At 49.8% G+C, this 57,671-nt stretch carries 29 protein-coding genes (2 of these 29 only partly in view); 11 read left to right on the top strand and 18 right to left on the bottom strand.

The features are described from left to right. Positions 1–11,553, top strand: the 3' portion of a protein-coding gene (locus tag DEF47_RS01950; RefSeq protein WP_012189546.1) for a LamG-like jellyroll fold domain-containing protein. 171 nt of this gene lie to the left of the window's left edge; the window shows 11,553 of its 11,724 coding nt (coding positions 172–11,724); the start codon falls outside the window, past its left edge; it ends in the stop codon at positions 11,551–11,553. Positions 11,554–11,658: 105 nt separating this feature from the next. On the opposite strand, the gene DEF47_RS01955 is transcribed toward DEF47_RS01950, so the two are convergent. Then, positions 11,659–12,267 (bottom strand): GIY-YIG nuclease family protein, encoded by a 609-nt coding sequence (locus tag DEF47_RS01955; protein ID WP_287044939.1) that lies wholly within the window; start codon positions 12,265–12,267, stop codon positions 11,659–11,661. After that, on the bottom strand, positions 12,267–12,674 hold the full coding sequence (locus tag DEF47_RS01960) for a hypothetical protein (RefSeq protein ID WP_012189544.1): 408 nt from the start codon (positions 12,672–12,674) through the stop codon (positions 12,267–12,269). Before DEF47_RS01960 ends, DEF47_RS01955 begins: the two co-directional genes overlap by 1 nt. A gap of 157 nt (positions 12,675–12,831) precedes the next feature. On the opposite strand from DEF47_RS01960, the gene DEF47_RS01965 reads away from it, so the two are divergent. From DEF47_RS01965 to DEF47_RS01975, 3 genes are all read left to right on the top strand, one after another. Further along, positions 12,832–13,959, top strand: coding sequence for an SGNH/GDSL hydrolase family protein (locus DEF47_RS01965; protein WP_012189543.1), 1,128 nt, complete (start codon positions 12,832–12,834; stop codon positions 13,957–13,959). A 103-nt stretch (positions 13,960–14,062) separates the two neighbouring features. Continuing rightward, entirely contained in the window at positions 14,063–17,122 is a 3,060-nt protein-coding gene (locus DEF47_RS01970) for a winged helix-turn-helix domain-containing protein (RefSeq protein WP_012189542.1), read from the top strand. A gap of 104 nt (positions 17,123–17,226) precedes the next feature. After that, the gene (locus DEF47_RS01975) at positions 17,227–18,135 is read left to right on the top strand and encodes a formylglycine-generating enzyme family protein (RefSeq protein WP_287044940.1); all 909 of its coding nucleotides are present in this window, start codon (positions 17,227–17,229) and stop codon (positions 18,133–18,135) included. 63 nt (positions 18,136–18,198) lie between these two features. On the opposite strand, the gene DEF47_RS01980 is transcribed toward DEF47_RS01975, so the two are convergent. From DEF47_RS01980 to DEF47_RS02000, 5 genes are read right to left on the bottom strand one after another with little or no spacing between them, the layout of a single operon-like run. Further along, positions 18,199–20,028, bottom strand: a complete 1,830-nt coding sequence (locus tag DEF47_RS01980) for a hypothetical protein (protein WP_012189540.1) — start codon at positions 20,026–20,028, stop codon at positions 18,199–18,201. 2 nt (positions 20,029–20,030) lie between these two features. After that, positions 20,031–24,392 (bottom strand): DUF6603 domain-containing protein, encoded by a 4,362-nt coding sequence (locus DEF47_RS01985; protein WP_012189539.1) that lies wholly within the window; start codon positions 24,390–24,392, stop codon positions 20,031–20,033. Between the two features lie 27 nt (positions 24,393–24,419). Further along, complete coding sequence (locus DEF47_RS01990; protein ID WP_012189538.1) at positions 24,420–25,595, bottom strand: ComEC/Rec2 family competence protein; 1,176 nt, start codon at positions 25,593–25,595, stop codon at positions 24,420–24,422. A gap of 17 nt (positions 25,596–25,612) precedes the next feature. Next, positions 25,613–28,210, bottom strand: a complete 2,598-nt coding sequence (locus tag DEF47_RS01995; protein WP_012189537.1) for a LamG-like jellyroll fold domain-containing protein — start codon at positions 28,208–28,210, stop codon at positions 25,613–25,615. A gap of 21 nt (positions 28,211–28,231) precedes the next feature. Then, positions 28,232–31,849, bottom strand: a complete 3,618-nt coding sequence (locus DEF47_RS02000) for a hypothetical protein (RefSeq protein WP_012189536.1) — start codon at positions 31,847–31,849, stop codon at positions 28,232–28,234. A gap of 389 nt (positions 31,850–32,238) precedes the next feature. On the opposite strand from DEF47_RS02000, the gene DEF47_RS02005 reads away from it, so the two are divergent. Continuing rightward, positions 32,239–32,991: an RNA polymerase sigma factor gene (locus tag DEF47_RS02005; RefSeq protein WP_012189535.1), complete on the top strand. Its 753-nt coding sequence runs from the start codon at positions 32,239–32,241 to the stop codon at positions 32,989–32,991. Continuing rightward, a complete protein-coding gene (locus DEF47_RS02010) occupies positions 32,978–33,640 on the top strand; it encodes a hypothetical protein (protein ID WP_012189534.1) in 663 nt (220 codons plus the stop codon). The genes DEF47_RS02005 and DEF47_RS02010 overlap by 14 nt, the downstream gene beginning before the upstream one ends. Here DEF47_RS02010 and DEF47_RS02015 read toward each other — a convergent pair. Both DEF47_RS02015 and DEF47_RS02020 read right to left on the bottom strand, forming a co-directional pair. After that, complete coding sequence (locus DEF47_RS02015; protein ID WP_012189533.1) at positions 33,627–35,675, bottom strand: CHAT domain-containing protein; 2,049 nt, start codon at positions 35,673–35,675, stop codon at positions 33,627–33,629. The genes DEF47_RS02010 and DEF47_RS02015 overlap by 14 nt on opposite strands. A gap of 55 nt (positions 35,676–35,730) precedes the next feature. Then, positions 35,731–37,068 (bottom strand): hypothetical protein, encoded by a 1,338-nt coding sequence (locus tag DEF47_RS02020; RefSeq protein WP_012189532.1) that lies wholly within the window; start codon positions 37,066–37,068, stop codon positions 35,731–35,733. Positions 37,069–37,205: 137 nt separating this feature from the next. Here DEF47_RS02020 and DEF47_RS02025 point away from each other — a divergent pair, with 137 nt between their 5' ends. After that, a complete protein-coding gene (locus tag DEF47_RS02025; protein WP_041304365.1) occupies positions 37,206–37,391 on the top strand; it encodes a hypothetical protein in 186 nt (61 codons plus the stop codon). A 6-nt stretch (positions 37,392–37,397) separates the two neighbouring features. Here DEF47_RS02025 and DEF47_RS02030 read toward each other — a convergent pair whose 3' ends face one another. The 3 genes from DEF47_RS02030 to DEF47_RS02040 form a co-directional block, all read right to left on the bottom strand. Next, a complete protein-coding gene (locus DEF47_RS02030; RefSeq protein ID WP_287044941.1) occupies positions 37,398–40,256 on the bottom strand; it encodes a CHAT domain-containing protein in 2,859 nt (952 codons plus the stop codon). A gap of 34 nt (positions 40,257–40,290) precedes the next feature. Beyond that, positions 40,291–40,614, bottom strand: a complete 324-nt coding sequence (locus DEF47_RS02035) for a hypothetical protein (RefSeq protein WP_287044942.1) — start codon at positions 40,612–40,614, stop codon at positions 40,291–40,293. A 595-nt stretch (positions 40,615–41,209) separates the two neighbouring features. After that, positions 41,210–42,016: an RNA polymerase sigma factor gene (locus DEF47_RS02040; protein WP_012189529.1), complete on the bottom strand. Its 807-nt coding sequence runs from the start codon at positions 42,014–42,016 to the stop codon at positions 41,210–41,212. Between the two features lie 271 nt (positions 42,017–42,287). Here DEF47_RS02040 and DEF47_RS02045 point away from each other — a divergent pair, with 271 nt between their 5' ends. Together DEF47_RS02045 and DEF47_RS02050 are read left to right on the top strand one after the other, a co-directional pair. Beyond that, a complete protein-coding gene (locus tag DEF47_RS02045) occupies positions 42,288–43,322 on the top strand; it encodes a DUF3466 family protein (RefSeq protein WP_012189528.1) in 1,035 nt (344 codons plus the stop codon). 70 nt (positions 43,323–43,392) lie between these two features. Further along, complete coding sequence (locus tag DEF47_RS02050) at positions 43,393–43,842, top strand: META domain-containing protein (RefSeq protein ID WP_012189527.1); 450 nt, start codon at positions 43,393–43,395, stop codon at positions 43,840–43,842. Here DEF47_RS02050 and DEF47_RS02055 read toward each other — a convergent pair. Beyond that, the gene (locus tag DEF47_RS02055) at positions 43,839–44,345 is read right to left on the bottom strand and encodes a DNA-deoxyinosine glycosylase (RefSeq protein ID WP_012189526.1); all 507 of its coding nucleotides are present in this window, start codon (positions 44,343–44,345) and stop codon (positions 43,839–43,841) included. The genes DEF47_RS02050 and DEF47_RS02055 overlap by 4 nt on opposite strands. A gap of 94 nt (positions 44,346–44,439) precedes the next feature. On the opposite strand from DEF47_RS02055, the gene DEF47_RS02060 reads away from it, so the two are divergent. Both DEF47_RS02060 and DEF47_RS02065 read left to right on the top strand, forming a co-directional pair. Next, positions 44,440–44,901, top strand: coding sequence for an SRPBCC family protein (locus DEF47_RS02060; protein ID WP_012189525.1), 462 nt, complete (start codon positions 44,440–44,442; stop codon positions 44,899–44,901). Between the two features lie 51 nt (positions 44,902–44,952). Further along, positions 44,953–45,930, top strand: coding sequence for a helix-turn-helix transcriptional regulator (locus DEF47_RS02065; protein ID WP_012189524.1), 978 nt, complete (start codon positions 44,953–44,955; stop codon positions 45,928–45,930). A gap of 33 nt (positions 45,931–45,963) precedes the next feature. Here DEF47_RS02065 and DEF47_RS02070 read toward each other — a convergent pair whose 3' ends face one another. The 5 genes in view from DEF47_RS02070 to DEF47_RS02090 are tightly spaced (at most 23 nt apart) and all read right to left on the bottom strand, a layout consistent with a single transcriptional unit that may run on beyond the window. Next, a complete protein-coding gene (locus DEF47_RS02070) occupies positions 45,964–47,847 on the bottom strand; it encodes a hypothetical protein (protein ID WP_012189523.1) in 1,884 nt (627 codons plus the stop codon). 23 nt (positions 47,848–47,870) lie between these two features. Further along, on the bottom strand, positions 47,871–52,163 hold the full coding sequence (locus DEF47_RS02075) for a DUF6603 domain-containing protein (RefSeq protein ID WP_012189522.1): 4,293 nt from the start codon (positions 52,161–52,163) through the stop codon (positions 47,871–47,873). Between the two features lie 10 nt (positions 52,164–52,173). Beyond that, positions 52,174–54,564, bottom strand: coding sequence for a ComEC/Rec2 family competence protein (locus DEF47_RS02080; protein ID WP_012189521.1), 2,391 nt, complete (start codon positions 54,562–54,564; stop codon positions 52,174–52,176). 11 nt (positions 54,565–54,575) lie between these two features. Continuing rightward, positions 54,576–57,380, bottom strand: coding sequence for a LamG-like jellyroll fold domain-containing protein (locus DEF47_RS02085; protein ID WP_012189520.1), 2,805 nt, complete (start codon positions 57,378–57,380; stop codon positions 54,576–54,578). Positions 57,381–57,397: 17 nt separating this feature from the next. Continuing rightward, on the bottom strand, positions 57,398–57,671 hold the final stretch of the coding sequence (locus tag DEF47_RS02090) for a hypothetical protein (RefSeq protein ID WP_012189519.1). Its footprint extends 3,185 nt past the window's final position; the window shows 274 of its 3,459 coding nt (coding positions 3,186–3,459); the start codon falls outside the window, past its right edge; its stop codon occupies positions 57,398–57,400.

Below are 57,671 nucleotides of genomic sequence, written 5' to 3' on the forward strand. Positions count from 1 at the left end.
GATCTGGCCCAAACGACCACCGCCGCACCCAGCCTTGCCAATGCTGGAGCCAATCCGCAACGCAGCGAGCGTTTAAGCATCAATGGCACGATCGATCAGGCCGCTGATCGCATGGAAATGACGATTGCTAACAACGCCGAGCAAAATGTCAGCAATAGTTTCGCCCTGAAAATTGAGCAAGGCCGCAGCTTTGGGCGTTATGGCACTGGCAATTGGCAGCCAATCGAGCAATCGAGCGATCTTTTTGCACCAGCTGGCGATCCCTTGGGCTTTTTAGCAGGGCTTGAGCAGGTAACCAGCCTTGGCAAAGAAACGCGCAACGTTGGTAATTTGCGCTTGGAGTTTCAACACTATCAATTTAATTTCAATGGCGAGCAATTCGCCACCTATTTGCAACCCAAACTCGAAGCCCAATTGCGCCAACGCGGCGAGTTACCAGTCGGCATGAGCCTCGATACCAGCACCAGCTACGCCCAAATGAATGGTACAGGCGAAGTTTGGCTTGATCAGCATGGCTTGCCCAGCCGTCTGAACCTACATTTGAATTTGCCAGCCCAAGCTGATGGCTCAAACGTCAGCGCCACCATTCGCTCCGATTTCTTCGATTTTGATCAGCGTCGTTTGGCTTTAGCAAGTAGTTCGTTTTGGCAACAGCCTGATCGTTGGTTGGGCTATCGCCTTGATCAAACTCAACGCCAATTGCAGCCACTCGCCCAAATCGCCTTGATTCCATGTTTAGAAATTTTGCTTTTGGCCTTGGCTGTAGTGTTTTGGCGCAAACGTCGCACCCAAACACTGATGGCTGCCAGTGTGATTAGCGCCATGTTGATCACGCCCATGCTGCAGGCCGAAAATGTTGCTGCCACCCGCAGCAAGCAACTCGCCAAACAGGCCGAACAAACTGAACAACAAGCCCAAGCCGAGTTACAGCAACAGGCAATGACCAAAACTCAAAACCTTTGGCAACCCAACACCAAACCAGAAGCCCAAGCGCTTAGTCCTAAACAACTTGCCAGCAACGGCAGCGATAGCGATGGCGATGGCTTAAGCGATGCCGATGAAGACGATTGGTATAGCTGCGCCACGCTTGGCTCAAGCACTGGCTATTGTGCTGGCGTGAGCAACGCCAAAGATTACGATGGCGATGGCTTGAGCGATGGCGCGGAAGTCAATCAACTTGGCACATTGCCACGCAACAGCGATAGCGATGGCGATTCGATTCCCGACGGTTTGGAAGTGAAGGGGTTTCGCTACCAAGGCCAACAATGGTATCTCGACCCACTGAGCAACGATAGTAATCAAGATGGCTTGCTCGATAGCGTCGATTGTGGCATTTGGTCGCAAACCTCAAACGCCTACAATCCCAACGCGATCTGCCCTGATACTGATGGCGACGGCCAGCCCGATCTGTTTGATCGCGATAACGATAACGATGGGATTAATGATGATGTTGATCTTTCGCCCAATTTGCTGAGCAGCGCAGTTTTTGATGATCAAAATCCGCTCAAGTTGCAAATTGATAACCTCAAAACCAATCGCCCAGTTTTTGTTGATTTTCAGCTGCGGCCAACCGATCTTGAGCATTTGAGCTATTCTTCGCGCATTTTGGATTGGCCTGCCAACGACAATCAAGGCCAAATTCAGCGAGTGCTCGACACGACCTTTGCCACCAGCACCAACAGCGATATTCGGATCAACGCGATCAACGCCGATTATGGTGATGTGATGATGGTGCCGATGCTGGAAATTACCATGCCCTACAGCACTGGTCATTATGCTAACTTGCCAATTACCACGACCTACCAAAATAATCAGCGCCAACTTGGCGTGGGCGTTGAGCAATGGCTCGATTCAAGCGAACTTGATCCATATGGCATTACCGTGCGTGATCTCGATACGAATTCAGGGAATTTGCTAGCCTATGTGCCAGTTGTGCGGGTTAGCAATAGCATGGGTGGTAATCCAGCGGCCTTTGCTGCTCGCATGCTCTATTATCCCGAACAAGGCAGCAACGGCACGGCCAATTGGGGCGCGGCGCAACAAGTGCGTTTGGTTTGGCTGGTGCAGATGATCACCGATGAATGTGTTGATGCTGAAGCCGACCCCAGCACCTGCGCCCGCCAAGAAAACCTGAGTATCGTGCAGATTTACGACGAAGCGTGGTCGCTGGCAGGCATGAGCGTCAGCGAAGATCATGGCGCAAAAACCGCAATCATGTACGAGCAACCAAGCAGCGACAGCAATTTACAACTTGACGACGAGTTGTGGATGGTTGCCTGGAATCTTAATAACACGTTTATTCGTGGTCGCGATTGCGATACACTCAACGGCACCACCTGCCAAGGCAACGGCCAACGCGATGTGCGCATCAACAATCTGGCCAGCCAAATCGCAAGCTGGTCGAGCAACAGCAGCAACATAGCAGTGCAAACCAGCAATTTCTTGCACGAAGGCTATCTCTCGCAAATATCGATGCAGCAAATTAGCGACCTGCTTGAAACGCAATTTAATAGTTATAGCAGCCAAACCAACCCAAGCTTGCTGATTGCCCAAGAAAAAAGCAATCGTAGCCTAAATTTACAAGATGGCGCTGGTTTAAGTAATGGCCTAGCTCGCTTTGATCTCAACCCCAGCACGATTAAATTAACCACGATTGCGGGAATGAGTTGGGCTACCTATCAATTTATTAATGGTGCTTGGCAAAATTATGCAATTGATGATTATCTGACCTTGTTGGAAACCACGCTGCGCACCAACCAAACCTTTATTCAACATGAAGTTGGCGAAGAATTATCAGGTAAATTAATTTGGGCACAGCTGTTTTATGCCAGCATTAATCAAGGCTTTTTGGGGCTGGCTGAAATCGATAGCGTGCCCGTTTGGAAACCAAGCGCCGATGCCCTAACCGAACAGGATTATCAAGCAACCTGGTTTGTGAACCCTAGCCCAAGCGGTGGGCATGGCTTTGCGGCAACGGCGAATCTCTACGCTGAACAATTGCAAAAAGTCTATAAAAATCTGCGCAAAGCCCAATCAACTTCGAATAAATGGGCCAAATTCGACCGCACGCTCAGCCACGACAAGATCGACCCGACAAGCTTGCAAGGCCTCAAAACAGTTCGTGCCGCCACCAATTATGCGATTGGGGTTTCGATTGGCTTGACTTTGCTGGGCGGAACCTTGCTGTTAATTGGCTTGACCACCAATAACGCCGCACTAATCAAAACCAGCCAAATTATCCTGACCGCAGCATCAATGTTGCTGGTGGTTACCCGCATCACCATGATCGTCAGCCAAATGACGGCGGTTGTGCGGGCTGGTTCAACATTAATTTCCACGTTGAGCATGCTGCAATCAGTGGCCAAGGCCAATCGTTCGCTGGGCACAGTTAATTTGGTGATTGCCCTGACCATGATTTGGGGGGTGTTTATCTTCCAACTGGCCAGCGGCCAATTTGGCTGGGGTTCGCATAGCGCCAATTTGGCCTTAGCGCAGGCAATCGCTGCCACAATTATGATTTTTGTGATGCTGGTAATTGCCTTCATTCCGATTATCGGGCCGTTGATCGTGGCAATTATTTCGTTGGTCGATTTGATCTTGCGGCTGTTCAATATTCGTGGCTTTAGCGATTGGATGAGCCAATTTATCGCCGACCAACTCTACGAAGCCAATAACCTGCTCGATAACCTGAGCGATCCCAATCGGCTCAACATCACCAGCAAAACGATCGATTTGCTGTATCCTGAATTGGGTTTTGTACGCTCGAATGCTTTGAGCATGACCTTCGCCGTCACTAATACACTCAAATATAACGACCATTTCGACGTAGGCGATGCTCGCCGTTCGACCTTCCGTTATTGGTTGCAACGCAGCGCCACCGATCAACACGCAGCGCTTGGGCAAAATCAAATGCGCAACGAATGGGATGCGATCGGCAATCGCCAGATTCAAACCAGCGCCGAGATTAGCCTGCCAGAAGCCTTGCCCTTCAGCGATGTTGGCACAGGCATCAATCGCTCACTTGGTCAGCAGTTATTTATTACCGAAGCTTCGGTCGCGCCCTATGAAGGCTGTTGGTTGGTCGCAACGATTGAAGTCGATTGCACATGGTATGACACCAAGGGTTCGAGCCATTCCAACATTGGCGAATTTCAATATTTCGATATTTTGCCTGATACGATCGAGCAATTTGCCAACCTCGATTGGAACATGAACCCCGATCTGCGCTTTAACCAAATTAAAGATGCTGATGGCGATGGCTTGATCAGCCAAGCCTTGGGTGGCGTTGACCCCGATGATACGCGCTTCGATAGCGACAACGATGGCTTATCAGATTATGTTGAGCTGAGCAACGGTACAAATCCCCAGAATGGCGACAGCGATCAAGACCAATTGAGCGATTTTGAGGAGCATGCCTACCACACCAACCCGCTCAACCGCGATAGCGATAGCGATGGCCTGGTTGATTATGTTGAGTTCAAACAGGGTTGGCTAGTCGCCTACAGCGATCTTAGTAGCACTCAGACCAAACTCGCGCGGATATGGTCGGGCAATAGCAGCGATGCCGATAACGATTCGCTCAGCGATTTAGAAGAATATACCTTTGGCTTCAACCCGTGGGTCGCCACCGATCCTTCGTTAATTGATAATTTAGTCGAGATCGAACGACTCAGCGTCAACGAGCAAAACGCCCCGCGTTTGTTGGCGCAATTTGGCGAGCGCGAACAAAGCCAAGCCTTCGCCGATAGCTCAGGCGCAAATCACACGCTGCGTTGTAGCCCAAGTCAATGCCCAAGTTTGGCGATTGGGCGCTATGCCAATGGAGTTAAATTCGATGGCACCAACGATCAACTCAATAGCAATGTTGGTATGCTCGAATTAGCCCAAGCCAGCTTTACTTTGGCTGCATGGGTCAAAACGACCAGCACCAAACAGGCGATCATCACTAAGAACGATGGCGATAGCACGTGGGAACGCGGCGAAAAATCGTTCTACATTAATGCCAACGGCCAACCAACCTTCGTCGGTTTTGGCAACAACTACATCACCAGCAACCAAAGTGTCAACGACGATCGCTGGCATCATGTGGCAGTCGAATGGGATTACCCCAATTTGACGGGCACGATCTACATCGATGGCATTGACCGCACCAATCGAACCAGCACTAATTACCGCACTAACAACCGCGATAACGCCAACGATACATTAAAAGTTGGCCGCAACAACTCCAACAGCAACGAAGCTGCCAATAATTTCAAAGGCCTGCTCGATGAAGTTGCGGTGTTTGATCGCACGCTTGGCACGGCCCAAATCAATGATCTGATGCAAGGGCGCTACAATCCAAATGATCGCTTATTGGCTCCAGGCGCAGCGCTGAGTTATCAAGCCACGATTTCCAACACCTTGCCCGCCCAAAGCGTCAATGGCCAACTGAGCGCCAGCAACCAAACCAGCGATCCTGATCTGGCGAACCCAAATATTGCTTTGCGCATGGAAACGCTTGATCGCCAACAAAGCTATCGCAATAGTGCTGGCTCGAACGAAACTGCCTATTGTCTTGGTCAGCGCTGCCCCACCAGCGAATTGCTCGGCGGTCGCGATTATGCCGTGCGCTTCGATGGGATCGACGACCAATTGAGCATTCCGATGCAGCTTGATGCTGACGTGGCAACTGGCGAGATGCTGCGTTCGCTCAAATTCTCAATCAAACTTGAGCAATTGCCTGCCTCTGGCCAAACTGCCACAATTTATAGCAGCGTTGTCAGCGCAACCAGCGATTTACAAATTGTGATTAATAGTGCTGGCAATTTGGTTATCAGCGTTGGTGGCAGTACCAGCAGCAGTTATTACAACGGCAGCACCACCGATAGCACATGGCGCAAACCGCACTATAGCGTTTATTCGTTCGCTAATAATCTTAATATGTGGGTCGAAGTGCAGCTTGATTATCGCAATTTCAGCGATACTACAGGCCGCACAACGCTTTCGATCAACGGAACCCAAGATAGTCGGCTAGATTATAGTTATTGGCCACGCTTGAATATTGGCAATGCAAGGTTGGGGGCGAACGCCAACAGCAAGGCATTCCAAGGCAGTTTAGGCTATCTCTGGGCAACCAACGAAAAGAATGTGCGCTTGCTCGACCTCAATTTCAACGAAGATTATGGCTATACTGGCAATTACTATCACAACACGGCGGGCAACCAACAAGCGCTCAGTTGTGGCACGAGCAGCACTTGTCCGAGCTATCAACTGCAAGGCTACAACGGCCAAGCGATTCGGCTTGATGGCAACGACGATTATCTCAATTTGCCCAATAGTGCCAGCTTTACGCCTGGCGAGCGCACATTGCGTATGGCGGTCAAACTTGAGCAACTACCAGCCAGCGGCCAAGTTGTCAGCTTGCTCGATACGGTTTGTGCCAACAGCAACAGCTATTGTTTGGACCTGACGATTAATTCCAGCGGCCAGTTGATTATGCACATTTCGCCAGGCACGACCTTGACTTCAAGCACGATTTTCAGCCAAGCCAACCTTAACACTTGGGTGCAACTTGAGTTCGATTTTGTGATCGCCTTCAACTCCAGTAGCCGTTCTAGTGTGATGGTCTATGCCAACGGCAGCTTAGTGCTGATCGACAGTCAATTTAGCATTGGCCCATTGGAGCTAGCGCCCAGCCGCATCGGACGTTCGGTCGCTAATACCAATCCGCTCAAAGCTTCGATCGATGATCTGTTTATTCAAGGCAGCTATAACCTAAGTTTTGATGCGCCGCCGTTTGATAGCGAAATGCGCAATCATGTCAATCAAGCTCGGGTTGCTAGCTGTGAGTTTGTGTTAACTTGCCCAGCATTTGAGCAAAATGGCCGCTACGATCAGGCGCTTAGTTTCGATGGCCTCAACGATAGCTTGCTGCTTGATCGCAGCATCAGCGAAGATTTCAGCATTAGTTTCTGGCTGCGTAGCAACCAAACCAGTGGCGCGGCCAGCAATTGGTGGCAAGGCACAGGCTTAATCGATGCCAATGTGCTGAGTCCAAGCAACGACTTCGGCATCAGCCTTGGCAACAATGGTCAAGTGATGTTTGGCCTCGGCAATAGCAACGGCACAAGTACCACGATCAAAACAAGAGCAATCAACGATAATCAATGGCATCATGTGGTTGCCACGCGTCACAAACAAACTGGCGCAATCAAGCTTTATCTCGATGGAACCTTGGCAATCAGCGGCACTGGGCATCTCAATCGGCTCGATATTCCCCAACTGCGGATTGGTGCAGCCCTGAATAATAGCAACTTCTACCAAGGCCAGCTTGATGAATTAGTGATTATTCCAGCGGTGATCGAGCGGGATGCGGTGCAATTCTTGATGCAAAGCACCTATCCAGCGATTAAGATCGATGCAGATTTTGCGCCGTTCCACTTGCCAGCTCAAACCAGCATGGTTGTCAGCAGCACTGCTCAGGTTAATCCCAACATTATCAGCAGCCAACAGCGCTTTGAGCAAGAAGCCGAAGCCGCAATTGCCTTACAACAGAATATTGGCTATCCCGTTACCGACCTCAACGCCAACAAACTGCCAATCTTCTTGCCCTTTGAAGATGTGCCAGGCTCGCAAAACTTCAAAAATGTTGGCAATGTCAGCTATTGGTCGAATTTGGGCTACGATAAAACCAACCTCGAATGTAGCAATCCCGATTGTCCAAGCGCTGGCTTGCGTGGGTATGTTGAGCGAGCCGCCTATTTCGATGGCAACGGCGATCATTTGCGTTTCAGCGACCAATGTTGTAGCCCTGAAGCCACAACCATCGCGGCATGGGTCAATGGCAACAGCGGCACAATTGCCGATTTGCGCAACCCCAACAACGCCACTGGTCTACGTCTAGCCTATGATAACTTCTTGATCACCATCGATCTTGATGGCTCAACCGCTAGCGGTGGCAATGCGAGCTTTGTCGTGCCATTCGAGTTGCCAGAAGGCCAGTGGAGCCATGTCGTCGCCAATTACGATAAAACCAACCAACTGGCAACGGTCTATATCAACGGTCAGTTGGCCGCCAGCACCGCCTTGCCTGGAGCCAACGGAACCCACGCTAGCCTGAGTTCGCAGTTTCCAACGATTGGCGCAAATCAAGGCGATGGTGGCGATTTCTATCGGGGCTACTTGGATGATCTGCGGATTTATCAGGTAGTCTTGAGCGCGAGCCAAATTCAAAGCTTATACAAAACGTCAGCACCAATCTTGAAATTTGAATTCGACGAGGAGCAAAACACCAGCGAGTTTCACGATCGTTCGCAAGCTGGCTATTTGGGCAAACCAATCACGACCCAATGTGCCACGCTCGATCTTGAGAGCATTCGCGCGAATCAATTGGCTACCAGTCCGAGCACCCTGTACGTCGCCAAAGCCAACGATCGGCTAGCCAGCATTCGCTTAAATAGCCAAGTTACCCAACCGCTCTCTGCCAGCAGCGTGCTCTGTGCAGGCGATCAACTGAGCGTTGGTTTGATCAACAGCAATGGCAGCACCAGCCTGATCGCCAATAAAACGATTGATGTAGCCGCTATTGGCAACGGTAGCGCCATTTTCCAACAGGGCAGCAATCGCATCACCCTGCGCTGGGCGATCGATGATCAACTCTTGTATCGCCACAATCCAGCACCTGGCACCGATGGCAAAATTGGCCGCACCGTGTTGTTCGATGGCAAAGGCGCAATCCAAGTTGATCAAGCCAATGCAATCAACAATTTACAAAATCAATTCACAATTTTGGCATGGGTCAAACCCGATACTATCACCGACACCACTTCGTTGCAACGCTTTATTGCCGCAGGTCGCGATAACTCAGTCAATGGTTTTGGCTTTGGCTTGAGCGGCTCAGCCTTGAATTTTGGCATCTTTGGCGGCTTCAAATATAGCAGCAGCGCCACGGTTGCTCCACGGGTTTGGCAGCAAGTCGCGGTCGTATTCGATGCCAGCAACGATGCCAAGTTCTACCTCGATGGCGAATATATCGACACCATCGCAGGCAGCAGCGCCGTACCCGCCAACAACGACGACCCGCTGTTTATCGGCGCAAGCACCGACCAACAAGGCTTGTTCAACGATCAATTCCGCGGCCAACTCGATGAACTTACAATCTATCAACGCGAATTGAGCACTGCCGAAATCTACAACCTCTATTTGCGCGATTTACGCTGGTATCGAGCGCGATCAACCAGCTATCTGACGATTGATAACGATCAGCCGAGCGTTAGTTTGTTGGCAAGCAATCATTATCGAGCCAATGCGCCATTCCAACTCGCGGTTTCGGCTACCGACCCCAGCTCAAGCATCCGCTTGGTCGATATGGGCGTGCGTGGGCCACAAGCCAGCAGCTACGAATGGACAAGCGTCGCCGTATGTGCCGAGGCCCAAGCCAACAACGCTGCTTGGTGTCCAGTGATTGATCCTAGCAAATTTGGCGGAGCAGGAAGCTATCAAGTAATCTTCCGCGCTGTTGATGCAGTTGGCCATGAAACCACCAGCGCAGCAGCAACTCTGTATGTCGATGGCGCTGGGCCAATCGCAACCCTCGAGCACAACCAAAACTGGCGTGCATTACAGCCTGTTGCCAACCATGATCTGCAATGGACGCTGACATTATCGGGAACGATCGGCGATCCACAGCTTGGCAATGGCATCGCAGGCAGCGGCCTTGAGCAAACCAAGGTGTTGATTGGCCTGTTCGATCAACAAAATCGTTTGATTGGCAGCGAGAGTTGGCAACAAGCGCAGGTTAATGGCGAACGCTGGTCGATCAATTATCAAATTAGTGGCAGTCGGCCAAGCGGCAGCTATCGGGTCGAAATGAGTGCGGTTGATCAGGTAGGCAACCAATTAACCACCGCCTTGCGAGCAAACCAAGCGCAGCAACAAAGCTTACTCCTCGATGGGCGACCACCAAGCGTCGATCTGTTCCAAGCGATCGCAGCAACACCGTTAATTAGCGAAACATGGCAGATTAGCGGTACACTCAACGAGTTGCCAAGCTGGCATGGAGCCGTCGCCAGCTATCACTTTGAAACAGCCGCAGCACGCAACGATAGCAGCGGCAATAACTATCATGCAAGCTGTAATGCCTGCCCCAGCAGTGCAACTGGCCAATTTGGCATGGCCGCCAGTTTCAACCCAGCCAACCAACAACGCCTGACCGTGGCGACAACCGCAAGTTTGAACCTTAGTCAAGCCAGCTTCAGCGCCTGGATCAAGCCGAATTGGAATAGCAGCACTGGCTCGGCTTATAGCATTTTGGCCTTGGCTGATAGCAGCAACACCCGCTACAACTGGCAAATTGCCAGCGATTATCGTAGCATTCGTCTGTTCAATGGCAGCACGACTAACAGCATCAGCGCTACGATCACGCCAAATCAATGGCAGCATGTCGCCTTGGTACAAACTGGCAGCGAATGGACGGCCTATTTGAATGGCACAAATTTAGGCAGCGTTGAACAAAGCTTTGGCACTACCAGCAATCTGCCGTTACAGATTGGCGCGGCCAAGCCAAACAGCGGCTTCTTCAATGGTCAACTTGACGAAGTGCAAATCTATGAGCGAGCCTTGTCGGCGCGTGAAATCTATGCTTTGGCTCAAAGCGAGCATGCAGGCGTGAACCAAGCCCAAATCTGGCTTGAAGCCTATCATTTTGATGGCAGCCCTAGCAGCGAAATTTGGCAATCAGCGCCAATTCAAGCGCAGGGCACGGATCTGGCAACCTGGAGCTACAACCCACCAGCCGCTAGCGAAGGCTTTTATCAATTGCATGTTCGCGGCAACGATGCTTTTGCCAACACCAACGACGAGCGAATCATCTGGCGTGGCAGCATCGACACCCAAGCCCCACGGGTCAGCATCAATGCAACCCAAGGCGGCAGCGGTGCAAATAGCTACACCGATTATGTCATCAGCGCCGAGGATTTATTTATTGATGAAAACTCGTTACTCTCGCCATGCGCTGGCAGCCCAATCAGCTATGGCTACTACCCAAATCCAGCGCGAATCAATCGGCTCAGCGTCAGTTGTCGAGTCAATGGGCATAGCCAAAGCATAGTGATCGTCAAAGCCTGTGATTATGCGGGCCACTGTAGCACCAGCAGCGTTGATCCCTTGCCAACACCCACGCCAACCGCGACCGCAATTCCATCGGCCACACCGATTGCTAGCGCAACACCAACCGCCAGTGCAACGATCATTCCATCGGCTACGCCAAGCGCGACGATTGTCCCTTCGGTAACTGCCACTGGCGTTCCATCGGTCACACCAACGGCAATTGCGACTGCCAGCACCACAGCCATTGCTTCGCTAACCGCAACCGCAACGGCAACGCTGACGGCTACACCTTCAGCAAGCCCAACCGCGACGGCGACGGCAACCTCAACAACTACACCAACCGCGACGGCGACGCTGACGATTACACCAACCAAAACCGCGACGGCAACGGCAGTTCCTTCGATCACACCATCGCCGACCCCAACCATCGTGCGCTGGTATTTCCCTTGGGTGACGGTTCAATAATCGCTAGCATCAGTTACCTAGCTCAGGGCTGGAACCCTCTAAGCTAGACCAATACGAAAATCTCCGTCAACAAGTACAAACTATGAATACTTGATGACGGAGATTTCATTCCAATCGAGCCTGAAGCTTTGCCTGCTCTCGCAAACGCTTGAGCGTCGCAACAAACGGATGATCATTATTGTTGATATTGAGTGGAAGGGAATATTGCTTAAGAATTATAGGTTTAAGCTCCCAAGGCTGGGAATGCAGCATCCAAGAAATACCAGTATGCTGCGTTAGCCAATGCGATAAGCGCTGCTCACCAGCGCCAAACGTTAAATATTTACTCGCTCCATGGGGAGCTAGGCATAAATTCAGTTGCTCGCTCAACAAACAGCCTAAACTCATCCGCAAGGTCGAACGATTAGCACCACCAGACAAATGGTCATTCAAACGATGGCGCAAATGGCGGGTCGTTTTTGGATTATGCCCAGAGGGAGAAATTCCGATGTGCAGCAAAGTCCAATCATCAACCTGTAAACAGCCTGCACTAGGAACTTGCGGTGGAAGCGTTTTAAACCACCAGCCATATATCCCTGATTCTGCCGGAACAGCATTGCGTTGATCGATTAAATTCGCCACAGGCACAATTGTCATAGGCCGCAGCAATGGGATTAATTGATCTTCCATAGTTTCTCTTATAAAAAATACTGAGTGTTTTATTACACTCCTCATCAATACTCCTCAAGCGCCGATGTACGGCGATAGAGGCCTTGCATCGTAGGCTCAAACAAGTCGAGTGCACCATCGCGGGCAGCAAGATAATGATACCAAGCAAATAAACGCCGCCATTCAGCAGGATCAAGCACCTCAATCTCATTCAGCCAGTCAGATCGATCTTCAAAAATGGCCGCAAACAACAGTGCGCCGCGTGGCGGTTGATCAATCGCAGGAATTGGCAGCGGTGGAATGGATGGAGCATGGGGTGAGACAGTCAGATTACGAATCCCACTGATATTACTCCGAAGCATCGCTTGATTCAGATACTCAATCAAAATACGTAATAACTGACGCATCAACTTCCAACGGTCAAGGGTGATTTCACCAATACTTGCATCGCCATACATAAAATCATTTCCCATGGGTTAATGCTCCTTGTAGTGCAGAGATACTGCTATCAATATACGCAATATGTGCAAGGAAACTACTGCAAATCTGCTACTGTATGGTGGGGATTTTTGGTAGAGTAACGCTATGGAATTGAGTCAACTCTGGCCGAGTTGCATATGAGGATTCACTATGCGTCGTATGATGATGGGATTATTCGTTGGCTTGATCGCAATCAGTAGCGGGCAAATTCAAGCCAAACCACAGGTTACTGTGATCGATCCGCCAGTTGTAGGCTATCCACAGCGGATGGTTGCGTTTGGCGATTCAATTACCCAAGCCTTTCTGGCCGATGGAAATATTGGCCAGATTGGCGATAGACCCCAGTATAGCTGGGCAACCGGCACGAATGCAACGGTCAATAGTTTGGCCGAGCGCATCCGCAGTAGCACTGGAGTAATCACTGCCACCAATGTTGCGGTCAGTGGCTCAAGCATGAACGCCTTACTAAGCCAAGTTAATACGGCCAATAGTGCCAATGCGCAATATGCAACGATTTTGCTTGGGGCAAACGATATTTGTCGTTCGAGTGAAAGTGCCATGACCAGCGTCGCAACCTACCGAGCGCAACTCATCAGCGGCTTAAATCAATTAACCAGCAACGAGCCAGAAGCACGAATTTTTATTGCCAGCATTCCCGATATCTTTCAAGTCTGGCAAACCTTCAAAGGCAATCCAACTGCTCGCGCGATTTGGAACCAATTTAATGTCTGTCAGTCGATGTTTGAAAATCCTGAGTCCACTGCGCCAGCTGACGTAGAGCGTCGCCAGCGCGTTCGCCAACGGATTATCGATTTCAACAGCCAATTGAGCGAGGTTTGTAACGACTATTTGCGTTGCCGCTTTGACCAAAATCTGTTGTTTAATGCGCCCATCTCACCAACGTTGATTACCGCCGATTATTATCACCCTTCGATCGTTGGGCAACAGGTACTAGCAACGAATTTAGCCCAAGCGTCGTTTGATTTTACTGATCAACAAGCTCCAGTATCCACGGTAACATTTAGCCAGACACATACCACATGGCAAGCTCGCTTGAGTGCCAGCGATGATCAAGGAGTACGCGGTTTAGAATATCGTCTCCCCAACCAAACAACCTGGACTCGTTATCAGCAGCCGTTTGAGTTGGCTGCTCAGGCCACGCTGATTGTCCGCGCGGTTGATATTAATGGCAATACTGAGGGGTCGCGTGCCTGGACAGCACCGCCAATTAACCAACCTACGTATAAACTATTCTTGCCGTTTGTCATTCGTAACTAAAAAATTAATCGTTTAACCAGCGCTCTCCTGAAGTTGTTTTACCACAAATCACGAACAAGATGGGTATACTGTTGGGTAACTCATCAGCGATGGAGGGCGCTCTATGGTGTTCCGTGCGATTAGCCATCGAACCACACCCATTTGTGATACTGAATGGCTTGAATATACGATCAATGGTCGAATCCAACGGGTAGCGGTTGAATCAAGGGCGTGGTACGAATGGCTGCATGCTCCGGCGCACACAGCATTCGCTTTTATGTGCAGTAGCGGAACCTTTACCGCCCGCCGTGAAGCGCGTCGTGCCCGCGCATATTGGTATGCCTATCGTAAAAAGGCCGGAAAAATAGCTAAGGTGTATCTCGGATCAGCCGAGCAACTCACGCTCGAACGGCTGATCCGAGCGGCTGCAACGTTGGCCAAGCAGCCAAGCGTACCCGTACCAACTCCGTTGCTTCACACCAAGTTGAGCATTCCAGCAGTGCGATCAAGGTTCGTTTCACGCCGATCGATCTTCACAGTTTTCAACCAAATGCTGCCGTTAACACTGGTAAGTGCCTCGGCTGGCTTTGGCAAAACGACGCTGATCGCTGAATGGGCGCGAACACAGCCGTATCCGTTGGCCTGGCTTACGCTTGATTCAAATGATAACGAGCCTAGTCGTTTCTGGGGCTATAGCCTGACAGCACTGCATATGGTTGCGCCACTGCTCACAACCGAGGCTTTGGCACTGCTCCATGCGCCACAAGCAATTGATCTATCATTTGTGCTAACGAATCTGATTAATAACCTAATGCTATTGAATCAGCCTCTTACCCTCGTGCTCGATGACTATCACACAATCAACAATCAAGCGATTCACAATCAGCTGACATGGCTGCTCGATCATGCGCCGCAGGCGTTTCGGCTTGTGCTGATCAGCCGTACCGAGCCACCAATGCCACTCGCTCGTTGGCAGGCAGCAGGTCGATTGAATACGATTTTGGTAGATGAGTTACGGTTCAACAATTCCGATATTCATAGGTTTTTCCACACCACCATGCAGCTCGATCTGGCAGCTGATGTGCTCGCAAGCCTAGCGGCACGTACCGAGGGCTGGATCGCAGGGCTACAACTAGCGGCGCTCTCACTTCAAGGTCAGCCCGAGTTAACCATGAGTGAAGGACTAGATTCCAGCGTTAGCAATCAACGGGCGCTATTTGATTATTTTTCGCACGAGGTGCTCCAACAGCAACCGAGCGCAATCCAGCAATTTTTGCTGCAAACGGCGATCCTTGATCAACTATGCGAGCCACTCTGTGCCGCTGTGACCGATCACGGTGCAACAGCGGGAATGCTCGATTACCTTGAACGCTCGCATTTATTTGTGGTAGCACTTGATCGCAAGCACCACTGGTATCGCTACCATCAGCTTTTTCGCGAAAGCTTGCTGCACCATGCCAAGCAGCAATGGGGTGCAGCAGGAATCGCACAACTTCACAAGCGGGCTAGTTGTTGGTTTGAACAAGCGGGCTATCCAGCAGAGGCGATCAACCATGCGTTGGCCGCCGCCGATTTTGAACGGGCTGGGCGATTGATTGCCAAAATCGGTTTTCGCATGTTGTGGCGCGGTGAACATACAATCTTGAAGGGATGGTTACATGCGTTACCCGCCACGATCATTGAGCATAATGCCTATCTCTGTCTTTGGTCGGCATGGCTTCTCGTCGAGCAAAACCAGCTAGAAGCAAGTGGCTATTATCTGAGCCTGATTGACGAATTGCTCAGCCACACCATGAGCGACGAAGCTGCCGAAACCAGGGCGATAGATGGTCACCGCAAGGCACTTCAGGCTAGTATCGCCCGTCGGCGGGGCGATATGCCAACCACGTTGGCACTAACCCACCAAGCCTTAAACGCGCTGCCACGAGATAGTGCCTTGCTGCGCAGCATGATTACGCGCAATCTCTGTGCTGGCTACATTATCAGTGGCGATACGGTAGCAGCAGAGGCAGCACTACACCAAGCGTTATGTGAACAGGAATTACTTGAGGCCTCCATCGCATCAGATCATCATCACCCCAGCGAACGCCAGCATGCTCATACAATTCGGTTGCTCTTGTGGATTGAGACAACTTCACTGCGTTGGCTCCAAGGCCAATTTCATGCTGCTGCCGATTTGTATCGCCAAACCTTGCATCTAGCCCGTGAACAGCACCAACATGCCGTAAGCGCCATCGCCTGCGTAAATTTAGGTCAGATTTTGCGGCAATGGAACAACCTAGCCGAAGCCCGCGAGTATCTGCAACAAGGTATTGGCTATAGCCTGAACGTTGGTGCGGATGTAACCCGGCGCAATGGGTTAATTGAACTTGCTCGCATCCAACAAGCCCATGGTGAACCAGCGCAAGCACTGGCAACGATGGCCCAAGCGGTTGCGCTTGCCCAGACCCTCCCTTCACCTCGTGGCTTGCTCTGGGCTACAACCTGGCAAGCACGGCTCCAACTAGCACAGGGCGATCTAGCGGCAGCAACCCGCTGGGCGCAGGAATACCAACGGCTAGCAAATCCATTTCCGCAGTTTAATATATATGATGCCGAAGATTTGACGCTGGCGCGTATCCTGATCGCCCAAGGTCAGCATCAGCAAGCCAGCGCCCTGCTTGAGCAACTGCTCCCTGCATATCAAGCCGCAGGACGGCTTCCTAGTGTGATCGAAGTTTATCTGCTGCAAGCACTCAATCTTGCCGCACAGCAGGATTGGTCAGTTGCGGGCAGGGTGCTCATTCAAGCCCTACGCTTGGCAGAACCAGAGAATTATCTACGCCTATTTGTTGATGAAGGCCCAGCACTTTCCAACCTGTTGGTGCAGATCGAACCACAGGTGCAGGCAACGTTGCGCCAGTATGTACAACGTTTATTGGTTGTTTGTGAACTGCCTAGAAGCACCACGCCAGAGCAGCTTAGCCCAATCTATCGCTTAATCGAGCCGCTCAGCGAACGCGAACTTACGGTTATACGATTGCTAGCGGCGGGTTTCTCGAATCAAGAGATTGCCCAGCAGCTCGTTGTAACGCTCAACACGATCAAAACCCATCTAAAGAATATTTATAGCAAATTGGCGGTCACTAGCCGTACCCAAGCAATTGCTCGTGCCCGTAGGCTCAACCTGATCGCCAATCCTTAAGATCGGCGCGTGAGTTAATCGCTCTTTTGGGTGATTACGCCGCTAGCAGCGCCCGCTAGACTTCAGCCCACATGGTGCAGTGCATATGGGAGGTCTTGATGTTTATGCGGGGTTTCTATGCGCTCGTAGCGCTACTCTTACTATCGGCTTGTGAAGCATCGGACGCGGGATCAGCAGGCGAAACACCACCAACCGCAGAACAAACTGCAACACCAGTCGTCACGCCAACGATGGCCGCTGGAACAACGCGGATTGATGCGGCAGGTATAGCTCAAGTCTGGGTTCCTGCTGGCTGTTTTATGATGGGAACAGACCCAGCGACACTGACTGAAACACCACCTGCATGGGCCCGTGGCGCACTGGATAGCGAGCAGCCACAACACGAAGTTTGCTTAACCAAAGGCTACTGGATCGACCAATACGAGGTTTCTAACGCCGACTACCAGAAATTTATTGACGCTGGCGGCTATGAGCAGGAACAATATTGGTCGCCCAACGGCTGGCGCTGGCGTAAATCTCGCCGCAATGTGCCGATTGAATGCCCAGATCAGCAGTCAAATCATCCACGCGTTTGTATTACATGGTACGAGGCCGAAGCCTACAGTCGTTGGCGTGGCGGTCGCTTGCCAACCGAAGCCGAATGGGAATACGCCGCCCGTGGCCCAGAATCACGGATCTATCCATGGGGCAATAGCTTCGATGCGACTCGGGCTAACGTGATTGATAGTACCGGACTCGTCGCGGTTGGCAGCTATCCCAATGGGGTAAGTTGGGTTGGTGCCCATGATATGGCTGGCAATGCAATGGAGTGGGTGCAGGATTGGCTTGATATTGGCTACTATGCAGATCGCGTGCGTGACGACCCACCAGGCCCAGCCGAGGGTATGCGGAAGGTCGAAAAAGGTGGCTGGTGGGGCAGTAATGCCTTTGTTGCCCGCTCAGCCTACCGCCACTTTGAAGATCTGCCAACCTATCAGGATCATCATATCGGGGTGCGCGTCGTGACTCCATAACCACGACCATGGACTGGTCACGATCATCTGTTAGATCGTGACCAGTCCAGCGATGATTACCTGCTAGCGACGTTCAAACGTTACCCGCGCCACGCCTTCAATCATCTGCAGTGCAAAGCTGCCACTATGAACTGGTTGATTGAGGGTTTGGCTCATCTGGCTGGCAAGCTGGGCAACATCCAGAATTTGGCGCTGTTGATCATGCCATGCTAATGGCCGAATCTCACTGCCATTGCGCAACGTTTTGTGCCAACCATTGCTATCGCGATCAAGCCCAAAGTGGATAGTTTGCGCATGTTGATGGATACTGAGGCTCGCTAACTCATCAGCAAACAGCAACAGCAGCATATTTTCACCAAGTCGAATTGTGTCTTCGTTTAAGTGCTCCAAGCGGCTGCCAGCGCTCGATTTGGCTTCAATTTCTAGCGCTGACCAGCCAGCAATTACACTCGAACGAATCGCAAAACCAGAAATACTGGTAGGTAAATTCAGCTGCTGCACAATTTGCAAACGTAAATAGCCATCGTTCCCATGGTCGATATTAGCCCGACCAATACTCAAAGCCCCATCAATTAATGCTGCCAGCCAAGCCCGATCGAGGCTAAAAAAGCGAATGCTTTCGAGTGGCAATAAGCGCTCATCAGGAAACAATGAGCTAAATGGCACACCTTCGAGCAAACTCAGTCGCCGCACAAAATTCATAATCGCTGGCGGAATTGGCTCGCTTAACGAACGCGCTCGAACCTGACGACCAAAGCTAGGCAGATGATCGTAGCGGGTGTTACGCGCTTGTAAGCGGGAAACACTTTGGCTCGCTTGTTGGCTTTTCCAAGCATACAAGGCTTGGCTAAATTGCTGGTTTTGTAAGCCGAGCAATCGCCCCAACTCCCACGCCGCCGCATATGAAACATCAAACACGCCTACCCGTTGATCAAACCGCAACAAGCTATCGGCACTGACCGCATGGGGATAATTGGCAGCAGCCACCTGCAGGGATGCACGCAACGGGCCATGATACCAGGCAACCGTTTGTTCGCCATTGCGCAAATGATGCGGTAACAACACCGCACCCTGAGCCAAAAATGCATCAGCATGAGGGTTGTTGATGCTGGGCAAGCCAATCGTTGCCACATCCAAATGGGTCAGCAATTCTTCAATCCGCTGACCTTCAGCCACACAAGCAAACTGCCAACTATACAAGCTCACCAAACGAACCATCGTTTCAGCACTTGCCCCAGCAGCCATAAACCCTGTTTGATCATAGCGTTGCTCAAGCGACACCAAATGGACAGTGCTCATCCGATCGGCTTGGGGAATTCGGTTGGCCCAAACCACCGCCTGTTCATTTACGTCAACTCGCCGCACATGGGTCAGCAACGGTAAATCAGCAAGCGTTGGCAACAAGGGTTGCAAAGTAGCCCAAGGTAGATCAATCACCGTTACCAAATCCGCAGCCGTTTCGTTCGATTCGCTGGTCGGCAGCTGATACAGCACTGTCGGATCAGCTAAATCTGCCCGTTTCAACACCTTGGGAGTCGGTTTTTCGTCCTCATTGAAGACTAAAAGCGCCAACCAAGGCAACTGGCCACTAGCCTGCGCCGTGCGTTCCCATGGCAAGGTCGAGCGGGTCAGCATAATGTGTGGCAAAGTTGTCGAATGATCACCCGTACTGCCAACTGGCGGAAAAACCGCGCCAATCAGCGTTTCGGGCAAGCTCCAACGCTCGCCACTAATCAACATTTCGCCAGTCGTCCGATAGTCCGTTTGGCGAATTGGCTCAGCTCCAGCAGGCAATTGGCCAGTTGAGCTCAGGGTTTGGGTAACCGTCAGGCTATATTTCCCAAGCGGTAAGGCTGGCAAATGATGCTCAGCAAAAATCAAATCGTTGCTCATCGCTAACTCCCTATTGTCCAGCTTCCAAGCTGCGGTACATCAGCCAAACCATCAAGATATTCGTGATTGATCCTGCAGATTGCGGTTTGCCCCAATGCTTGCAACAATTGGCTGCGGGCCGTCTGCACCTCGGCGCTAGCAAGGTTGCTCCGCATCATCAACTCACGCTCGGTTGGCGTTTCAGCGCTAGCTGTATAGTTCACCGCTGCCTTCCAAGCGAATGTTTCAGGCTTGGCTTCGGGTACAAAGAGCAAGGTTTGCGGGTCAATTCCAGCGGTTTCACCCTCGCTATGGGTGGCAATCGGCACAATGCGCACTCCACTCAGGGTATTATCGACCAAACTAGGGCTATTTGGTTGAGGGATGAAATTATCGCCCCAAAGCGCTGCTGGAGCATTTTTGTGCAGCAACTCAAGCTGAAAATGCTGCTCAGCTGGTTGATCATGCAGGCGAATGCTGATCGTACAAACGGAATTCAAATGCCCCAACGGAAGATTCAACGGCGCAACCCCAAGCTGGGTATTACTGGTAGCCAGATTGATTGAGTTTGAGCCAAGCATCAATGTACTAATCGGAACCGCACTTGCCAGGTTTAAGCTCAATTCCTTAGGATTGATCAACCATGGTTGTTGTTCGGCCTGAGCTTGATTGCTAACGCTCAAACCACGCTCAACCGTCAAACTCAAAATTTGCTGGCTTGCTGGTAAAAACGAAGCTTGAAACTCGATCCAGTTAATTGGCTTGGGCAAGGCTGGGGCAGCGGCACCAAATTTAATCTCAAACGAGAAGATTTTGAGATCCAGTTTGGCGATACCAGAAAATTCTGGCCCCCAAATGTGCAAATCTGCGCCGATATCGACTGAAAGCCGATGCGTGCCAAGGAAATGGAGTGTGTAGGAAACCCCAATATCGACATACAAATGCACATCGTAGTGAAACGGCTTCCATGCGATCAGAAAATCGATGCCAGCCTTGAGCCATGCTTTGAGATCACCGCTTTCCCAAGTAAGTTGCAGCTCGCCGCCCGCCATCATGGCCGAGCCGTTCATGGCAAAATATAGACCGCCCTTGAGCGAGAGGGTGTCGGCAAGCTGCCAATTTAAGCCGAGTCGAGGCACTTTGGGGTAGTGGCTAGGCACGTTAAATTGGGGATGATAACCACCCAAGGTGATCACAAAATCGCCAGTGTGCTCAGCCCCAAACCAAGCCGCAATCGCAAAGCCCCCGGTTATTCGGCAATTGCGGTCGAGAATAAATGATTCCGAGGTGAGTTGACCACTAAGCTCAACATAGCCATGCAACAAATCCAGCGTTGCTTTGAGCGCCAATTGCAATGAAGCTAATGGATCAACATCCTTCATGCCTTGGGTTGGCGGAGCAGCCACCGTTGCCAAGCCCAATAAATTCACCTCAAGTTGGCTCGAACCAACCGAGATCGTCAGCAAAGCAAAGGCATCAAGCACTTTAAAGGTTGTAAAGTGCAAACCCGCTGCGAAGAACAATTGCCCAGTTGTGGGCGGCACATATTGGTGTAAGGCCAACAATTCATCGGTAATCGTCGTGCCATTGGGCCGAATGCCAAGCGCTTCGCTCACAAACGGAAACTTGAGCAAATCGCCAACTGGTGGAATATTGAGGGCGCGATTGAAACCAAAACCTGCTGCTAAACCCATCACAAAGAAGTACGGCGGGCCACCAATCGGCGTATTCAAGGCGGCATAAACAAACAGCGAAGGCCAACCTTTGTAGGTCGAATAACCGCCCATCGCCGCTAAGCCAAATGACGAAGCGCGAATAATCGCCATGCCTAAATAGTCGTCGCCATCGGCACTTGGCACCCGCAACAATGCGCCGCCAATTTCCAGCGGCGGGCGTTTAAAATCGATCCCGATGCCACGTAAGGTAAAATGAAGCTCAAATTTATCGATGCGTGAACCAACTCCTAAGCCTTGCATGCTCAAGGTCAGGCCAGCAGCACTCAGCGAGGCATCGATCAAAAACCACAGCACACTATCGCTATACTGCACCCCAATCCGCTCGAAATGCACTGGGCCTAGCGATTTTTGAATATTAAACCATTGGGCAGTATCGGTGCTACTACTCCCAGCTTGGGTTGGTGTGGTCGGCTTGGTTGGCGCAGTTTGATCTTGGCCAGCAATTGGCAAATTCAAGGCTTGGCGACTACTACCAAGTTGCAATTTAGCCGTAATATTCAAGCCCTTGGTCAAATCTTGGTCGGGCAAGCCAGTAACCGTCTCTGGCAACAAAGCATTCAAACTGACAATGGTCGTTTTGGGGATCTCCCCCGAAACCACCAACACCTGTAAATTCTCAAGCCCAACTGTCCAATCAGGCGGGAACTTCGAGCCAATCAAGGGCAAATCGGCCAAACTGATCCGTGCGCCAAGGTCAAAGCCAAACACAAAGACCTTCACATTACCCGTGTTATCGAAGAGAAATACCACATCTTTTAAATCGATTTGAATATCGGGGATGGCGCTGGGCACGTCAGCCCAAACATAGCCCAATAGCTCACGCAGATGGATGGCCGCTTGTTCAGCGCTATGGCTATAGCTGGCAATAAAGGCGTTATGGCTGGGGTCGTGATGAAAGCGCAGATCGAAAATCAAGCTGCCTAGGGTCATATGCCCGCTGAAATCAGCTTTGATGCCATTTGATTCGTGAATAATCGCCAGTTTGAGCAGCAATGCCACATGCTGGCTAGCTGAAACCGGAAAATCAATCTCACAATCAAAGGTTGTATCAAATGAGCCAGTATTCAAGCCAGCATGAATATTTTTGATAATCAAGCCAGTTAACGGTGTGGGCAAGGTGATTGCGCCAAATTTACTGGCCAAATCATCAATCAGCTGGCCAATTGGAATTGGTTGCTCATAGCCAGTGCTGCCAGTTAAAGCCCAGCCTGCTTGGCTTGATTGATACTCCCCTGTAAGGGTTACGGTTATTTCAAGTAGATCAAAGCCAACTTCAATGCCAAGATACACACCATCAGCCGTTGCATAATTCAAGCCTACTGCTAAATCGGTAAGGCGCAATTTGCCTGGCACAAGTTCCCATAAATCGCTGATTCCAGCGTGAAACGTAAATCCTTCGCTTGATACACCAAAATAGAGATCATAAATATTCAATTCAGGCAAATGCGCCGAATGACCAAGCGTCATCTCAAGCAATTTGGCCACATGCAAGGTCGTGCCTTCGCGCAAATGGGCTTGAAATTCCCAATCAGGCAAATTGGTTGAAATATCCAAAATTGCTGTATCGAGCACAACTTCGCCACTCACCGCCAAAAATGGCTTAATTTCAGAGCTAAGTGGCTCGGATAAACGGAATGCGAGCAGAATATTGCCAATCGATGCTTTGCTACCAGCTGGAAAGGTTAAAATATCCCAGGTTGTGGTTGATCGAACATCAAGCCCAATCAATGAAATTTTATGTGGATTCTGATAATCGAAATCGAAAAAGAAATCACTCAGGGTAAAATAATCTTCTACGTGCAAGCCTTGAGGAATCAGTTGCCCCAAGCTATAGCCATGGACCAAACTTGCCAATTCATCAAAGCCAGCTTGCAGCACTTGGTTCAGATCAAGCCGAAAATGCAAATTTTGAGCTAAATTACGGGCATAGACCGCCAAACCAAGATTATAGGTTTGCTGCTGCGCATGAAAAGGAATTGAGGTGGCCAAAACCAAGGCTGGAATCAACTGGCTCGGCGGCTTGAGGCTAGGCACAAGCTCACTTTTCACCCCCAACACAACTTGATTGACCTGGAACAGGCCAAGATCAGTTGGCCCAAGCACTGGGGCATCAAGCTCGATCGATTGCAAATTGGCCCCATGCTTGGCTAACTCAAACGCGCCAGTAAGCTCATGGGTTGGCTGACCAAGCAAATTGGCGATACCGCCAGCTAAATGGGTAAAATCAGCAACACCAGTTAAAGTTAATGCTGGGGTCGGGTGCGAAACCAAGCGCCATTGTGGGCGAGCCTGAAACGGCAACTCGGCCAGCCATGAGCCGTTGACCTCGGCAAACGCTAAGCCAATCGGATTGGGCAAGGCTGCCTCTGCTGCCAACTGGACATGCCACACCCCAGCAACAAGCTGGAATGTACAGGTTGTCGTCAAGCCCTTGAATGGCGTGCTCAAGCCTTGTCCAACGATCGTATAACGTTGAGCAGCAGCATCTTTGCCAATTTCTGGCACATGCTCAAGGTGAAGCTCGCCATTAGGCAAATAATCATCAGCTAATTTTGTTAATATCAGGTCATTTAATTGATTGAGAGCAAATTTAAACACCTGATTACTCAAACTTGCCTGTAACATTGCCTCTAGTTGCGCAAAATCCATAAATTACCTCCTTGAAAGAATAAGCGTTTAGAGAGGCAATGTAAAAGTATAGTAGAGCGTGCCATCAAGCATCGAGGTTTGCCAAAGATTATCGGTATAAACCTCGCGATTAAGCATCCAATTCGGGTAACTAACTCCATAATCGCCCTCAGTATCATCAAGGTAATGCCAGAAATTACTACCAACAAAGATTGTTTTATCATCCTCATCAAAATCTTCTTCATTCTTAATCGTTTGTTGCATTGTGTTGGATAATGTATTAAAGGCTGGAGCATCCGAGCGCCACGAATCTAATGCATGTTGAGGTTTGCCACCCGTCACAATATTAGTCCAACGACGCATAATTTGGCGTTTTGGAAGCCGATGATGATGTTCCAAAAACTGTACACTAATAACCGCAGCATTCGGATCAGTTTTATTAACAAAGGCTTGAGATGAAGACGTATCCGACCCATGATGTGGAACTTGAATAAGTTTTAGATTCGCAATGGCTGCATCATGGTTATCAAGCAGAAATTGCTCGGTATCAATCGTTGCGTCACCACAAATCAAGGCTTTATGGCCATCAAATTCGAGTAAGGTTACAATTGATCCCGAATTAATCGCATTACTTGGTGAGCCAGATTCATGCGGAACACTAGCAGCAATAATGCTAATACTCCAATTTTTATTACCAACAGTACTCGTACCACTAAGGATGGTTAATCGATTATTCACAATATTTTTCTTAATTGCGTCATTTTTACCATACCCTAAAACATTATTCCATGTATTTACAAACGAATTTGTTTCATTAATGACCACCTCGTTAATCAAAGGTTTGCCAAATTTCTTTTTTAACACAAAATCTTTGATCGCATAACGTTGGAGACATCTATTTCGCAACGTTTCATTTTTATAGGAATAAGGGTTACTGTAATAGATACGGTTAATTTGCACATGCGGAGATGGATCGTTAAACAAGAAGGTCCCCAACTGATTGCAATGATCGCCATCATGATGGGTGAGGATCACTGTATCAATTAAGTTAGTCACTCCGATCAAATTGCGGAGCAAGGCTCTACCACTAGTAATTAAATCATCATCAAAGCCACGATCACTGCCGCAATCGATCATCACAACTTTATCGTCGGGGCATTTAACCAAGGTGCAATCACCCTGACCCATTGCCAAAAAGTACAGATCAAATTTTTCTTGGGGCATAGTTGGCAACTCCTCAATTAAACTTTCATAATGAAGGCGAGCGCATAGAATGGCGGGCGATTTTCGTGGGCTTGGCTACCACCAACCTCACCAATCATCAGGCCGTGGCTATGGGTACCAGCATTATCGGTATTGACCCGGCCACGCCAGCGTTCATCGTTAGGGTCGGCGTTGCGGCCACCACCAAAACCCATATCGACGGTAGTATCGCCCCAATGGTGACGGCGACGTTTGGCTAAGCCATCGGCATCAGTGCCTTCAACCCAATGGCTATGGTCGCCTGCGGCATTGGTTGAACCGCCATGGGTGTGGCGCGGCATTTGATCGAGGGTTAATGCCACTACATCGCTGCCGCCAGTTGTACCTTGATTCGTACCATAAACACTGAGGTTGCCACTATCGTAATTGGCCCCAGCTCCAACAATAAAGCGGTTGCGCAAATCAGGGGTGCGCAAGCCGTTGGCTTCGCGGCCATCACAAATCGCCCAGCCTTCAGGCACTTCCATGCCCGACCACATTTGAATGGTGCCACATGGAATTGGGCTGCCATTGGAATAGGTTCCTTGATGGCTCAACGTCAGGCCAGAGCCAAGCTTCAAGGTGCGATCATCAGCATTAAAAACGGCCACCAGCACTGCCCGGCCTTCAAGATTGAAAGGCTTGGCATAATGCACAATTCGTAAACTGGTGGTACTGGGGCTGGTGCTGGGAGTATAAATCGCATATAACGCTTCCCAATCACGCAATTCGATGCCATCACTCACTGGTCGTTCGAGGTTATCGTAGCAATCGGCAGCAGGAATTGGTGCAGTTGGATATGCAATATTAAAGTGTCCAACCGGAAAGCCAGTATGCCCCATACTAATCGCCAAAAAGCGCTGCGTCCAGCGAACTTTACGGTTGCGCCAGCTAATTCGACCACCACCGCTCAGTGTCGTTTGAGCTACCAAGGTGTTGTAGCCCGCTCCGCTGATAAAGCCATTTTCGCCAAGTGCAAGCGTATTTTGAGTTTGCCCAGCGTTACTAATAGTGTTCATCGAGGTTTTGGTAATTGTCGTCGTTAAGGTGGTATCGTTGAAACCTTGCAGCTCGTGCACCACAACATACAGGGTCGTATTGCCTTGCGGGTGGGTCGTCACGATATTGTTGATCTGTAAGTCAAGCGCTGCGCCTGGAGCCAAAGCCACATCGCTGAGTGGACGACAAACCCACGTCGTTTGACCAGCTTGCTGTTGACGTTGCACATCCCAGCCCGCTACCTCAATCGTAATCGCATTAATTTGGTCGGGCGTTGCCAAGGCCCATGGCTCAGCACTGGCACTGCCATCAAACCGCACAATTAAGTGGCTCTGTGGCTCGGATTGATTAAAGTGCAATGTGCTATGGGTTGAGGTGTTACTTATTCGGGCAACTAAATGGTTGGGCTGGTTGGTGTTGAGAATTGTTGCACCGTTGCTCAAACTCAGGTGCAACGGCAAATCCAAGGCACTATCATCGGTACTAATACTAATGCGTTGCAGACGACTTCCGTTTAACAGACTTATTTCACCAACATAGCGTAAATTACTATATTGCATTTCAATTTGGGTTGAGTGGCTGCCATCTTGAGGCAAAACCGTAATCCCACTCAGTGCAAAGCGCAAGGTTTGATTGGGAGTTAACGTTTGAGCCTCGGTCGAGCGAACAAGGATATTCATGCGGCCATCGCTCATTGACTGAGTGCTAACCTGCCAAGCCGGATGATCAATTGCAATTCCAGTGTTAATTGCCAATAAATTGGGGCGAAAACTAAAACTGAAGTGTTGCTGTTGCGCTGGAGCACTGCGATCAAGCGGCGATAATTCGATGCTTTGGGCGCTGGCATTGGTCAGGGTCAAGGTCAATGGGTTTGTGCCAGGGTTGAGATTTGGCTCTTGCTGCGAATTCAGCAAATTGAAATCAAGCGGATAACTTGCCCGAAACACCATGCGAGCGACCCGATCATGGGCGGCAATATCGGCCACCGCAGCAGGATCAAGCGCCTGATTGTACATTCGCACATGCGCCAAGCATCCATCAAACAAATTATCGACTTTGCCAAGCCAATAGCTACTGGCTGGCACATAGACTTCGGCAGGGGCTGGTCGTTCGGTAAAGGCCACCCCATTGCGATAGATTGTATAGGCCGTGCCCGATTTAACCCAGGCCACATGCACCCACTCATTTGGCTGAGCAAAAAAGCCTGCTAATTCATAATGAAAGCGAGTTCCATCAGACGAGTAACTATCAAGATGCAAACCACCATCACCCATCACCCACATACTTGGTTTGCGATACAAATCTTCGGCGGCTTGCTTGCCAATAAAACCATGGTAGGCTCCATCGAAGCGGGTTGGCCGCACCCACAACGCCAGCGTAAAATCGCTGGCACTGGCAAATGGATTGGCTAACTCGACCCAACTTTGACCATCAAAACAGGCGCAACTGCCAACCTGATCATCAGGCACAACCATCACATTGCCGTGAATTGTGCCATGATTACGGTTGCCCGAAAGATCGCTGACGCTGGTGTTGTTGATGCCCATGCTATCAAGTGGTAAATAAAGAGTTAATGCTTGCGCAAATGGATTTGTCATAATTAATAATGCTCCTAAAAGCTAAATTTGCTGAGCTTGCGGTTGCAGCCGGAGCCACCCTTCGCGCAGTTGTAAGCGGCGGGCAAAGCTGGCTTGGCCATCAGGCTGATGCAAATAGGTCGTTTCAAGCAAATATTCAAGCGCTGGTAGCAATGGTTGAATAGTGGTCGGCACTTCGGCATGAGGCCGCTGATCGCGAGCCACGACTAAAGCCGTCGAAGGATCGATTGTGGTGAGCCAGCCTGCATTGTGCAGCCACTGCCAAACCTCAGCAGCTTGCTCGCCTACAAAAGCTTGCACAGTGGCAAAAGACAGTTGGCCTTGTTGACCAAGCACACGCCAAGTTTCGGCGTGGCGCTCAACCCACTGCCAGCTATAGCCTGGCACAGTTGGCTGCGGCAAGCGCACAATATCATCACTCAAAATTGGTGCAGTTAGGAAGCTCATCGCCAACGCACCCAAGGCATCTTGATATTGCTCTGCCGGAATCGAGATCGATTTCAAGGGATTGATGCCTGAAGCCACATGCACATGGCCACGTGGATCGACCAGCATGGTTACAATCAGCGCTGGATCAAGCGGCGATAATGGAATATTCAGTGGGGCTTCGCTATGGGTTTTGAGCAATTCATGGGCGCTGGTATGCACTTGCGGCAAATAGAAATTAACATCATCCGTCAACCAATAGCCAATCAAGCCATCGTTAAAGCGATGATATTCGCCTAGCCGTAAAGGCACGCGAGCATAGGCAAAACGGTCGTTATCACGCTGGCTGGTTTGTAAATCGGCTCGCAAGCTATTCCACGATTGATCTAAAGCTGGTAGACCTTGCAATTCCACATCTAAACTAGCTTGCACCAACGCTAAAGGATGGCCAATCAATAAGGCCAATTGATTATGTTGAGTGGCTTGTTCTGGGGCAATCGTCTGAGCCGCTTGCTCGATGCCATCAAGCCATGCCTGCAAAAAGTCGCTGCCTGCAGCAATCAAACGCTGGACGGTTTGGCGCAAAATTGGCTGCTCAATTGCTTCAGGGGTCGCCGGCTGGGTATTGGCGGGGGCCATCTGCCAATGGCCACGCCGATCAATCAAGCCCAGCGCCTGCCCATCAGCCGCATAAATCTCAACACTCTGGTCAAGCAGATTCGGCAAAAACCATCCACAAATTGGGCTAGTCAGCGGATGATCGTTCATCTCAAGCTGTTGATCGGCGGCAGCCAGCCAGCGCAAATTAACCCGTGAAGGCTGAACAAAGCGTGGTGGCAACCAAACCAGACTTGGGTTAGCGGGAGTTTGCATCGCTTCAGGTCGGATAACCTGGCTACAATCGAGATCATGCACCTGACCAAAATTATCGACCAAGCGCAAACGTTGCAGCCGCACAGCGCCCGTGCGAATTGGCAGAAAATCGTTCAACGGCTGGGGGGCAGCCCAATTTTCGGCGGCAACTGCTTGGGCAACTTGGGCCGTAAACGCCTGATAATCGGCAAACCCCAAAGGCTCACGAATCGGCAGCTGATAGGTTTGGCGCTGCATCAATAACGCTGCATTGAAACCACCCAAGCTTTGAGCCAAACAATGAAAATTCGGATGATTAATATGTTCAGCCGCCTGCTGATAAATTGAAAAACTACTATCAGCCAGCGCAGATTGTTGAAATGCAGCGAGCTGGCGTTGATATTGGGTTGCGGCGTGACCTGTCAGCAGCGAAAAACCACTATATAACGAGGCCGAGCGAGTTAAATGTTGGCGTTCGGGCACAATCTCTAGGTCAACTGCCTGCTCACCAAGGCTATAGTTAGCACTAAACGCCTGCTCAATCGCTTGATTATGGCCATCGATCGTATTCAGGCCATCCAGCGGAAATACTTCAACCTCCCATTCCAAGCGCAGCGGATGCCAAGGCTGGCACTCCCAGCGACTGACCACCGTTGGATCGGCGTTGATCAATTGATCAAACACTGCTTGCAAGGTTGCTGGGTTCTGCCAAAGTTCGGCCAGTTCATGCCCAAACAGAAGTTGGCACGTCAACAACCCATCGGCTCCATGGCGATCGCTGGGCTTAGCCGCTGCACCAATTAACAACACAACTGGCTCGTTTGGTTGCCAAAAACGTGGAGCCGAAGATTGCCGTAACACTAATTGTTGATTGGCAGGTAGCGGCTGATTATAGGTAGCTAAAATCTGTTGAACAGACTGAATTGCCTCAGCAACTTGATAGGCAAGCGAGCCTGCGGCTGATGATCCTCCATTGGCGAAAAGCTCGCCATCAGCATCAAAGCCAATTTGCAACTCACCAGTTGCCGCTAAGGCTTGGGTTAGTTGGCGCATGGGATAGTGCTCGATAAACGAACGTACCAAGTCGCTATCAGGAAAATTATCAATCGCACCCTCAGGCGGGTAGGCCGCCACCATATATTTGTACCAATCGGCAAACAGCTGTTCGCGACGCTGGGTTACTTCATCATTGGCCCGATCGTAGGCTGCTTGGGTACGATTAAGCTGATTGAGTGCATGGGCAAGTTCACTGGGCAAACGAACCTCGGTTTGATCTTGGGCTTGCTCGCTTGATGCACGCGGGCGCAAAAACCAGCGAATTCCACCATTTAAGGCATTAAAGCCCTTTTCATGGCGCAATTCATAAAATGCTGGTCCAATATCCAATACCCGATGATCCAACCGATCAGCCAACAAGGCCGCTTCAAGCTGATCTTCGGCAATTGATTTTTGCTCAGGGGCTAAAGTTGCAGCCAAATAGGCCGAAAGCGCTTCCGTGCCAGTTGTACCAATGGCCACACTCATCGGCATTTCCAGCGCCAGATTGGGCTGAAGCACCGAAGTAGCAATTGCCAAACGACCATAACACAAGCTTGAGTCGGGCAGATGGTCTGAATCGACGCTATATTGCCAGCGAAAATTCGTTTGAATCGCTTGCAACAAGGCTGGGGCGAAATTCAGCCCAGGCTGCGCAATCAGTTGGCGAATCGGATCGTCATTGAGATCGCTATACCAACCAAGCAGATCATAGGTTGTGCCTTCGGGAGGTAAATGTTGCCACTCGGCATCGTGAAAACCAAAGACACTAAAACTATTGGGATAAAACGAGGCAAAACTTGGCTCGCCAAACCCAAGCACGGTTAAATTTGGATAGCGCTCGCCTGCAGGAGCGTTCAGCCATTGCGCCAGTGGCAATGTGCGACCAAGAAAGCGAAATGGGCGCTCGGCTTGAGGATTAGCACTAGGAATCGCCACAGCATGGGTGTTTAATCGGGCATCAATTGGGTATAAATAATCACTTTCGATCACCCATTGAGTTAATTGCCCATCGGCCAAGCGGCGCGAAAGCAACCAACGATTGGGCACACGTGGGAATCTAATGCCATCAGCAGTTTGGCGGCCAAAACCCAAGGCATCGGGCAACGACCAGTGCAAATGCAAACCAGCGTGCAAATAAAAATTGCGATTATCGAAAGGCTGCACAACCGCATTTTCACTAATAAATGCTTGGGCTGCATTATGTTCGAGCGACCCATCGCGATATGGCAACCGCATTGGGTCAACATTTGGTTGAAGTACAAGGCGATCTGTGGGGCAGAATAACCCATCAAGCTGAATTGGAACGCACAAAAAATCGGTCACACAACAACTCCTTCCTGGGCCGAACGATGACCACATGGGGAAACAAAGAGCAGGCAACCGCGAGTTTCATTCGCTTGCCTTGCTAAAATCGATTGAAATAGCGACGAAAGAACAAACACACTCAGCCCGCCAATCCGTAGGATTATGGATTGGCTTACTCTCTTAACGTTTGAAAGGCATCATCCCTGACATCGTTGCCATTACTAGTACGGATAACAGTGCTTAGGCCTATTGTTGGGCAACCAAGGATTTGATGGTGACTCTACTTAAACGTTAGGCATTTTTTGGTATAATGCTCAGGCCTATTTGATATGAAACGATCGCATCGTATTCTTCATCGTACCAATCGGTATCCCAAGGCTTGTTAGCTTTTGTACGAGGATGCAGCCATGCCGGAATTTCTGGAGAACGTCGGCAAGTATTGGCATGAGACCAAACGACGCTATAATTGGCAATTTATTACAGCGTCCGAGGAACTCAATTTTATTCAAACAATCGCCGAAAGCATCGCCCCAACCTCAGACCCCACCAGCATTACTAATGCAATTAAACATGGCTACAATCGGCTGATCTACGACACGATTGTCTTTGCCATCCACAACCCCGATGATCCGGTTGCGCGGAGTGCAGCCAATCGGGCATGTGCCGAGATTTGGTGCATAGCTCGCAATATTGCCATCGCCAGAGGCGTTGATCAAGCAGATATCGAGGATATTGCCCAAGAGGTAACGCTGCGGCTCATCACCAACCCTGAAAAGGTTGAGAAACCTCACAAGTTAGCTGCTTGGATTGGATACCAAGTCTTAGATTTTCGTAAACGGTTCTATTCTGGCAAGCTCAGAAGTCAGCAAGTCGCGCTTGAAACAGCCGAGACGGCGGCAAGCACAATCGATGTAGAAGCGTTGGTCGAACGGCATTTGATGCTTACCCTATTTAAGCCCTTACTAAAGGAAGTGCTTTCGAACGCGCAGTATGTTATAATTTGTAAGCATCTAATTGATGGCTCACCACCTCACGAAGTTGCGCAACAACTCAATGTTGATCCTCATACTATCCACTCACAAAAATATCGTGCCCTGAAGATCATCCGAAACCACCCCAAGTTGCGTGAATTGCTGGAGAGTATCCATGAACAACAATAAAAATGTAAATCCTCCATTTCGGCTCTCACTTGATGAGGCACGCAATAAGTTGCCAGCCCTAGTAGCAGCAGAACTCGATAATGAGCCTGATCTGGAAACGCGCTACGCCGATGTGTATGCAGCGCTGGATTTCTACGATGATCTGGTTGATGAATACGATGAACTTTATTACACGCTTAAAGAATATGAAACGCAGCCAGTGATCGACCATCACATTAGCCCACCAATCGATTTGTTTGATCGGGTTTATCCGCCTAAAAAAGCGGCTGGGCCATCGTTGCTCGAACGAACCAAGGCTATATTGAGCCGCTTGGTGCTGCCATTACCAGCCTTAGCCCAACCAAAAGCTGCAATCCTCAGCTTAGATGATGAAGATTTGGAATATATTTATGATGTGATTGAACACCCACCAGCAGCAATCGATCTGTCGGTGCACGTCTGGCTTGAAGTTATCTCCGCTACGCAGTTGGAAATTGTGGTTACTTTAGCCCCAGCGAGCGGGCCTCCTTGGACGGTTGCCGTCTTGCTTGGCGATACTGAGCTTCCGATCATTGGCACGAATAGCGCTTACCATGAAACTCGCTTTGGACCATTAAGCAGCTTTCCCACCACAAGCATTACGCTGGTAGCAATTCCTAACCCAGCTTAGCCCGCCGTTCACGATCAAAACTGTAGATCATGGTCAGCGCAGTTACCCCCATCGCTGCGCTGCCCAAACCTGAACTCAAGATAAGCCCAACCAGACTTTGACCATAGGCGGTCAACAGACCCAATGGCACAATAAAGAGCAGCAGGAGCATCCCAAGATACACCGACAACCAGCCATTCTTGGCTACATACAGTTGCGGATAAAGCCGCCAATTGTTATGCGCAGCACGGCTTTCCGAGCGGGCAACCACATAGCCCCACAAGCTCGACCAACCAACCAGCCCCAGAAAAAGCGCTTGCCAAATCGGTGGACTGATTAATTCGCCAATGCTCAAAAACAGCCCACCAAGCAATAATGCCCCAGCCCAGCCGCCAATCGCATAGCCTAACAACATTCCACCACGGCTAGCATAACGACGAGCAACAATTTCATGCGGCGCTAAATGAGGGGGCCGCCAACTGGTCATAAAGTGATCAACCAGTAGGGTACAAGTCACCCCAATTATGGCCCACAGAAACGCTCCAGTGCGCAATAGTTCAAGATTGACCCTCAATTGACTAGGCCAAAAGATTGCGCGACTCAAGCCACCAATGATCAAGCCCAAAGCGAGCACAATCACCGCAGCTCGAAAACCACGGCGATAGGAAGGGGAAAGTAACCGCGCATCAAGAAAATCGGCCAAACGGGTATGCCATGCTGGGCGTTCACGTTGATCAGCTTGGCGATACACCACGGGAATTGTCCAATCGATAAACCAGCGATTGCCACTCAGCGCCGCCCGTGCCGCCGTGATCGCCCATTCGATCGTATGGCCTTCACGCAAGGCCGTATATAAAACTCCACAGAAGCGTGCGGCGGCATGTTGGGCAATCGCTCCTTGCATTCCAATAACCATTGGCACGCCAGCCCGCACCAAATCGTAGGCAATATTGCTAACAGTTGCCGTATTTTCTTCGGTTTGTTGCGCACCACTGCTATGACACACCGTTAAGACAACCAACTGAAGCCGTGCCGAAGCACTCAGAATCGGCCAAAGATCATGCGAGCTAACTCGATAAACCACCTGTTGATTATTCAGAATATAGGTTACAAGCATATCATGACGCTGTAGTTTGGCTTCGGGCTTGGGCGAATGCCCATGACACAACAATTGGACAATTTGAGGTTGATGTTCAAGCAAGCGCTTATGCAATGTTTCAATCGTATTTGGATCACTGCTCCACCAGCGCTCAAGTGTTTCGCCAGCAAACAAGGGGGCTAATTCAGCAATAAACGATCTGGTATCGATTGGCGAGCGGACTAACGGTGCCGCAATAACTTGTAACGCTAAATTACGGTCAATTGTAATTGGCTGATAGGGCAGCATGCTCGAAACTTGGCGAATTAACACCATATGATGGTGCAAAAACAAAAAACGGGTTGAAAATTCAGCTTCATTTAGCGGCTCGATACCCTGGGCCGCCAGTGTTTGATGCGCTGTGGGAATCACCAACAACTCCCATGGTAAGTCAAGCAGGCTACGGGCATTCTCAGCAACATCGAGAATAACCCGTAAACCCTGTTTTGCTTGGCGTGATTGGGTTTGCCAAATACTGTCACGCAGAATAGTTTTTGCTGTACCAGGAAGCATTTGCAGCATTTGATTACCAAGTTGCCAAAGCTGGTGATAGTGTTCCTGAAACAAGGCGGGTGGCTTAATTGACGTATCCCATACCGTCATAAACTCTCCGCACGCCGATCGCAAGGCCCGCAAGGACTCGATCGAATCGGCAGAGTGGTAGACAGCCACAGCCGCAGCCTGTGTGAGCAACCTGGACATACTCGGATCTTCAGGCTTCGCATGGTTGTAGATGCTGTGATGAAAGTCTTTGATCAAGCGTTGATAGCGTTCGCGCAATTTGGTAATCGTTTCTAAACTAATTGGAATGTTATCAACCGCACCACCATCGGAAACCAAACCGCGCATTTGAACATTCATCTGAAAATAATTTGAAGCATTAAGATAGCCCTTGATCACCAGATCCACGTATTGCATCAATCGCTCCTTTCGCGGACTTTCATTTGGTTTAATGCCGCTGCCTACAGCCAACTTAGGTCAAGCTTTCAGCTTCCTTGAGAAAGCTCACATGGTCGGCTAACGTCAACATTAAACGGTTTGGCCAGATCTGCTCGGATTCATGCTGAAGCTCTGGAGGTTGGATGGCAGGCGCAGCATTATCAACCCACATGCTGCGTAATTCGCTAAGCTGCTTCAGCCAAGCCACTTCTGTGGAAGGAATGCGGGTCTCTTGTAAAATCAAGGCCGCATCGGCCCAGCGCCGCGCCAACAAAAGCTCAAAGGCCAGCGGTAACAAGACCTTCAGGCCAGGATCAAGCTGCATTGGTGCAGTTGCCGCTAGCCCAAGCCCGCTCGTGGCAAGTTCGTTAAGCCATGCACCTGGCGCTTGCACCGCTGCCAAGCGTGCATAACACTGGTTCAGATTACAATCACGACCCGCAATCGAGGCTGCCAGAAGTTCAGCCCCAGCCTGGGTTAAACTAAGCGCAAAAAACAGCCGATGCGCATTAGGATTGGTTGCATAGTCCTGCAAAAATCGAATAACCAGCCACCGATCAACCAAATGCTGCGAGCGAGCCACAATCCAATCACTCGCCAGCGTCGGCTGTTGTTGCGCCGCCATATGCAAAAGGTTCGTTGTGCCAGGTAAGGGCAGCAAGCGTAAGGCATCAAACTGAATCGGATGCCATGTCAACAGCTGAGCACGCACTCCAATTCGTTGTAGCACCCAGCCTAGCCCAACCTGCCCAAGCCACATCACTAAGCGCAACTGCGCCACGCCAAGCCCTAAAATAATGGGGGCAAAAAAAATCGCTAGGCTATTAGCAAAGGCCGGAGAGTACCAGATACCAAGCGCAGTTGCCGGAGCAATACCCAGCACCGCCCAACGCACATCTACTGATCCGCGTCGCTGCTGATTGATCAATAAATAATAGCTGAGGGCTATACCCACCAAATATCCCAACATCAGGCAAAAGATCACTGCTTGAGCACCAGATGCAGACCCAACCAGCGAAAGCCCAAGCATGCCGCCAACACCAACAACCACCAGCAGCGGGGGGCTTAAAACAACTTGGAATAGCCCAAACCAGAACAAAAAACGTGGCAGATAATCACTAGGCACCTGCTTGGTTAGAACCATACATGCGACACATGTACTGATCACGGTAAAAACGAGCTTAAGCAGAATGAGCCAAAGCACCATACCTAGATTCAGCCAAAGCAGCAGCACACTCAGCAACAAGCTATCAACAACCAGACCAAGCACCAACAACACTTTTGGTGCATATTGACGCTCCATCAGAGCCTTCGCTACCAAGGCCGGATTAAACAACAGCCTCCACCACATACGCCATAGTGCATTGATCATCGAATCCCCTCTGAACAGCAACGACATCGCCATATTGATTATGAAATTGCCGATTTTAGCAGGATAGATTTTTGGGCTGACTTCCTCTTCTTCAATGACTCCACAACGGGTGGAGCTTAGAAGAAAGGTGGTTCAGTATGGAACGGTTCACAAAAGCGGTGTTGATCGGAATCGTGGGCATAATCGTCGCTGGCGGCTCAATCAAAATTTATGTCAACGATCCGCCCCAAGTAACTTTAGACCCAGGTGGTTCTGGCGGTGGCATCGGTGATACAAATCCAACTCCTACGCCTGTGCCAACCCCAACCCAAACCAATGGCTAAACGCGATTAATCACCGACGCTGATCGACGGAATCTGCGCAGATGGCCATTGCGCCAGTGTTCCAGCCCCAACAACCTGAAAGCCACCCCAGACCAAGACTGCAGCTTGGCTGGGATCGTCAGATTCAAGTAATGTGCGTTGGGCCATTGCCAAAGCCGTTGCCCCATCATTTGGGTAGGCTAAATAGTGATAAAATAACCGCATCAACTCAACCACCCCGCTATCGCTAGTTTTCCACCCATTGGCTAGCACCTCACGTGCGCCACCAGCCAAAAAAGCGCGGCTCAAACTTAGCACTTCTTCGCCAAGCAACGTTTCACTCAGCGAGCCATCACATGTCGATAACACCACCGTCGCCCCAGCAAGCCGTAAATTGAGGATATCGTTGTAAAACATATCGCCATCCACAAGCTTAATATGGGCAAGTAACCCACGGGCAGCGATTAATTGCGCATGGGTTGCAATATGAATATGCCGAAAGCGTTGTAATAACCCAGCTTGACCTAGCTTCAACACGGCCACGCCTGTTGCTTCGGCTCCAAACAGCGTGCTGACGGGGATGGTTACTTGTTGCGCAACAACCCGCAGTTCTGCTTGAATGTGTGGCAACGCGTCCGCTCGCTCGCCAAAATTGTCACAGCCCAGCAATAACGCCTCAGTGCCCAAGCTTTGACGTGCCTGCAACCATGACCATGTGCCCAACGATGGAATAATCTGTGGAATACAGGTTTGGCAAAGTCGCTGTTGGTTGACCAGCAAAGCTGCCCAAGCAACCTGATGCAGCTTGGTACATGGTGTGATTAATAGGCGATGGTTTTGATGCAAGCGTTGCTTAACGACGCTAGGGATAAGTCGATCAGATAAGGCCCGAAGCTCGGCGAAAGGAGCAGCTTGGCTCAGAAACGACCAATCCTCATACAAAATTGAATGGTCAGTAAACGAGTTGGCCAAGCCTAATAACTCACAGAAACGCCGATCAATTGGCTGGCGAATAACCGTAATCTGCCCAGCATAGAGCGTGATAATCAGCAGATCGTCGCCTAATTGACTGTAGCCGAGCCATGTCCAATCCCCATCAAAGGCTTCATCAAGTTCGCCACAAACAACCTCAAGTGGCCGATCAATCGCCAAATCGGCAAGCGAACCTTCAAGGGTATGTCGCGCTTGAATTAAGAAATTGATATAATCGGCGAATAGTGCCTCTACGTGCTCATGACCAGCAGTTGGCTGCGTTAAGCTACTCAAACGGGCATGATAGCGCTGATCTTCCTCTGCCAAGTCTGGGTCAAACGCTAGTGGTAAACAACGCATTTGGCGATTTAACACCAATGCTCGTTGTTGCTCGATTAATTGCCATGCCAAGTTACTATTGGCCTGGGCAAGCGCCAATCGAATGGTATCGTGATACAGTTGCTGCGCTTGGGCAAAAATCGCACTCGAAGCATGTTCGCTACTCAAAGCTTGACGAAGTTGGGCAACAATGCCACAAGCAGCGATATATTCTGCCATGGCCCGCCCGCTAGCCCCAGCCTGTGCAGCACAATACCCTAAGCCATAATGACAACGCCAGCGATGGGTCGGATGTTCAAGCAACCACACCTGAGCTTGCGCTAACAAAGCCTGTGCTAGCTGCCAATTGCCTGTTTCAAGCATCAACCAAGCTTGACCAAGCTGACATTTGGCAATATTAATCTGATTGCCAATCGCCTCAAAACAAACAATTGCCTGATCGAAAAAGCGCTGAGCTTGGTCAACAGCACCAAGGCAGTGCCACGCCTGTGCAAGTGCCTCGTAAAACTCGCCAAGCTCTAACTGATCATCTAAGGCTAGCACTAAAGGTTGAATCGCGCCGAGCAAGTCGAGCGCAAGCTGACCATTGCCTTGATTAATCTGTAACAGGGCAAAATTGCGCTGAAGCACACAACTATCATAGGTACTCGAACGCGCTTGATAGACCGCCAACGCTCGCTGATAGGCCGATTGAGCAATGAGCGGCAGCCGCACATAATGGGCAATCACGCCAATATTTTGGTCGCATCCAGCCGCCAAATCGGGCCGATCAAGCATACGAAAGCTGCTACGCGCTGCAAGGTTAAACCGCAAACCCTGATCGTAGTGACCAATTCTGCTTAGTGCCAAGCCAAGTGCTCGCTGGCATAAGGCCGCATATAGTGGCATGCCCAAACGATTAAACCAGGTCATCGCCTGTTGAAGGTCGGCTACGGCATCTGCATAGTGTTCTTGACGATCAGCAATAAAGCCCCGCTCACGAAGGCATTTAGCTACATCAACCCACGCCTTGGCTTGTTGAGAAGCGTACAATGCCTGATCTAAACCCTGCTTGGCTTTGGTAAAAGCGCCAAGGCCTGCATTGGCAATCGCCACAATACGCATAAACCGACCAGCCACGAATTGCGGAGCAGTGGTCAGATGCGGCGCGATTGTGGCAGCCAGATCAAGGACAGCTTGATAGCGTTTAAGGTAATTAAGATGAATCAATTGATAAATTTGGGCCTCGGCAGCGGCGCGAGCACCACCAAGTCGCAAATGGGCTTCGATGACTGGTTGCCATGCCTGTTGCAACGAAACCCCTTCTCCTTGTAGCCATCGACCAACCAGCAACGCTTGACGACAATCCCACATGCCCGCTTGATCATGATGTTGGGCGAAAAGAGCTTGCGCTTGTTGCAACGCGGCTAGGCCTTCGGAAACTTTTTCGCCATGCAGCGCGGCCCAGCCATAACAAAACCAAGCCCAACCATGGTCTACACACGCGCTTGATTCCATCGCGAGCAGCCGCCGATGCGCGATCACGAGGGCACTTAATGGCCGCTGATCGACCAAACGGATGATTCGAGCAAACATTGGTAGCGGGGTCGCCAACATCAAGCAGGCCTTTCTATTCCAGACGGATATTTAAGGCTGGACCGGCAGGATTGGTAAAAAGGGTTGCAGGAATCGGTGGCAGGGTCGCCAAGCCATCTTCGCTAAAGGTCGCCTGAAATTCCTCATTACCAAATGCTAAAACCACAGTAGCCTGCAATGGAGGTTCAAGGGCCACCACAATTTGCCAATATTGATCATCAACATGGAGCACGCGGAATGCAAGGTTATAACCAAACCCCAAGGTGTGGCGATAAAACGCTGGGCCTAAATCGCCATCGCCGCGAACTCCCTGGATCAAACCGCTCAGTGATTGAATCCGCTGAACTAATCGATTCATAACGGGCCTTGACCACGACCAAATCGTGGGGTTCAAGCTCGCAGGAAGGCTCGCCCAAATTTTGGTTGGATCAATCGCGGGGTTTAAGCTCGGGCTGGGAATCGTTAATTGGACGAGACTTGCATCCTGTAACATTTCATTCATAAAACTATATTCTTTATAACAATCTGGGCAAATTCTCAGATGGCTATCGACCGCAGGATAGCGCAATCTCCCTTGGCCCGGATTTAACCGTTCGAGGTCAATATAACTAGCAAGCTCCTCATCGAGATGGTGATCGGCTGCTGGTTCAGCCGCTATCGGTAGCATTTGCCCACCTATCGCGGCAAGCAAGACCTCGATATAGCCACGACAAACAGCACATGTACGGATATGCCTAAGGGTTTCTGCATCAAGCGATGCGAAGGAATCGCTAACAAGCAGGTTGTCTAAGGTTTGATGGATAGCACTACACAGCATTATGATCTTCTCCATACCATTTAGGGAAGATGCGTCAATCTACCTAAATAGATAGTACTTAACCTGAATGCCATCTGTAAAGACCAAGCTTTATCGATATTATTCATACTTGCTTTAGTTCCCACGGCGCTCTATTTTATTCATTCTCAGCCGAATCCTCAGAATCAAACAAGCTATCTAGCCATTTGCGAATGCGCTCGTGCTTTGCCAAAAGCGCTCGGGCGGCAGCTAAGCGTTGCGATACCGTCGATTGGGCCACCCCTAAGCGCTTAGCAATATCGGAGCCTTTCATATCGAGGATGACGGCTAACAGAAAGACCTCACGCACGAGTTTATACTCAGGATGCGCTAAAACTTCGTTGATAATCACGAGAAATTCCTGGGCCATGATAATTGCTTCGGGCTGTGTCTGCTCTGCGGCTGGAATATGCAGCAAGGCTTCAAGCCCTGGCTCAGCCCGTTGCTTTGGATCACGCTTGGTCGCCCGTGTTAGGCGGTTCTGCTTTCGAATTGCGTTTATGATAACCGTCATAGCCCACGTTTGGAGGCTACTATGATAGCGAAAGGAAGGAAGGGCAGCCCAGACCGTCAAGAGGCAGGTCGAACAAACATCCTCAAATGTATTACTTGGATCAGCTTGCCAGATGTGCGATTGTTTCTTGACGATGCTATGAATCAAAAGCATCGTGGTTTGCCAAGTATCGCTATGAGCAGGGTCGGTTGGCTCGCGCAGCGCCTGCACAACGGCATAATCTGCCCAATGCCACGCGATAATTTCGTTATTTGAGGGAATCGTTTCGGATTCCGTCAGATAGTGCCCAAGATCATGGGTTCGCTCAAGCAATGACTCTAAACTTAAACCTTTGCCAGATTGATTATTTAATCGGATTAAGCTTTCAAGAGTTTGATTAAATAATGGGTTCGTCGCAGAATCAACACTCATTAGCGATTCTCCTTCGCATCGATTCCAGCAGTGATGAGTATCAAATGGCTATACCTAGCAGTTAATCACAACCATTGTAATTGATCCCCACAAATCATGCTACTTCAGCCGCTGCAACGAGCCTCGATAGCACACCAAACCAAGCAAACCCCACCTCCTGTCTGTAAGCAATACGCCAGCATTAGCTCATTAGCTAAACCGAGATTAAACTACCAAACTCTTCGTCACAACAACTCATACCGCTCAAACAGAGTTTGTCGGAGGATGGATTATGCGTTCATTTAAAACTTTTTGGTTGCTGCTGCTCGTCGTTATGGCACTTGGCTGGTTTGTTGTTCAGCGCTCGCCGCTTCAGGCCCAAACGCCAAATCCCAACTATAGTTATGTCAATCTTGGGGCACTAGGCGGGCAACATATGTATCCTAGTGATATTAATGATTTTGGACGAATCGCTGGGAGTGTAGAAACCGAGTTCTCAGCAATGCGAGCGTTCGTTTGGCGACGAGGTACGCTCAGCAATCTGGGCACACTCGGCGGCAATCAAAGCTATGGCTATGGCATCAATGATACTGGCTATGTTGTCGGTGAAAGCACTACGAGTAATAACAAACGGCAGGCTTTTTATTGGCGCGAAGAGCAAATGCTCAATCTTGGCACCCTCGGTGGTAATGTTAGCACAGCGCTTGATGTCAGCAATGGCGAGCGGATCGTTGGCCGAAGCACGACCAGTACTGGCGATACCCATGCATTTATGTGGTATCGCAATACGATGACCGATCTTGGTACGCTGGGGGGCAACTACAGCACCGCCAATGAAATCAACGATCACAAAGTTATTGTCGGTTGGAGCACCAATGCCAACGGTGAAACTCGCGCCTGTATCTGGAAAAACGGTACGATTATCGATCTAGGCATACCTGCGGTTAAAAGTTATGGCTATGCAATCAATAACAATGAGCAAGTTGTGGGAATGATGGAATTAAGTGATGGTCAACGCCATGCATTTCTTTGGGAGAATGGCGTAACCACCGATTTAAGCGCCGGATTGAATCAATATAGTGGTGCAAATGATATTAACGATGCAGGCACAATCGTTGGGTTTACTGGTGACGACACAACACCACTTGCTGCAACGGTTTGGCATAATGGCACACGTTTGCGGATGGGGCCATTCAGTCAAGCAAGCACCGAATATCAAACGATTGCAACTGCGATTAATGAGGCCAACCAAATTGCTGGTTATGCTATCGTGAGCGCTGATGGCGTTACGCGCACCGACGGAATAATTTGGCAATTTGAAGATTAACGGTGATGGGAACATAACTTGATGGGTAATCGTTGTTAGTTCAACAACAATCAAGTTATGGAGTTACCAGATGCGTCACATCTTAAGTATAGCCATTGCCGCCTTATTAATCGTTGGTTGTGGCAACCAAGCCGCCTCAACCAGCCAACCAACCAATACGCCCAGCATTATTGTTGATCCTGCAGAACTCATTGGCTCACGCTGGAATGTCTTAACCATCAATGGTCAGCCGATCATTGGGCCGAATCCCTTGCCATTGACAATCGACTCGGCCAGCCAAGTCTCGGGGAATGGTGGTTGCAATGGTTATGGTGGCGGCATCACCATTGATGGCTCAAAATTGACCATCGGCCCACTCGTGTCAACATTAATGGCATGTGCCGAAGCCGACTTGCAAGCCCAAGAAGGTAGCTTGCTCCAAAGCTTGGAAAAGGTTCGCAGCTACCAGCAAACTGAGACAACGTTAAGTTTGCTTGATGATCAAGGCACGGTCGTGGTCACTTTAGCTCGCCAACCCTAAGCTCCAAGCGCATTGCGTAGCCACATCCAAGCCTCAACTTTTTTGGCAAATGCTTGGGTATTGGCTGGGCTTGTCGATGGCAAACCCACCAGTTCAAGCCGCGATTGAAGTTCACTCGTAAGGTTTGGCCAAACTAAGCGCATAAAAAGCTGCTGGGCTTTCATGCCATTCAATCCAACCTTCTGAATCGCTGGATTGGCCGTGAAAAAAGTTTGAAAATCATTGGGAATTGGGTTGGTAATCGCGGTATCGAGGCTGCCAACCCGCTCCGCTGCATGCAGCACATCCCACAGCGCCAGCTGATGCCGCGCTAAGAAAGCGGCTCGCGTCACACTCGTAAGGCCAGGCTCGTCAGCAAAAACTGCCTGCATAATCCGCCAAAATTGATTGCGTGGATGCAGATAGTAGAACTGAGCAGCTAGCGACTGATCACCTGGTAAGGTTCCAAGAATTAAGCAACGACTTGTCGAGTGAACAATCGCTGGTAAAGCAAATTTAGGCATACAACTCCTCATAGTGCCAACAAAAACAACCATTTTGCATCAATCTGCGGCTAGGTCTATACTAACATATGCCCAGTTTAGCAAGGAGACTCGTATGCCTATCGGTCAGGTAGCGTTCGTTAATCACTGTGACATCGCCGCACCTCGCGAATTATGTTTTCGCTATATCAGCGACTTTACTCACGATCCAGAATGGTGGCTGCCAGTTACCTCATCGCAACGCATTTGTGGCCAAGGGCTAGGAGCTATCTACGAGCAAGTTGCCAGCGTTGGGGTATTGCATTTTTCTTCGTTAATCGAAATCACTGCCTATCATCCTGAGCAGTCAATGGCCTTTACAATCACATCGCATGGGGTTATGCATTGCCAAGTACAGTATGATTTTAGTGACCATGGAGGAATTACGACCTTCACGATGAGCAGCACTATCAGCTTTCTACCAATGTGGATTCGCTTGATTGCCCCTATTTTCAAGGGTCTCCTGATTCAACAAGTAACCAGCCATTTCGCCATTCTCAAACAGCAGATCGAGATGCTCGCTGCTGTGGAGGCTTAGGGTTAATCGATAGGGCTGGATGACGGCAAAACCTTGCAAGAAAGCCAGAGCATGGAATACCAAGAATCTGAAGTTCCCAGCCTTATTCGACGATTATTGCAGGTGCGTGATCTCCTGTTAATCGAGCCACAGACATTTCAATCGATCTGTCGATTGGAGCCTACCCTGTATCAGGCTGAAACATCAGGTCAACGGGCCTTTCGCCGTGATCTGCATAGTTTACGGGCATTAGGCTATCAGCTTGAAATTGCCACCAAACCTAAGCGTTGGCGCATTGTCGCAACCCAGCATGTGATACCCGATCAAGAGCTTGAGGCCTTGGCTGCCATCCGTGATCTTTTTGGCGCTGGACACCCGATGGCTCCCAAAGTAAGTCAACTTTTAGATCGATTGACCACGAATCTTAGTGATGCGCAGCAAAAGCAATGGCGACAAATGCCAGTCATGCGGGTGGCATTTAACCCTGCGATTGACTATACGCCCTACACCGATTGGATCGAATTTTTTGCGCAGGCGATTCGGCAACGCCGCCAAGTAGGCTTCTACTATCAAGCTCGAAGGCATGATCAGCCCCAGCATTACCCACGACTTGACCCGTATGAACTAGAATATCGTGATCGCCATTATTATCTCTTGGCCTATTGCTACCGCCATGGCATGATTTTGACCTTCCGGCTTGATCGAATGATCATTGATCATAGCAAAGAATTACCATATCTCCGGCCTGGAATCCAACCAATGCAACGCAAACGCCCAACGATTGACTTCACCTATCGCTTGCCAGCCTCATTTGCGCCGCAAGGGGTCAGCGAACGCTTCACGATTAAGGCCATTCGCCATCTTGGTGAGCACATTGAAATTGATGCTAGCGAGTTTAGTGAATTTCAAATTATTCGCACATTATTGGGCTATGGCGAACATGCCCAGCTGGTCAGCGGGCCTGATTCATTATTCAACGAGCTACGCCGGGTGGTTGAGGCAATGTATGCCAATTATCTGCACCAATCGGCTCGCGAACGAGGTGAGTAGCAGCATTCACCTCGTTCAAGATTAACCACCTAATCAAGCCTGTTCAAAGCAAACGCTTGCACTGCCTTCGATCATTTGCAGGGCAAATTGGGCCGATGTAAAGGAGGCTTGTGGCACAATTTGTTGCATTGAACTAGCGAGTTGAGCTAAACCCACCACCGAATAAGCCTCATCTTGCCAGGGAATAGTTGCAATCACTTGATCAGTTTCAACGCCATTGCTATCACGCAATTGTTTATGCAGCGTAGGGTATTGTTGATTAGCCGGATCAAAGCCAAAGTGCAGGGTTTCGGCGTGCAGCTTGAAGCTAAAACGCGCCACCTCGCCAGCAAACAAGCCAATCAAAACGCTATCAGCCAATTTTTCCAGCCGAATCTGATCAATGTTCCCGCCAGCAGCATCGCTCGCTTCGATAATAATATTGGGCCAGCCTGCCACAACTGCCGAGCGCATGATAAAGCCAGTTACGGTAGGCAGTCCACCGAGCAACGTCGGTAGATCAAGCGCTTGCTCATGGGTCAAATCGCCCGTGGTCGCGCGGCCAATGCTTAGCGCTCCATCACATAAACAAGCCATCCAAGCTGGATCAAGCTGGAAGAAGCGAATTGCTTCATTTGGCAGCATCGTTTCATCGGGCACAAGGTAGTTGAATGGCACGCCTTGCAATTGGGCTAGCCCTTTAAACCACGCTTGAACATCGGCGGGAGCAGCGCTTGCCAGACTGCGGCTTTGTAAACGTTGCGGTTGGAAGCGGGCAGTTGGGGTGTTTTGGCTCTTTTTCTGTTGAATTTGCCCACGCTTCCAAGCATACAAACTGGTTGAAATTTGCTTGGTCTGCAACATCATCAAGCGCCCTAATTCCCATGCCGCTGCATACGAAACATCAAACATGCCCGTGGTTGAATCATAGGCCAGTAAACTATCGGCGGCTAAGGCCGGCAAAGGCAATTGGGCAGTATGTTGGCCAACTCCCAACGGCCCACGATACCACGAGATCGATTGGTTGGCTTGGCGCATGTTGTGAGGCAGTAATGCATAGCCTTGGGCCGCATAGTGTTCAGCCAAAGGGTTGGCATTGGTGGCTAGCCGGAGATTACTGGGGCTATAATTCAAGCCAAGCATGAGATCAGCAAATTGCTGTTGGGCGGCTGGTGGCGACGCAAAACGCCAACTGCTCAGCACCACCAAGCGAATCAAATCTGAATCGCTGGCTTGTTGAAAATCGAAGCCAGCACTGGTATAGCGGTTTTCCAACGAAACCAAAAACACCGTATTAATCTGATTCGGGCCGGGCAGGCGATTACCCAAAATCACCGCTCGCTCCTGTCCGGTTGGTGTGCCATCGTTGGCAATCGCTTGGCGAATATGGGCTTGATAGGCTAAATCGGTATTGCTTGGTAACAAACGCGCTAACAACTGTTTGGCAACGTCAATCACCACCACTCGATCATCGCTCGTTTGGCCCGGCTCTAAATCGAAGCTGGGAAATTTCACGCCAACGCTAGCTGATTGCTGCAACTCACCCAAGGTCATGGTTTGGGCAAGCGGAGTTTGATCGGCGGTAAACATCAATAAGCTCAGCCACGGCAAATCTTCATTATTAGGGTCAGCTTGACGCTCCCAAGGCAAGGTCGAGCGGTTCAAAATCAGGTGCGGCAAAATCGTCGAATGGTCGCTTAGGCTACCGTCAGGTGGGTAGACTGCATAAATATCCTTGGGATCAAGGCTAAATCGTTCGCCAGCAACATAAAATTTGCGCGTCGCGCTAAATTCTGTCTGCGGAATCTTGGGTTGTGCTGGCTCGTTGGTCGAAATTTGATGGGTTACGACAATCTGATACAAACCAGTTTTGAGGCTGGGCTGATGAAATTGGCTAAATTGCAGTTTGTCGTTGGGTACTTCTATTGGGTCTGCCATACATTCATCCTCAGTATCACAATTTAGTGCTCATCAGCATAACTGCCAACTTGCGGCGCAATCACATAACTTTGTGCCAAGCTCGATTGCAGGTTAAGCGGACAATCTAGACCAAAAGCAGCCAGTAAGCTCTCACGGGTAGCACTTGGTTCTGAAGCATTCAGGGTTGTGCTAATCGTGGTACGCCGTTGGGCATCATCAGCCGATTCGACCACAAATGGTCGATCAGCTTGCCAAGCAAAACCATCGGCTACCGTTTGGGTGTTGTATTCCAAGTAGCCTTGGTTGATTGCGCTGGTGCTGCCAGGTGCTGGTGGTTGCTGAGGCCGAATTTCAAAGCCAGCAATCGCATTCGGCAAAATTGGGGCACTCTGCAAATTGGGTTGAAATTCCGTACCCCACAAGGCATTAGGCATACCCTTGGCAATCGGCGTAAGCGCAAAATCATGCTCAAACGATGCATCATTATGGGTAATCTGAATAATCTGATGCGAGGTTAGGCTGCTGGGCGCTACCGCCATTGGCGCAACCCCCACATCCAGATCGTAGCTTGAACCTAAACTGATGCTAGTTTGGCCAAAACTGGCACTCGTGGTTGGAATTAGGCTGTTGGTTGTAAGCAAAAAGCTCGCTGGATTGATCACCCAATCACAGGTAGGATCGCCTTGGGGCGTTTGGACAAGCCCCGCGCCAACCGCCACCCCACAAACCGCTGTCGGATCAGGCAGGAACGAGCTGCTAAAGCTAGTCCAATCGATTGGGTTAGGAGTTTTGGACGCAGCGGCTCCAAAACTAATATCAAAGCTAATAATATCGAGGTCGATTCGCGCTGTGCCCGAGAAATCTGGCCCCCAAATGTGCAAATCGGCTCCAACATCGGCTGTGATATGGTGGGTTCCAAATAAATGGAAGGTATACGATACCCCAATATCAACGCTCAAATGGGCATCATAATGATAGGGCTTCCAGCCAAGCAAGAAATCGGCAGCAGCATTGAACCATGCTTTTAGGTTGCCGCTCTGCCATGTTGCTTGCAAACTACCACCCGCCATCAACAACGAGCCAGTCAAGGCAAAATACATCCCGCCTTTGAGAATCAGCGAGCTATCAATTTGCCAATTGAAGCCAAGCCGTGGCACTTGGGGATAATGCGGCGGAATGGTAAAGCTGGGATGGTAACCACCCAAGGTCAGCACAAAATCGCCAGCATGCTCTTTGGCAAACCAGGCATAGAAGGCAAATCCGCCCGTCAGATGGCAACTGCGCGAGAGCAGATACGACGCTGATGTGAGTTGTGCTCGCACACCCAAAAAGCCCTGATCGGGGATGAAACTCGCCACCAAGGCCATTTGAATCTCGGCCAAGGGGCTGATAGTGCTAGCCAGATCGGGCGTAGGAATAATTGCGGTTGAAAGCCCGAGCAAATCAACTTCAAAATGTTGGCCAAACGAGACCGTCAACAAGGCAAATGAATCGATCAAGCGGAATGAGTTGAAGCGAATCCCAGCAGTCAAGAACATTTCGCCAATTGAAGGCGGAATATACTGGCGCAGCAGAGCCAACTCGGTTTGGATCGTTTGTTGCGGATCGCTATTGACTGTCGATGGCGGCCCGCTGATCGCCTCGGCCACCAACGGAAAACTGGCAATTTGCTCAATCGGCGGCACAATCAGGCTTCGGTTGTAGCCAAAACCTGCACTTAAGCCCGTGACAAAGAAGAAGGCTGGGCCGCCGAGTGGAAAATCCAGCACCGCATACACAAACAACGAAGGATGGTCATCAAGATAGGCATACGAGCCAATCGCCCCAAGATTGAATTGTTTGACCCGTAGCGTGGCCATGCCATCATATTCATCGTAGGTTTTGCCTTGATTAGAAACCAACGTATGCACGAATGCGCCGCCGATTTCCACCACTGCATTGCGATAATCCAAGCCTAAGCCTTGGATGCGGAAACTTGGGCTAAACACATTCAACGGCGAGCCAAAGCCCAAGCCCTCAACCGTGAGGGTTAAGCCAGCCGCTGTTAGCGAGGCATCGAGCAAAAACCACAAGGCCGAATCTTGATATTGCACCCCGATGCGTTCAAAGTAGACTGGACCAAAGCCTTTTTTAACATCGAACCACTTGGCGCTAGCATTACTGGTCACCACGCTGGTGGTACTGGTTGGTGGGGTTGGCGGCGTAACCGTGCTGCTATCACCAGCTAGCGGCATACTCAAGGCTTGGGTTGAAGTACCAAAATCGATCAAGGCCGAGACGGTAATGCCTTCGACCAACGGGTTGGGCAAGGCTAAGATTTGCTGGGTTGCCAACACAGTATTCAACTGGGTTACGACAGCAGCGGGGAAGTCTAGCGAGGTAATCAGCACCTGTAGATCTTGCACTGCCAGAGTTTGATTACTTGGGAAGGCCTTGCCAACTAGTGGCAAATCGGAGAGATTGAGGCTGGCTGCTAAATCGAAGCCAAAGGCAAAGCGGGTTTGGGTATCTTGCTGATAGGCAAACAGCACATCCTTGAGATCAATCGTGAGACTCTCAGGAATGTAGGCGGCCACAGCTGTCGAAACAAATCCAAGCAGCTGCTTGACGCTGATGCTAGCTTGATCGCTGGTATGGCTATAGGTCGCGATAAACAAGTTTGAGTTGGGGTTACTATCAAATTCAAGCGTAAAAATTAAATTCCCAATCACAATATTGGCACTAAGCTGTCTGGTATAGCTATTTCCAGCATAAAGCAGATCAATATGGATGATCATATCCAACGTTTGGTCATCAATTGGAAATTTTGCTTCACAGGAAAAACTAAAATCTTGGCTACTTGTATCAAAAAAGACATTGATTGCCTGTAACGTTAACCCTGCAATTGGTGCTGGCAGAGTTGCCTCAACCCCAAACATGGTGGCGACACTCTGAATAAATTGGCCAATTGGCATAATTTGATCAGGCGGGGTTGTACCCGAAAATTGCCAACCACCATCAACAGTTTGATGTTCCGCCTTGGCATCAAATTCAACATCCACCAAAATTAAGCTACATTCAACGCCACCAAGAATTGCCCCAGTTTGATAACTGATCCAAAGATCGAACGTGCGCATTCCAAAACTAATTGAGCCAACATCCATCGTCCAATCAGTCGTAATGCCCGCTTTAAGATCATAGCGTTCAATATTTGGCTGAGCCGAAATATTCAAAGTTGTTAAGCTAATTGCCGGAAATGTATCAGGATCAGCAAAGTAGATCGTCACCAACGCCTTGAGGTCGATTGGTGTGGTTGGATTCAAACCGCCATAAAAAGCGAAATTGGGCAAAAACACTTTGATATCAAAGGTAATGCCATTCAGGGTTACATGGCCAAACATGCCGATGCTACGCAAAGCCAAAGCATATGGATCAAAGCCAATCGCGACCTGATCGAGGGCAATTGCACTCATCCCTAAGGCATCGAGCCCTTGCTGAACACTTGCCTGCAGACTTGGACCACCAGCAAACCCCGCCAACTCGATTAAACCTGGCACAACATTTCCATCGGCAGGAATAATCGCGAGTTCCCACGCATTTTGCCCGCGCAGGCTCACAATCACTTGATAGGGTTGGCCCAAGACAAAGGTGCCATGGATATTACCGCCAAGGCTTGATTGCAGGCCTAAACCATCGACATAGCTGGTTTGGCTAACTAAACTAACTCCAACCTGTTCAATCACCGCAAGATTCTCGATAATTGTCCAAGGCTGATTGATATCTGAGCTTGCCGTCAGCGTTGTGACTGGGCCGCGGCGAAAGCCAAAGGTTAAATTCAAACCCGATAGTGGCACAAGCTGAAAAATGGGAATATCGATCGGCAAGTAGGCTGCTAATCGATTATGGCTAATCACATTGGCAATCGTCACGAGATCAAGGGTCGCTGGCTGAGCCGAAGTCATGTTCCAGATAAGCTGGTTATTAGGTTGAAGTGTACCTGCCAAGTAGGCGGTTGATGTACCAACCAACATCGACGCTTGGGCAGTTAAGCTGACCACAAAATCTTGGGCTGGTTGAGTAAACACAATCGTAACAAAGGTCACCGTGAGTCGTTGATTATCAGTACCAGGAATTGGCCATTGTTCACTGCTTGCACCTTGCAAGGTCAAGGCAGTTGAGGCTTGATTGAGTTGATTATTTGGCTGATTGAGTGTAATAACCTGATTGGGCACGGTCGCCAAAAAGCTTTTGAGTTGGCTACCAAGCTCCATATCCGGAGTCAAACGCAGGCTTTCATTGATAGTGGCTGCTGCCAAGTAGCTTGACAGTTCGGCGAGGGTCGTTACCGTTGGCATAAGCTCCCTCCTAATATGTCACTGCTATATTCTCAGCAACAAAACCCGCAAGGTTTAGGGGATTTGGATCAATTTCATCGAACTGAACATTACAGAGATCATTTTGGACCAAGGTTGCAGCTTGTAGTGCAGCGTTTCCTGCCTGATCTGCCGTATTATTCGCCACTGCTATCGCTTTAAGCGCTTCACTAACCGCCAAATCAACATCGGCTGGGTTGCCTAAATAATAACTAGCACTAGCGACAGCACCAGCCAAACAAGCAAGATTATTATTAAGGTTCATTGCTAAAGCCACCGCCGTAATCCATTGGGCAATTTGATCAGCGCCAGCATAGAGGGCTGCATTATTCGGATCGGCTCCTATTGGCATTGCTAAAGCATGAGCACAGGCCAAAATTGTCGCGTTGGCTGCTGTGAGATTGCCATTCGCAACACCACCAAGTGCAGCGGCGGCAGCAAAACCAGCCTGTCGATCGGCATAGGCTACGTCAGGCCCATTGATCGAATTAGCAATATGGTTATAGATATACGTGGCAGCATTACCAGCAGCAGTTGCCGCTGTTTGGGTCGCTCCAGCATTGCTGGTCGCTACACTGATCACATTGGCATTCGCCCCAGTCACCGCATAGCCAATTGCGGTCGAAGCTCCCACTCCAACATGGCCAACCCGCGCACCGTTATCAACATTCTGCGCAGCATTTTTGGCAGCCTCAGCCGCCGTATCGTTGGGGTCATTGGGATTAGTTGGAACAAACGTATTCATAGCAGTAATTGCCGCACCGACCACCGATAGGTTATTAATATCGTTGCCTACCCAAGCACAACTATTAATGATCGCTTGAAGACCTTGATCATTAACCCCTAAAACTGCGGCTACTGCGGCGGCAGTACCAATTTTGGTCGCTGCGGTGGCAATCGGAACTGGATCAACGTTTTGATTTTGCGACTGATTAATTTGATTAACAACCGCAACTACCCCGCGATACACCTGACCAACAATCGCTAGCTGCGATTGCGCCTCAGTCACGGTTAATTTAATATGACCAGCTATATTGTTCGCCGGATCACCTGCTGTACGCGATGCAATCCCACCATAGCTCAATGGCGGATTAACCAGCACATTCTGATAGCCCGTTAAATAATATGGGTTAGGTTGTTGCGGTGATTGTGGTGGCGCAGGTGGGTGGCGCAATCGCTGATTTGGATCACCCAAAATTGGCTGCTCAGGATAGCCATCGAGCGTATTGACCGTACTTTGGGCAGGATGATCATGATGGTTACCAGAGCCAGTTGAAATAAACGTCGCCATTGGCATCAGCTGGCTAATAAATGTTCGCGACGAGGCTGTAGCTGAACCATGATGGCTGGTTTTCATGCTCAGCACCCGTTGATCAATTCGGCTCTGCGGAACCAAGTAATCGCGAATGCCAAGCTGAAAATTGCCAGTGTTAGGATTCGTAAAGCCATCCTCTTGTGGGCGCTCAATATCGCCACCAACATAATAACGATGGTTATTAAACTCAATGATAAATGCAAGGCTCTTGGCATTATCATTTTTATTTTCTTGATCGTTAATGTCAGCATCACTCATCCGACGATTTGGCCCATTATAAATACTAGCAGTCGAGATAAAGGCAGGAGCCGCATTAACTCCAGCCCGGGAAACATATTTATTAGCTGCGATACAGGTAATTGTTGGTGCACCTGGTACATATACAGCACCATTCCACATAATCTCTTGACCAATGAGCCATGCTGGATTATCGAAATTCACCACATTAGGTAGGCCTCCCGCAGGGTAGTTAATTGTCGGATAAGCCGCATAATAATTCCATTGCATCAGAATCGTATCGGTATATCCATTACGATTACCTGGATTAGTTGGAATATCATTTTGATCATAGGTTGTCAGGTAAAAACTATTAACAGTACTAGTAACTCGTACTCGTGTATTAACTCGGGCAATCTCAGTTACATATTGCTCATATTTTTTAGGTGCTGCTCGAATAATGTACTCATTACCATACTGATCTTTTCCCCTTTTAAATGAAGTATTCGCGCCATTTGCTCTATATGGAGCATTAGCATAGTAATCACTATTATTTGGCGGTCGGCCTTGATCAAAGCAGCGAACATTATCATATACATTTGTATTGGCAGTCGCCATTAAGCTAATTAAGCCACTCAAATGATCGTCATCGTAGTGGGTATTAACGATCACATCCAACGTATTGAGGTTAAGGGTATTCGCCAAATAATTATGCACGATTGGCGCAGCATCAGCTCGCCCGCCATCGATTAATACTGAACGTTGGACGACATTATTATCGAGCGCCAGAATAACAGTGGCATCGCCGACTGAGCGAATATCAAGATGATGAATTTGCAGTTCCCACGGCATATGCAGCCCTCCTATTGTTTCATAATGTAGCAAAGCGCGTAGAAGGGCGGGCGATTTTCATGGGCTTGGTTGCCACCATTATTTTGGATCGTAACGCTATGTGAGTGATTACCATCCTTATCGGTTTTGACGCTGAAATTAGCAATCACATTTTTTTGCAAGCCATCATTGGTTTTTGCCATATCGCCACCAGGGCCGTTACCACCACCACCAGTATCGAAGTAGAGGGTATGGTTATGCTGACCATCGTTTGATGTACTGGCTGCATGGTTATGGGAAGGCATCTGATTCACCGCTAGCGTCACGCTATCCGCACCACCAGTTGTACCAACAGGGTAGGCAGCCCCAGCGCCAACCACAAAGCGATTGCGCAAATCGGGCGTGCCATTTTGGCCATTACACAAGAGCCAACCACCAGGTAGGGCATTATCTGCCCCCGACCACATATTAATTGTGCCCGATGGAATTGAACTACCATTCAGCGAGCTAGCCCCAGGATTGAGCACAAGCCCATTAGCCAAACGCACTGTGCCATCATCGCCATTAACTACCGCCACCAACAGCCAATTGCTCGGCACAAAGAACGAGGCTGTGGTATAACAGGTGATCTGATAGCTGACGGCATTTTCGTTGCCCCCAACCGTGTGCACCGCATATAAGGCTTCCCATGCCTTGAGCACAATTCCATCGGCAGTACACGAACGCACTTGGTTGTCATAGACTTGGGCCGCGGGAAGATCGCTGGTTGGTTGAATGACATTCACGTGGCCACCTGCAAACGAAACTGATCGTTCCATCGAAATCGCAATAAAGCGTTGGCTCCATTTCAAGCGATTATTAATCCCGTTCCAGGTTACACGACCACCGCCAGTAAAGGCAAATTGGGCTTTGGTATAGTCGTTGGCAGCACCACTCAGCACGCCAGTGCCAGTATCTAAACCAGTCCGTGGTGTGACAGTACCAATTCCAGTATTACCACCTGTTTGGAGAAATAAACGCCCATCTTTCACGCCTGTTTCGGCAATATTGAAGCCACCTTGGGTCGTAACTTTTTGGTTAATATGCCATTTGGTTGTGCCACTGCTATTTTCAAAACTAATAGCTTCTTCGCCTGCGCCGCTGCCACGAATCGCCAATGGCCGCGTTGGGGCATTCGTGCCAACCCCAACTCGTTGATTGCTAGTAATGATCAATGGCGTTTTTTCAATCGCTACCACAAAGTAGCCATCACGATAGCCTGGCAAATTTTCATAGAGCAAGTAGAGGTTGGCCGCGCCGCTTGGCAGCGATGAAACGATGTTGCTCAGGTTCATTTGAATAAAGGCTTCTGCTGCCAGCGAGGTTTGGGTCGTGGTGAAAATCCATTCTGCCGATTCAGGATCTTTGCCACCTGTCCAATTATCAAGCGTGATTGCAATCGCATTAACTTGGCTGGTCGTGCCCAAGGCCCAATCACGATTATTTTGGTTATCCTGGCTGTCAAAGGCTACGATGAAGGTGGTTGGGCTATTGCTGGTGCTTGGGCTAAGCGCCAACGCTGCATCATCAAGCAGGTTGGTAATATGTAAGGTCAGTTGATTCGCCGTCGTGCCATTATTTAGCACCATATTTGGCCCAACAAAGCCTACATGCAACGGCGGTGTATGTGCACCTTGAGCATTCAACACCACCATGTTTTGCAAACGGCTGCCAATTAATGGCGTGAGGCTGTTGGCATATTGCAATTGCTGGTAGCTTAATTCGACTCGCGTATTGCGTGCGCCGCTGCTCGCCGAGGCACTGATTGATTGTAAGGCCAAATTCAGGCTTTGATTGGGGGTCAAACTCCGTGCCTGAGTGCTCAGCAAATACAAACTTGTCGTGCCATCAACCGCTTGCCCTGTGCTGAGTTGCCACGTTTGGTCGGTCAGCTTAACTTGGCTCAGCGTCGCGGTTGAGAGTGTGCCAGGCCGAAAATTCAGCACAAAATGGTGATTGCTCGCCGAGGGTGTTTGATCATTCGGCGCAACCAGATTAATTGTGCGCGGCGAGTTATTGCTGATGGTCAAAAAGAGGTTGTAGCCTTGGGGATTATCGTCGATGTACATCGTCGCATGACCATCATCATCAAGCAAATTAAAACCAACCGGATACAAACTATCGAAAGTTGCTGCCGCCGCTGGATCAGCCGCCATCACCTGCAGAATTTCATCGCCCGACAAAGCGCGATTGTAGATCCGTAGGCTGGAAAGTTTGCCGTAGTAAGGCGCTGTATTGGGGCTATATGCACCAAAGGTGGCTTGGCTCACAGCCTTAATCGGCAAGGTTTTGCCAGTGGCTTGCGCCCACAACGTGCCATTAGCATAAATTTGCATCGTGCCGGTGGCAACATCTTTGGTAAATGCCCAATAGGTCCAGCTGCCTTTGTAATCGCTCGCATTGGCCGCTTGGTTCATACGATCCCAAGTATTACCTTCGGCTCCACAATCGAAATAAACTTGGCCATCGCTCCATGGCAAATGCACATTCAGCGAACGCTCATCAGCAGCGGTCAAGGCAGCAATCGCCGAAACGCCTGCGCCAGGCAAATTTTCTGCCCCACAGGCCCAAAAACTCACAGTGATCGCATTACCAGCCGGAATGCTAGCGGGATTCAATTCGAGATAGCCGTTGCCATCAAAATCCAGTACACTGCCAAACACGTCATCGGAAACGAGTTGGAGTGAGCCATGGGCGATAGCATTGTTGTTGTTGCCCGAAATATCTAAAACGGTTTGGCCCGCACTTAACGCATCTAATTGCAAATAAACGATTAACCCATCATCAATTGTTGTCATGGTTAGCGTTCCTTTTATTAATTCTCGTTGGTTGGGCTTAATTTGAGCCAACCATCGTGCAAGGTTTGCGGTGCTTCAAAGGTGGCTTTGGGGCTAACTTGGCCGATCTCGCTGGTTTCTTGCCATTCGCTGGTTGGTTGTTCGAGCCAACTCCAGCGATAGCCCGCCTCAACTGGCAATGGCAAATTGATCGCTCCCTGATTGGTCAAAATTGGCGCAGTCAGGAAAGTGATCGCAATTGCGCCCAAGGCATCAGCATATTGATCGGCAGGAATCGTAATCGCCTTGACT

It is taken from the genome of Herpetosiphon sp. (assembly GCF_003512625.1).
GTDB classification, from domain to species: domain Bacteria; phylum Chloroflexota; class Chloroflexia; order Chloroflexales; family Herpetosiphonaceae; genus Herpetosiphon; species Herpetosiphon aurantiacus.

Excerpts from the sequence above, each read along its gene's own strand:
- DEF47_RS01955 (WP_287044939.1), bottom strand. The coding sequence starts at position 12,267 with ATGAGGAGTGTAATAAAACACTCAGTATTTTTTATAAGAGAAACTATG.
- DEF47_RS01960 (WP_012189544.1), bottom strand. The coding sequence starts at position 12,674 with ATGGGAAATGATTTTATGTATGGCGATGCAAGTATTGGTGAAATCACC.
- DEF47_RS01965 (WP_012189543.1), top strand. The coding sequence starts at position 12,832 with ATGCGTCGTATGATGATGGGATTATTCGTTGGCTTGATCGCAATCAGT.
- DEF47_RS01970 (WP_012189542.1), top strand. The coding sequence starts at position 14,063 with ATGGTGTTCCGTGCGATTAGCCATCGAACCACACCCATTTGTGATACT.
- DEF47_RS01975 (WP_287044940.1), top strand. The coding sequence starts at position 17,227 with ATGCGGGGTTTCTATGCGCTCGTAGCGCTACTCTTACTATCGGCTTGT.
- DEF47_RS01980 (WP_012189540.1), bottom strand. The coding sequence starts at position 20,028 with ATGAGCAACGATTTGATTTTTGCTGAGCATCATTTGCCAGCCTTACCG.
- DEF47_RS01985 (WP_012189539.1), bottom strand. The coding sequence starts at position 24,392 with ATGGATTTTGCGCAACTAGAGGCAATGTTACAGGCAAGTTTGAGTAAT.
- DEF47_RS01990 (WP_012189538.1), bottom strand. The coding sequence starts at position 25,595 with ATGCCCCAAGAAAAATTTGATCTGTACTTTTTGGCAATGGGTCAGGGT.
- DEF47_RS01995 (WP_012189537.1), bottom strand. The coding sequence starts at position 28,210 with ATGACAAATCCATTTGCGCAAGCATTAACTCTTTATTTACCACTTGAT.
- DEF47_RS02005 (WP_012189535.1), top strand. The coding sequence starts at position 32,239 with ATGCCGGAATTTCTGGAGAACGTCGGCAAGTATTGGCATGAGACCAAA.
- DEF47_RS02010 (WP_012189534.1), top strand. The coding sequence starts at position 32,978 with ATGAACAACAATAAAAATGTAAATCCTCCATTTCGGCTCTCACTTGAT.
- DEF47_RS02015 (WP_012189533.1), bottom strand. The coding sequence starts at position 35,675 with ATGCAATACGTGGATCTGGTGATCAAGGGCTATCTTAATGCTTCAAAT.
- DEF47_RS02020 (WP_012189532.1), bottom strand. The coding sequence starts at position 37,068 with ATGATCAATGCACTATGGCGTATGTGGTGGAGGCTGTTGTTTAATCCG.
- DEF47_RS02025 (WP_041304365.1), top strand. The coding sequence starts at position 37,206 with ATGGAACGGTTCACAAAAGCGGTGTTGATCGGAATCGTGGGCATAATC.
- DEF47_RS02030 (WP_287044941.1), bottom strand. The coding sequence starts at position 40,256 with ATGTTTGCTCGAATCATCCGTTTGGTCGATCAGCGGCCATTAAGTGCC.
- DEF47_RS02035 (WP_287044942.1), bottom strand. The coding sequence starts at position 40,614 with ATGAATCGATTAGTTCAGCGGATTCAATCACTGAGCGGTTTGATCCAG.
- DEF47_RS02040 (WP_012189529.1), bottom strand. The coding sequence starts at position 42,016 with ATGAGTGTTGATTCTGCGACGAACCCATTATTTAATCAAACTCTTGAA.
- DEF47_RS02045 (WP_012189528.1), top strand. The coding sequence starts at position 42,288 with ATGCGTTCATTTAAAACTTTTTGGTTGCTGCTGCTCGTCGTTATGGCA.
- DEF47_RS02050 (WP_012189527.1), top strand. The coding sequence starts at position 43,393 with ATGCGTCACATCTTAAGTATAGCCATTGCCGCCTTATTAATCGTTGGT.
- DEF47_RS02055 (WP_012189526.1), bottom strand. The coding sequence starts at position 44,345 with ATGCCTAAATTTGCTTTACCAGCGATTGTTCACTCGACAAGTCGTTGC.
- DEF47_RS02060 (WP_012189525.1), top strand. The coding sequence starts at position 44,440 with ATGCCTATCGGTCAGGTAGCGTTCGTTAATCACTGTGACATCGCCGCA.
- DEF47_RS02065 (WP_012189524.1), top strand. The coding sequence starts at position 44,953 with ATGGAATACCAAGAATCTGAAGTTCCCAGCCTTATTCGACGATTATTG.
- DEF47_RS02070 (WP_012189523.1), bottom strand. The coding sequence starts at position 47,847 with ATGGCAGACCCAATAGAAGTACCCAACGACAAACTGCAATTTAGCCAA.
- DEF47_RS02075 (WP_012189522.1), bottom strand. The coding sequence starts at position 52,163 with ATGCCAACGGTAACGACCCTCGCCGAACTGTCAAGCTACTTGGCAGCA.
- DEF47_RS02080 (WP_012189521.1), bottom strand. The coding sequence starts at position 54,564 with ATGCCGTGGGAACTGCAAATTCATCATCTTGATATTCGCTCAGTCGGC.
- DEF47_RS02085 (WP_012189520.1), bottom strand. The coding sequence starts at position 57,380 with ATGACAACAATTGATGATGGGTTAATCGTTTATTTGCAATTAGATGCG.